51 protein-coding genes are annotated in these 57,012 nt (G+C 27.4%); 14 read left to right on the forward strand and 37 right to left on the reverse strand.

The window, feature by feature from the left end:
* Positions 1 to 38 precede the first annotated feature (38 nt).
* The 4 genes from ACRCYC_RS04780 to ACRCYC_RS04795 form a co-directional block, all read right to left on the reverse strand.
* On the reverse strand, positions 39 to 605 hold the full coding sequence (locus ACRCYC_RS04780; RefSeq protein ID WP_438617957.1) for a PepSY domain-containing protein: 567 nt from the start codon (positions 603 to 605) through the stop codon (positions 39 to 41).
* Positions 606 to 770: 165 nt separating this feature from the next.
* Positions 771 to 1,964, reverse strand: a complete 1,194-nt coding sequence (locus ACRCYC_RS04785) for a S41 family peptidase (RefSeq protein ID WP_438617958.1) — start codon at positions 1,962 to 1,964, stop codon at positions 771 to 773.
* Between the two features lie 260 nt (positions 1,965 to 2,224).
* Positions 2,225 to 2,995 carry a sugar phosphate isomerase/epimerase family protein gene (locus ACRCYC_RS04790; protein ID WP_438617959.1) on the reverse strand — a complete coding sequence of 257 codons (771 nt, stop codon included), beginning with the start codon at positions 2,993 to 2,995 and terminating at the stop codon, positions 2,225 to 2,227.
* 661 nt (positions 2,996 to 3,656) lie between these two features.
* Positions 3,657 to 4,496 (reverse strand): DegV family protein, encoded by an 840-nt coding sequence (locus ACRCYC_RS04795; protein WP_438617960.1) that lies wholly within the window; start codon positions 4,494 to 4,496, stop codon positions 3,657 to 3,659.
* Between the two features lie 249 nt (positions 4,497 to 4,745).
* Here ACRCYC_RS04795 and ACRCYC_RS04800 point away from each other — a divergent pair, with 249 nt between their 5' ends.
* Together ACRCYC_RS04800 and ACRCYC_RS04805 are read left to right on the forward strand one after the other, a co-directional pair.
* A complete protein-coding gene (locus ACRCYC_RS04800; protein ID WP_438617961.1) occupies positions 4,746 to 5,294 on the forward strand; it encodes a TetR/AcrR family transcriptional regulator in 549 nt (182 codons plus the stop codon).
* Positions 5,295 to 5,401: 107 nt separating this feature from the next.
* Positions 5,402 to 5,704 carry a hypothetical protein gene (locus ACRCYC_RS04805; RefSeq protein ID WP_438617962.1) on the forward strand — a complete coding sequence of 101 codons (303 nt, stop codon included), beginning with the start codon at positions 5,402 to 5,404 and terminating at the stop codon, positions 5,702 to 5,704.
* Positions 5,705 to 5,870: 166 nt separating this feature from the next.
* Here ACRCYC_RS04805 and ACRCYC_RS04810 read toward each other — a convergent pair whose 3' ends face one another.
* The 3 genes from ACRCYC_RS04810 to ACRCYC_RS04820 form a co-directional block, all read right to left on the reverse strand.
* Positions 5,871 to 7,982 (reverse strand): DNA topoisomerase III, encoded by a 2,112-nt coding sequence (locus ACRCYC_RS04810; RefSeq protein ID WP_438617963.1) that lies wholly within the window; start codon positions 7,980 to 7,982, stop codon positions 5,871 to 5,873.
* Between the two features lie 81 nt (positions 7,983 to 8,063).
* Positions 8,064 to 8,915: a L,D-transpeptidase family protein gene (locus tag ACRCYC_RS04815; protein ID WP_438617964.1), complete on the reverse strand. Its 852-nt coding sequence runs from the start codon at positions 8,913 to 8,915 to the stop codon at positions 8,064 to 8,066.
* A 123-nt stretch (positions 8,916 to 9,038) separates the two neighbouring features.
* Positions 9,039 to 9,299 (reverse strand): hypothetical protein, encoded by a 261-nt coding sequence (locus tag ACRCYC_RS04820; protein ID WP_438617965.1) that lies wholly within the window; start codon positions 9,297 to 9,299, stop codon positions 9,039 to 9,041.
* Positions 9,300 to 10,111: 812 nt separating this feature from the next.
* On the opposite strand from ACRCYC_RS04820, the gene ACRCYC_RS04825 reads away from it, so the two are divergent.
* Positions 10,112 to 10,324, forward strand: coding sequence for a hypothetical protein (locus ACRCYC_RS04825; RefSeq protein ID WP_438617966.1), 213 nt, complete (start codon positions 10,112 to 10,114; stop codon positions 10,322 to 10,324).
* Positions 10,325 to 10,468: 144 nt separating this feature from the next.
* On the forward strand, positions 10,469 to 10,807 hold the full coding sequence (locus ACRCYC_RS04830; RefSeq protein ID WP_438617967.1) for a phage holin family protein: 339 nt from the start codon (positions 10,469 to 10,471) through the stop codon (positions 10,805 to 10,807).
* A gap of 130 nt (positions 10,808 to 10,937) precedes the next feature.
* Here the strand turns inward: ACRCYC_RS04830 and ACRCYC_RS04835 are convergent, their stop codons facing one another.
* The 5 genes from ACRCYC_RS04835 to ACRCYC_RS04855 form a co-directional block, all read right to left on the reverse strand.
* Positions 10,938 to 12,017 (reverse strand): lysylphosphatidylglycerol synthase transmembrane domain-containing protein, encoded by a 1,080-nt coding sequence (locus ACRCYC_RS04835; RefSeq protein WP_438617969.1) that lies wholly within the window; start codon positions 12,015 to 12,017, stop codon positions 10,938 to 10,940.
* A 190-nt stretch (positions 12,018 to 12,207) separates the two neighbouring features.
* The gene (locus ACRCYC_RS04840; protein WP_438617970.1) at positions 12,208 to 14,736 is read right to left on the reverse strand and encodes an FAD-dependent oxidoreductase; all 2,529 of its coding nucleotides are present in this window, start codon (positions 14,734 to 14,736) and stop codon (positions 12,208 to 12,210) included.
* A 165-nt stretch (positions 14,737 to 14,901) separates the two neighbouring features.
* Positions 14,902 to 15,099, reverse strand: a complete 198-nt coding sequence (locus ACRCYC_RS04845) for a hypothetical protein (protein ID WP_438617971.1) — start codon at positions 15,097 to 15,099, stop codon at positions 14,902 to 14,904.
* Between the two features lie 81 nt (positions 15,100 to 15,180).
* A complete protein-coding gene (locus ACRCYC_RS04850) occupies positions 15,181 to 16,386 on the reverse strand; it encodes a CD0519/CD1768 family membrane protein (protein ID WP_438617972.1) in 1,206 nt (401 codons plus the stop codon).
* A 262-nt stretch (positions 16,387 to 16,648) separates the two neighbouring features.
* On the reverse strand, positions 16,649 to 17,902 hold the full coding sequence (locus tag ACRCYC_RS04855) for a GntP family permease (protein ID WP_438617973.1): 1,254 nt from the start codon (positions 17,900 to 17,902) through the stop codon (positions 16,649 to 16,651).
* Between the two features lie 137 nt (positions 17,903 to 18,039).
* Here ACRCYC_RS04855 and ACRCYC_RS04860 point away from each other — a divergent pair, with 137 nt between their 5' ends.
* A complete protein-coding gene (locus ACRCYC_RS04860) occupies positions 18,040 to 18,588 on the forward strand; it encodes a helix-turn-helix domain-containing protein (protein WP_438617974.1) in 549 nt (182 codons plus the stop codon).
* Between the two features lie 65 nt (positions 18,589 to 18,653).
* On the opposite strand, the gene ACRCYC_RS04865 is transcribed toward ACRCYC_RS04860, so the two are convergent.
* The 4 genes from ACRCYC_RS04865 to ACRCYC_RS04880 all read right to left on the reverse strand — a co-directional run bounded on the left by ACRCYC_RS04865 (position 18,654) and on the right by ACRCYC_RS04880 (position 23,236).
* On the reverse strand, positions 18,654 to 19,478 hold the full coding sequence (locus ACRCYC_RS04865; RefSeq protein WP_438617975.1) for a carbohydrate ABC transporter permease: 825 nt from the start codon (positions 19,476 to 19,478) through the stop codon (positions 18,654 to 18,656).
* Positions 19,479 to 19,498: 20 nt separating this feature from the next.
* Positions 19,499 to 20,443 carry a carbohydrate ABC transporter permease gene (locus ACRCYC_RS04870; protein WP_438617976.1) on the reverse strand — a complete coding sequence of 315 codons (945 nt, stop codon included), beginning with the start codon at positions 20,441 to 20,443 and terminating at the stop codon, positions 19,499 to 19,501.
* A gap of 65 nt (positions 20,444 to 20,508) precedes the next feature.
* Entirely contained in the window at positions 20,509 to 21,807 is a 1,299-nt protein-coding gene (locus ACRCYC_RS04875; RefSeq protein ID WP_438617977.1) for an ABC transporter substrate-binding protein, read from the reverse strand.
* Between the two features lie 148 nt (positions 21,808 to 21,955).
* Entirely contained in the window at positions 21,956 to 23,236 is a 1,281-nt protein-coding gene (locus ACRCYC_RS04880; RefSeq protein WP_438617978.1) for a Gfo/Idh/MocA family protein, read from the reverse strand.
* A gap of 214 nt (positions 23,237 to 23,450) precedes the next feature.
* On the opposite strand from ACRCYC_RS04880, the gene ACRCYC_RS04885 reads away from it, so the two are divergent.
* The gene (locus ACRCYC_RS04885; RefSeq protein WP_438617979.1) at positions 23,451 to 24,620 is read left to right on the forward strand and encodes an AraC family transcriptional regulator; all 1,170 of its coding nucleotides are present in this window, start codon (positions 23,451 to 23,453) and stop codon (positions 24,618 to 24,620) included.
* Positions 24,621 to 24,657: 37 nt separating this feature from the next.
* Here the strand turns inward: ACRCYC_RS04885 and ACRCYC_RS04890 are convergent, their stop codons facing one another.
* The 3 genes from ACRCYC_RS04890 to ACRCYC_RS04900 form a co-directional block, all read right to left on the reverse strand.
* Positions 24,658 to 26,058, reverse strand: a complete 1,401-nt coding sequence (locus tag ACRCYC_RS04890) for a peptide MFS transporter (RefSeq protein ID WP_438617980.1) — start codon at positions 26,056 to 26,058, stop codon at positions 24,658 to 24,660.
* Between the two features lie 71 nt (positions 26,059 to 26,129).
* Complete coding sequence (locus tag ACRCYC_RS04895) at positions 26,130 to 27,923, reverse strand: aminopeptidase P family protein (RefSeq protein WP_438618010.1); 1,794 nt, start codon at positions 27,921 to 27,923, stop codon at positions 26,130 to 26,132.
* A gap of 264 nt (positions 27,924 to 28,187) precedes the next feature.
* Positions 28,188 to 29,981: an aminopeptidase P family protein gene (locus tag ACRCYC_RS04900; protein WP_438618011.1), complete on the reverse strand. Its 1,794-nt coding sequence runs from the start codon at positions 29,979 to 29,981 to the stop codon at positions 28,188 to 28,190.
* 186 nt (positions 29,982 to 30,167) lie between these two features.
* Between ACRCYC_RS04900 and ACRCYC_RS04905 the strand changes: the two genes are divergently transcribed.
* Positions 30,168 to 30,743, forward strand: coding sequence for a GNAT family N-acetyltransferase (locus ACRCYC_RS04905; protein ID WP_438617981.1), 576 nt, complete (start codon positions 30,168 to 30,170; stop codon positions 30,741 to 30,743).
* Between the two features lie 19 nt (positions 30,744 to 30,762).
* On the opposite strand, the gene ACRCYC_RS04910 is transcribed toward ACRCYC_RS04905, so the two are convergent.
* The 3 genes from ACRCYC_RS04910 to ACRCYC_RS04920 form a co-directional block, all read right to left on the reverse strand.
* Positions 30,763 to 31,059 (reverse strand): rhodanese-like domain-containing protein, encoded by a 297-nt coding sequence (locus ACRCYC_RS04910; protein WP_438617982.1) that lies wholly within the window; start codon positions 31,057 to 31,059, stop codon positions 30,763 to 30,765.
* A gap of 81 nt (positions 31,060 to 31,140) precedes the next feature.
* A complete protein-coding gene (locus tag ACRCYC_RS04915; RefSeq protein WP_438617983.1) occupies positions 31,141 to 32,061 on the reverse strand; it encodes a ribonuclease Z in 921 nt (306 codons plus the stop codon).
* A gap of 25 nt (positions 32,062 to 32,086) precedes the next feature.
* Complete coding sequence (locus ACRCYC_RS04920) at positions 32,087 to 32,800, reverse strand: DUF975 family protein (RefSeq protein WP_438617984.1); 714 nt, start codon at positions 32,798 to 32,800, stop codon at positions 32,087 to 32,089.
* Positions 32,801 to 33,033: 233 nt separating this feature from the next.
* Between ACRCYC_RS04920 and ACRCYC_RS04925 the strand changes: the two genes are divergently transcribed.
* Together ACRCYC_RS04925 and ACRCYC_RS04930 are read left to right on the forward strand one after the other, a co-directional pair.
* On the forward strand, positions 33,034 to 34,428 hold the full coding sequence (locus ACRCYC_RS04925; protein ID WP_438617985.1) for an MATE family efflux transporter: 1,395 nt from the start codon (positions 33,034 to 33,036) through the stop codon (positions 34,426 to 34,428).
* Between the two features lie 177 nt (positions 34,429 to 34,605).
* Complete coding sequence (locus ACRCYC_RS04930; RefSeq protein ID WP_438617986.1) at positions 34,606 to 35,661, forward strand: NAD(P)H-dependent flavin oxidoreductase; 1,056 nt, start codon at positions 34,606 to 34,608, stop codon at positions 35,659 to 35,661.
* 88 nt (positions 35,662 to 35,749) lie between these two features.
* On the opposite strand, the gene rbr is transcribed toward ACRCYC_RS04930, so the two are convergent.
* The 10 genes from rbr to ACRCYC_RS04980 all read right to left on the reverse strand — a co-directional run bounded on the left by rbr (position 35,750) and on the right by ACRCYC_RS04980 (position 44,501).
* On the reverse strand, positions 35,750 to 36,286 hold the full coding sequence (gene rbr, locus ACRCYC_RS04935; protein WP_438617987.1) for a rubrerythrin: 537 nt from the start codon (positions 36,284 to 36,286) through the stop codon (positions 35,750 to 35,752).
* A 277-nt stretch (positions 36,287 to 36,563) separates the two neighbouring features.
* The gene (locus ACRCYC_RS04940; protein ID WP_438617988.1) at positions 36,564 to 37,175 is read right to left on the reverse strand and encodes an NUDIX hydrolase; all 612 of its coding nucleotides are present in this window, start codon (positions 37,173 to 37,175) and stop codon (positions 36,564 to 36,566) included.
* Between the two features lie 21 nt (positions 37,176 to 37,196).
* A complete protein-coding gene (locus ACRCYC_RS04945) occupies positions 37,197 to 38,237 on the reverse strand; it encodes an ABC transporter ATP-binding protein (protein WP_438617989.1) in 1,041 nt (346 codons plus the stop codon).
* 1 nt (position 38,238) lies between these two features.
* A complete protein-coding gene (locus ACRCYC_RS04950; RefSeq protein ID WP_438617990.1) occupies positions 38,239 to 39,027 on the reverse strand; it encodes an ABC transporter permease in 789 nt (262 codons plus the stop codon).
* A gap of 8 nt (positions 39,028 to 39,035) precedes the next feature.
* Positions 39,036 to 39,893 (reverse strand): ABC transporter permease, encoded by an 858-nt coding sequence (locus ACRCYC_RS04955; protein ID WP_438617991.1) that lies wholly within the window; start codon positions 39,891 to 39,893, stop codon positions 39,036 to 39,038.
* Positions 39,886 to 41,091: an ABC transporter substrate-binding protein gene (locus ACRCYC_RS04960; RefSeq protein ID WP_438617992.1), complete on the reverse strand. Its 1,206-nt coding sequence runs from the start codon at positions 41,089 to 41,091 to the stop codon at positions 39,886 to 39,888. Before ACRCYC_RS04960 ends, ACRCYC_RS04955 begins: the two co-directional genes overlap by 8 nt.
* 84 nt (positions 41,092 to 41,175) lie before the next feature.
* Positions 41,176 to 41,607, reverse strand: a complete 432-nt coding sequence (locus tag ACRCYC_RS04965; protein ID WP_438617993.1) for a rhodanese-like domain-containing protein — start codon at positions 41,605 to 41,607, stop codon at positions 41,176 to 41,178.
* A 163-nt stretch (positions 41,608 to 41,770) separates the two neighbouring features.
* Positions 41,771 to 42,646: a metallophosphoesterase gene (locus ACRCYC_RS04970; RefSeq protein WP_438617994.1), complete on the reverse strand. Its 876-nt coding sequence runs from the start codon at positions 42,644 to 42,646 to the stop codon at positions 41,771 to 41,773.
* 22 nt (positions 42,647 to 42,668) lie between these two features.
* Positions 42,669 to 43,169 (reverse strand): QueT transporter family protein, encoded by a 501-nt coding sequence (locus ACRCYC_RS04975; protein WP_438617995.1) that lies wholly within the window; start codon positions 43,167 to 43,169, stop codon positions 42,669 to 42,671.
* Positions 43,170 to 43,370: 201 nt separating this feature from the next.
* A complete protein-coding gene (locus tag ACRCYC_RS04980; protein ID WP_438617996.1) occupies positions 43,371 to 44,501 on the reverse strand; it encodes an aldo/keto reductase in 1,131 nt (376 codons plus the stop codon).
* 374 nt (positions 44,502 to 44,875) lie between these two features.
* Here ACRCYC_RS04980 and ACRCYC_RS04985 point away from each other — a divergent pair, with 374 nt between their 5' ends.
* Together ACRCYC_RS04985 and ACRCYC_RS04990 are read left to right on the forward strand one after the other, a co-directional pair.
* Positions 44,876 to 45,811, forward strand: coding sequence for a magnesium transporter CorA family protein (locus ACRCYC_RS04985; RefSeq protein WP_438617997.1), 936 nt, complete (start codon positions 44,876 to 44,878; stop codon positions 45,809 to 45,811).
* A gap of 231 nt (positions 45,812 to 46,042) precedes the next feature.
* Positions 46,043 to 47,026, forward strand: coding sequence for a calcium/sodium antiporter (locus ACRCYC_RS04990; protein ID WP_438617999.1), 984 nt, complete (start codon positions 46,043 to 46,045; stop codon positions 47,024 to 47,026).
* Between the two features lie 62 nt (positions 47,027 to 47,088).
* On the opposite strand, the gene ACRCYC_RS04995 is transcribed toward ACRCYC_RS04990, so the two are convergent.
* Positions 47,089 to 49,494, reverse strand: a complete 2,406-nt coding sequence (locus ACRCYC_RS04995; protein ID WP_438618000.1) for a transglycosylase domain-containing protein — start codon at positions 49,492 to 49,494, stop codon at positions 47,089 to 47,091.
* Between the two features lie 88 nt (positions 49,495 to 49,582).
* A complete protein-coding gene (locus ACRCYC_RS05000) occupies positions 49,583 to 51,949 on the reverse strand; it encodes an ATP-dependent DNA helicase (protein ID WP_438618002.1) in 2,367 nt (788 codons plus the stop codon).
* A 138-nt stretch (positions 51,950 to 52,087) separates the two neighbouring features.
* Here ACRCYC_RS05000 and ACRCYC_RS05005 point away from each other — a divergent pair, with 138 nt between their 5' ends.
* Positions 52,088 to 52,333, forward strand: coding sequence for a hypothetical protein (locus tag ACRCYC_RS05005; protein WP_438618003.1), 246 nt, complete (start codon positions 52,088 to 52,090; stop codon positions 52,331 to 52,333).
* Positions 52,334 to 52,529: 196 nt separating this feature from the next.
* On the forward strand, positions 52,530 to 52,706 hold the full coding sequence (locus ACRCYC_RS05010) for a hypothetical protein (RefSeq protein ID WP_438618005.1): 177 nt from the start codon (positions 52,530 to 52,532) through the stop codon (positions 52,704 to 52,706).
* A 35-nt stretch (positions 52,707 to 52,741) separates the two neighbouring features.
* Here ACRCYC_RS05010 and nagE read toward each other — a convergent pair whose 3' ends face one another.
* Complete coding sequence (gene nagE, locus ACRCYC_RS05015) at positions 52,742 to 54,172, reverse strand: N-acetylglucosamine-specific PTS transporter subunit IIBC (RefSeq protein ID WP_438618006.1); 1,431 nt, start codon at positions 54,170 to 54,172, stop codon at positions 52,742 to 52,744.
* Between the two features lie 327 nt (positions 54,173 to 54,499).
* The gene (locus tag ACRCYC_RS05020; protein ID WP_438618007.1) at positions 54,500 to 55,444 is read right to left on the reverse strand and encodes a SpoIVB peptidase S55 domain-containing protein; all 945 of its coding nucleotides are present in this window, start codon (positions 55,442 to 55,444) and stop codon (positions 54,500 to 54,502) included.
* Positions 55,445 to 55,569: 125 nt separating this feature from the next.
* Between ACRCYC_RS05020 and ACRCYC_RS05025 the strand changes: the two genes are divergently transcribed.
* Positions 55,570 to 56,016: a staygreen family protein gene (locus ACRCYC_RS05025; RefSeq protein WP_438618008.1), complete on the forward strand. Its 447-nt coding sequence runs from the start codon at positions 55,570 to 55,572 to the stop codon at positions 56,014 to 56,016.
* Positions 56,017 to 56,054: 38 nt separating this feature from the next.
* Here the strand turns inward: ACRCYC_RS05025 and ACRCYC_RS05030 are convergent, their stop codons facing one another.
* Positions 56,055 to 56,771, reverse strand: coding sequence for a glucosaminidase domain-containing protein (locus tag ACRCYC_RS05030; RefSeq protein ID WP_438618009.1), 717 nt, complete (start codon positions 56,769 to 56,771; stop codon positions 56,055 to 56,057).
* Positions 56,772 to 57,012 lie beyond the last annotated feature (241 nt).

Genomic DNA, 57,012 nt, shown 5'->3' on the forward strand with positions numbered 1-57,012 from the left:
TAAACATCTAATTATTAGATAGCTACACTTTTCTTACTTTAGTCATTAATTTTTATATCTCCATACTGATCATCAGTAGTATCTTTTACTTTAATTTGTTCATGACTAAACTCTTTTATATCTCCTGTTTTAGCATCTACAGTTATTTCATATTTTGTATCTGCTTTTATAAGTTCACCTTCATATTCAGGTGATTTACCTTCTTTATCTAAGTGGAAAGTTTGAACTGTTGCCTTTGGAACCTTTTGAAGCATTATATCCATTGCTTTATCTTCACTTATTAATTTACCTGAAGTTTTTTTTGTATTAGTTTCTTTAAGAACTTCTTGAGTAAAATTAACAATATTCCCAGTTTCTGCATCTACATCAACTTCATATTTCATATTATCTTTTACCACTTTTGCATCATATTTAGGCGAATTATCTTCATTATCATATGCAAATTCTAATATCTTTCCATCTGGAACTTTTTCTAAAATAATAGTCTTAGCTTGCTCCTTTGTTAAGTATTCTGATTTATCTTCTTTAGCTAAAGAATAACTTACCCCGACTCCACACACTACTACTAACCCTAGTGCAATTATTAATGATTTGTTAAACTTCATGATGTCCCCTCCCGAGTAATTAATTTTAATATATCGACATTATTATATATACCTTTCTTTGACATATTTAAACATTTTACACTTTTTATAATTTCATATCTTTAATATTGCCCAATTAAAACTAAACTTATAAAATATTTATTTAGATATCGTTATATTACACTCTTAATGATCTTCAAGTTCTAAAACCTCTTTTATGCAATTATCATTTTTAAAATTCACAGTTCTTGTACAGTTTTTCATTTTAAAATCTGGAACAGTTTTAAATTCTTCATCACATACTCCTTTATTATTTAAATACATACAGCTTGCCATTCTAGCTACTAAACCACTATTTTTCAACTTAAATAAAACTGGATCTATTCCACCACCATCCCCACCAGTAGTTTCTCCTACTAATGTTGCAAATTTATTTTCTTTACAAAACATAGAAAAGGCCTCTGCTGATGAATATACCTTTTTATCTATAAGAACATATATATTACCTTTAAATTTAGAACTTTTAGTAGATTTTATAGAATATGATATTTTTTCAAAATCTGTAAAATTATTTATATATGATTTCATATCATCGTTTTCTATATCTAGATTTATTTTTTCAATAGGCTCTAATTTTAATTTTCTTACCTTAGTATAGCGTTTAATTACCTTGCTGTTATTTCTATAAAGTCTATATCCACCTATGTTAGTGTCTTCTTCTATAAGTTTAGATACTACACCTTCCCAATAAGTATCACTACCTCCTAAATTTCCTCTTATATCAATAATCAAAGCTTTATAGTTATCTAAAGTATCAATATAATTACCAATAATTTTCAAATCCTTTTTTGTAGATCCATTTCTTGATACCATTGATGGTAGATATATGTACCCAACTTCATCTTTAACTACATCTTCTAATATAAGTTCTTTTTTTGGATAAATGACCTTTGGTAATTTAAATTTAGTTATCATATAATTATATCTATCCACAACTTTTTTATCATTTAAAAAATTATACCAATTATTATTTTCATATGCTTTTTTAAATGATTCATATTTGTTTTTATTGTCTATTATTTGTGTGTGCCTATTATTTAAGTCTGATACTATATATGATAATTCTTCTATGAACTCTTCATCTGTTTTAGTATTTTTAATTTTTGTTATGTATTCGTTCTTATTTGCTAACCAATCTATATTATTACGTCTCTCATTTACATCTAAATAAGGATATCCATCTTTTATAACATTGTACAAATATTGAAAATCCGCTATCTTTTCTCTTGTAGATAGTTGATTAGATTTATTGTAACTAGCAGTGCTTATTATAGGCACAAGTAAAAAAATCATTACTAATAATATTGATTTTGTTTTCATATAATTCACATCCTCTACAACTATGTGTTTCTATCCAATAAGTTTTGTCTCCTTTGTGTATTAATATACTGTTTATTGATTTTAATTTATGGAAATCTATTATTATTTATATTTTTATATGATTTTAATAGTCTTAAACATTATAATATAACTGTAATTAAATAAAAAGAGTTTAAAATACAGTCTTAAAATTAAATTTAATAAAACTATAAAAGGCAATAATAGTAATTGAACTATTATTGCCTTTTATAGTTTTACATCTAATTATTTAAAGATCCTCTAATTCTTTTAACTTCACTTTTTATATTACATGTAATGTATTCTAACGATACTATTGGTTTTATATTATTCTTTTTAAGTATATCTTTAAATAACATTAATTCTTCTTCATTTGGTTCAGTATGAGAGTCGAAACTACCATCATTAAAATGTAGATGAATATATTGTATATAATCTTTTAATTTTTCTACCCACTCTTCTAATTTTCTATTCGAATAAGCTAATACATGTCCTGTATCTAAACACATTTTAAGTTTATTGGAATTAACCTCCTTTAATATATATAATAGCTCTTCATAACTATCATCATATTCATTTTCTAAAAGAATCGTTATATTTAAATCATTAATCTCTTCTAATAAATTCTTCCAAAAATTAATTTGGTTATCTAATTTAAGTTTTCTTATTCTAGGTACACTTATTAACGGATTTAATTGACTATGAAAAATAACATAATTAGCCCCTATATTTTTAGCAATTTCTATACACTGCATATATCTAAATCTAGTTAACTCTAATACTTTTTTATCTGTACTTCCTGGGCTTAAGTCAAAAGATGCTCCATGCAATGATATTGTACAATTCAAACTATATAACTTATTTTTACATTCTTTTAATATTTCACTATAATCTTTATCTAATATATCTTGAGGAAAACTTTGTATCTCCACTCCTATATTTGATTCTTTTATCTCATTTATGTTCATATTATATATATCACTCACAATTTTTACCAGCTTAATATCTTTCATATTCTTATCTCCCAATTTTAAATTTTTATTTATTGTGTAAAAATTAAAAGTTAATTATATTATATTTCTATATTAACAAAAGAGTAACCTTTTTTATGTTGCCGAAAACTGATTAAATCCATACAATAATATTAAATGATTCAAGGAGGTATTACATTGAAAAAAATTTTAGTAGCTATTTTGACTTTATTCATTATAGTTTTGTCAAATCATTTCTTAAGCAACGCCCTAAGCCTTTCTTTTATTGATATGTCTTTAATAGTTGGAGTACTTTTCACTACTCTAATAGGATTTTTTTCTACTGAAGACAACGTATATAATAGATTTTTACACTATACAACAGCTATTGCTATAGATAAGGAAACTACTCGTAATTACAAACTTAGATTTTTTAATAGTATCCCGTTTTCAATTTCCCTTTTATATACATTAATCTCTTTTCTTGTAACTATATATGTCTATTGGGATTACTTTTTTATATCGTAAATTTTATAATCATCGATTTTACTCTTTACTTGAATAAAGTTATGTAAACATATAAAGGAAGTTACCTAAATAATTAATTTTACAAAGAAAATTATATTAAAGGTTTATACAACTGTTGTGAATATGTTAGAAATATAAAAAAAATAGACTATCTCAATTGAGACAGTCTATTTTTTTATAAAATACTTATTAAAATAGCACCTTTTGATGTATATGTTCCCATAACAGATCCAACTTCACTAATAGTCACATCTTTAAAGTTATGCTCTTTAATCATTATATCTTTAACTTTTAAAGCTTTATCTAAACAGTTAGAATGCCCTATAGCAAGTATTCTATTTTCCTTTTCATTAATTCTTTTTAAAATATTATCTATTACCTTTTTAATAGAGTTATTATCTCCCCTAGCCTTATCTACTGGTTTAACGATTCCATCAACAATTTGTATTATAACCTTAAAATTAAGTGCATTTATAATTTTTCCCGCTAGTGGATTTATTCTTCCACCTTTTATAGCATTTTCTAAAGTTTCAAGAGATCCAAAGAAAACAACATCATTTTTCAACTTTTCAATTGTTTCAACAATTTCACTCAAAGACTTACCTTCTTGAGCTAACTGAGCTGCCTTCACAACCAAAAGTCCTTGCCCTACTGATCCATTTTCACTGTCTACAACTTCAATATTTTTTTTACTATGTTCCTCTAAAAACATATTTTTAGCAAGTATTGCCGTTGAGTATGTAGCTGATAACTTTGAAGTTATCGTAATCACTAATACTTCATCTTCTTCACATTCATAAGTTTTTGCGAACTTTTCAGGAGATGGACATGATGTCTTAGGAAGATGTTTTTCATTATCCATTCTTTCATAAAAAGTATCATTATCCATTTCTCCATCAATATAATTTTCTTCCCCAAATGCTACATTAAGACCTACAATCCCTATATTATATTTTTCAACTATATCTTTATTTAAATCACAAGAACTATCCGTTATTATTTTAACCTTACTCATATATACTCCCTCACTTTATATAAATATAATTATTAACTTGCACTAATTATCTGTTGTTTAACATAAATTTATTCAACCGGTCGATCGACCGATACTTATTTTCATTGTACTCTTACTTAGGGTAAAAGTCAATAACTAAAAATTCAGTAAATTTCCATTTCTCAAATAACAAGGTTCATTGACAACATTTTCTTATACGTTTATAATTATTTTAACAAAATAGTAAGTTTTTTATGAAAGGTTGATTCTATGAAACCAAATAATATGAAAGAAAATATTTTATTAGCTGCTACAGAATTAATAACAAAAAATGGTATAAAAAACACTAGTCTTGCTGATATAGCTAAAGCTGTTGATATAAGTAAAGGTACTTTATATTACCACTACTCTTCAAAAGATGACTTAATAGCAGATGTTGCTAATATGCATTTAGAAATAATAACCAATGCAGTTTTAAACTGTGTCCAGGGATTAGATTCAAAAACCTCAAAAGATCAGATGATTAATCTTATCTTAGAAAAAATATCTACAATAGAAGATAGAGGTAGAATACATATGTATGTATTATGTGAAGCAATCACTGGGAATAACACTTTACAAAATCAAATAAAAATTAAATATATACAATGGAGAAATACTTTAAAATCAGAAATTATAAACACAGGCACAAAAGATGCTGAAGCACTATCTTTTTTATTGGTTTCTATAGTTGATGGATTAGTTATTCAAGGGTTATTAAAAAATGAAAAAATACCATTTGAAAATATAGCTAACTTTTTAGTTACTAATTGGTGCTAAAAAATACCATAGATATTTTATCTATGGTATTTTTAATATTAAATAATTTATACTAAAATTTTAATCAAAATGATATAATATTAAAATATAAAAAAGGAGTGACAACTATGAATAATATAAACTATTTACATGTATTCTTGGGTATAGCAGCATTTATATTTGGATTCATCCAAATAAAATTTAGCAATTATATCTTTAAAGAAGAGTATTTTGAAAGATTATCAAAACGACTTGGCAAAATAGACAGACAAAAAACTATAAAATTGGAAGCCATAACTATTGTATTAATGGGTGTTGTATTTATAATAGGCGGTTTACTAAACTTATCAGTTAATGCTTTAATAGTAGCTATAGGAATAATAGCTCTACTATATTCATTATTTAGAAAAAGCTATATAACTAAAAATTAGTACCTAATTAAATCTTTAATAATAATCCTATCATTGAGATTTAAAGCGTTTTTTTTAGCTAAATATTATAATTAACTTATAACTATTTAAATACAATTAAATAAAAAAGAAGTTGCTTAACTTAAATAAGCAACTTCTTTTTTATTATTAATTTATATAAAGCACATTACTTTTTAAGCTTAGCCAACGCTTCTGCAAAAGGATTATTAAAACTCTCTTCTTGCTTATTTTGACCCTTTAAGTACTTATTGATATCTCTTTTAGAGGCCTTATTACTCTCTTCTTTTTTTCTCTTATTAAAAGTACTCATCTTTTCACGATGCCCACAACTACAAATAAAAGTTTTAGCATCACCTTCGCCTCGTAATTCTAATCTTTTATGACAAATAGGACATCTAGCATTAGTAGTTTGTGAGACAGTCTTTCTAGTATTACAATCTCTATCCTGACAAACTAACATCTTACCTCTTTTCCCATTAACTTCAAGCATATACTTACCACACTCAGGACACTTATTTTTAGTTAAGTTATCATGCTTAAATGTAGCATCGCTACTCTTGATTTCACTGACAATATCCTTAGTATAAGTTTTCATTTCATTAACAAAAGCATCTTTTTTTAATTTACCACTAGATATATCATTAAGCTTTTTTTCCCAAGAAGAAGTAAGTTCAGCCGACTTTAGCTCACTAGGTACTAGCTCTAGCAACTGCTTACCCTTAGAGGTTATAAATATATCTTTTCCTCTTCTTTCCACTAAGAAAGAATTAAAAATTTTCTCTATTATATCAGCACGAGTTGCAACAGTTCCAAGTCCATCTTTTTCCATCTGAGCTAATAAACTAGCTTCATTTAAAGGTCTTGGAGGTTGAGTCTTTCCACTTGTCATGCTCGCTTTACTTATTTTTAAAATATCTCCATTATTTAAACTTGGAAGGTTTTGATCATTATCATCGTCTTCATCTAAATTAGCATAAATTTCTTTCCATCCAAGTTTTACGATCTTTTTGCCTTTAGCTACGAAAGATTCCCCTTCAATAATGGCTTTAATCGAAGTTTGCTCATACTCAAAAGGTTCGCTTAAAACACTTAAAAATCTTTTTACAACTAAATCATATATTTTTCGTTCTTTATCACTTAAATCACTTAAAAATACTCTTTCTTCTGTAGGTATAATAGCATGGTGATCTGTAACCTTAGAATTATCAACAAATGACTTATTAGCATTTATCTTTCCTTTTAATATCTTAGTACAAACTCTAGCATAATCGCTTACACTAACAGCTCTAATTCTATCTTTTAAAGTATCTACTATATCAGTACTTATATATTTAGAATCCGTTCTAGGATATGTAAGCACCTTATGATGTTCATATAATTTTTGCATTATAGATAGAGTTTCCTTGGCAGAGAAGTTAAATATCTTATTAGCATCTCTTTGAAGCTCTGTTAAATCATATAATCCTGGCGAATATTTTTTCTTATAAGCTTTATTAACATCTACTATTTCAGCATTCTTGTTTTCTATTTTTGATAATATGACTTCTACTTTTTCTTTATCAAAACTATTTTGACTATTATTTTTAGCATCTATCCATGACAATTTAAACATAGGTGCTTGTAAACTTATTCCATAATACTGTTTAGGTTTAAATTTTTGAATTTCTTCTTCTCTTTTATAAATCATATTAACAGCTGGAGTTTGTACTCTACCACAAGAAAGTTGTGCATTATGCTTGGTTGTAAGTGCACGAGTTGCATTTATTCCAACTAACCAGTCAGCTTCAGCTCTTGCTATTGCTGAGTAATATAAATTTTCATATTCTTTGCCTTCTTTTAATTTACTAAAACCTTCTTTTATAGCTTTATCTGTACTAGATGAAATCCATAAACGCTTTATAGGCTTTTTAACTTGCGCTTTTTCTATTATCCATCTTGCTACAAGTTCTCCTTCTCTACCTGCATCAGTTGCTATAACAATGTTATCAACATCATTTCTATTTAATTGTGCTTTTACTGTATTAAACTGTTTAGATGTTTTTTTTATAACTACTGTTTTCATGTATTTAGGAAGTATAGGTAAATCATTTATATCCCAAGTTTTATATTTATTTGAATAACTTTCAGTTTCAGCCAGCGTGACTAAATGTCCAAGTGCCCAAGTTACTATATAGTTAGAACCTTCTATATATCCATTTTTTTCTTGTTTACAATTTAATACTCTAGCTAAATCTCTTCCTACGGAAGGCTTTTCTGCTAGTACTAGTGTTTTTCCCATTATTTTTTATTTCCTTTCATAAGTGCTTTAGTATATAATAACATAAAATATAAATTAAGTGTAATTCTAGCCATGTAGTTGTTAATGTATAACAGTTGTAGTTGTATCTAAAATGTTATCATATATCCATTTAGCGTTATATAATTCTAGCCTTATACATCCATGACTTAAAGCTTTCCCAATCCTTCCATCTATTACATAGCTTCCTGTTGAATCATATAAAATAGAATGATAATAATAACCATCTTTTATTCTAGTTGCATACTTAACGCTGTAATCCTCTGTTCCAAAATATGATTTTCTTCCATTTATATAAAATATGCCGCTTATAGTAGGTGTACTTGGTTTTCCAACAGTACATTTCCACTTATATAAATTAATCCATATGTTATTATCTTTTTTAAAAACATAAGTGTATTTATTTTTTAAGTCAGTTACTAGTAAATAATCTGTAGGGCTTTTTATTTTATTTTCATTAACAAACTTAGACATGTCTTTATAAAAATTAGTATAATCTAAAATATTTGGATTATTTCCATCATCAGATAAAAAATAATTAAAAATATATCCTAACTCTTCATTGTAAATAACCTTGCTCCAATCACCTAAATTGTCAATAATCTCTATTCTAACTCCCTTAGGTATTACAGCTATAATTTTTGACTGAGTTGAAGTTTCTTCTCTAAGATTTAAATTACTCCAAGGATATTTGCTAATAGATAATAAATCCTTGTGTATATACCCTATATTTGAGTTATATTTAACCTTACTCCACTCATCATATTCGTCTATAACTTCTACCTTAGAGTATTTTGGTATAACTAGTAAAACATCAGAACTAGTTGATATTTCTTTTCGTAAATTAGAATTTGCAAGTGTATATTTATAAATCGGTAACATATCTATTTGTACAAATCTTTTATCAAGTTTCAAAATAAACACTTCCTTTGTATGTCGTTTATATAATTTTATGTAAAATAATGTATCTATGTGAGTATAGACATAAAAAAAGCTTATATATTTTGATTATATAATCAAAATATATAAGCTTTTTATTTAAAGTTTATCCTCTAATTCTTTTATCTTCTTATCAATTTCTTTTATTCTTGCCTTTAACTCATAGCACTTATTATCTACCTTCATAGCTGAAGTATAATTCATTTCATTGCTGTGGTATTTTCTCCATAGCTCCTCATACTTATTATGGTGCTTGTTAAATTCCTTATCTAAGCATTCTCTTTCAATTTTTAATTCGCTTATTTCATCTTTTATTTTCTTTTTATTTCCTTTAAAAAAATCGAAAAAAAACATAGCCATATATCCCTTCTATTTATGATTAAGTTTATAATATTCTAATTCTTAATAACCTTTGCCTAACTCATTTTTATTGTATGAGTACTATATCTAATATTATAACTGTTTATTGTGTAATATTACAAGAAATTTAATTTTATTCTAAATTTCTCAATTTTTGTAATTTGCATTAAAATATTTTTTTACTTATCTTCCAATACTTTATATAAGTTGTATCTATAAATATCAATCCTTTATCAGTTGCTTTATACAAAATTGTACAATAATTTTTAATTAATTTGTACAATCTCTATATTATAATCTAACTCTAAGTTTAATAGTCATATAACCAATGTCCACTTTATAGTATTACACCTTTCTCTAAACCTTATATCTTTATTTGTATTGGTATATTTTTTTTAATATGCAATTATTTTTTACATATCCTATAATTTTATGAATTATATTTGAAATCACAAATATAATTACACCTATCAAACTTCAATAACTATTTATACCAAACAATATCATTCCCAATAATATTATTAAAAAACTAAATACTTTATAAAGTTTATCCTTTTTCTTGCTCCCCATACTTACCCCTATTTGAATTATATCAATAATACCTTAATTAATGCTTAACAATATTGTAATTTATTAATTTTAAATTTAGGGTATATTATATATATTACATAATATTAAAGGATGTGTTTTTTATGATTATAAATATTAGCAATTCAGCTAAAGGTGAACTCAATAGTATGTTTAAAGAATTTCAAGTTGATAATAGGTATTTAAGAGTGTATATAAAAGAAGTAAGTGCTTGATACGGTCCTATGTTTAGTGTAGCTCTGGATGAGCCTACCGAAAAAGATAGTATATTCGAGTCTGACAATTTTAAAGTTGTTATTAATAATGAGTTATGTGATAAAATAAGCGTAATTAATATTTATTATAAATCAGCTATATCTAGTGATATATTTAGAGTTTCTACCGACTTAGTTTGGAAAGAAGAATATTACAAAGCTTCTTGGGCTAAGCCTTGGTAATTTTTTTTAATTTATTTGTGTAAATTTTCTTTTTATGGGAATATATTAATATATATATTTTTTTTAAAAAATAATTTGTGTAATTATGGCTAAAATATTATAAAAGAAATTTATGATCAAACCCAATTGAAAGGAGTTTTATTTATGAAAAAGATATCTTTATTTATAGTCGTTAATGCTATATCACTATATTTAGTATCAATATTAATGAGTAGTGTTCAAATTAACTCATTTGGTTCTTTGCTTATATTAACACTTATATTTGGAGCTTTAAACTTAACAGTAAAACCAATACTTAAGTTTTTCTCTCTTCCTATAACATTTTTAACTTTAGGACTATTTTCTTTAATTATAAATGGTATTGTTTTAAAACTAGCATTTAGTTTAGTTCCTGGAGTTCATTTATACGGATTTTTAAGTGCAATAGGTGCTTCTATATTATTATCTATAGCAAATTCAATTATATATAATATATTAGACTAAAAAAAATGGGATATCTAAAGTAAATATTACTTAAGATATCCCATTTTTTATTAACTTGATCTATTACTCACCTATAGCATTATCCCCAGAAACATTCGCTGCAGTTCCAAAACTATCTTGATTTATATTTTTACAATGCATATTCTTTATTTTCAGATTTAGATTTTTCATTTTTAATTTTTTCAATTTTCTTTTTCATAGTATGATGAGTTATCATAGTGAATATTCCACTTCCTATTAATACTGCATAATACACCAGTCCTCCGTATAAAAATACTGCATATCCCATGAGAGGTTGTGGAAACACACTTTTAAATATAGCAAAGAATGCTAATTCACTAGCCCCAGCATTTCCTGGTGTCGGTATCGGTGATATAGCCATATATAAAAATGCTTGTAATGTTAACATATATATATATGTGTGTCCTGTTAAATTAAAAGCTTTATATATCCAAAAAGAAATACTAAAGTAAACACTTAACTGAATCACAGTTATTATTAGTGTCAATGCTAATGCTTTTTTATTTTTTATAAATAAGTTTACAGAATAACTATATTCATCTGCAAAGCTCTCTATCTTGTCTATTTTATTTTCTAGAAACTTAAATACTTTGAATCTAGCTAATTTTTTTATAACATATTTTGTTAAATTTTTTACTATTTCAGGATTATATACAACTAGCATTGACATTATTAAAGTAAATGCATTTACAGCTATTCCAATTAATATTAAAGGCATAATGCCTCTAAGTTCTTTTAATATAGCAGTATTAAATAATACTAATATAGAACAGTAAACAGTGACCACAACTTGGTAAATAATAGATTTATTCATTATAACTGCAGTTGCTTTACTAGCAGGCATTTTGCACTTATTAAGCACATATATTTGCATAGGCTGACTTCCTGATGCAAAAGGCGTTATTAAATTATAATAAAATCCCATAGTAGCTAGTTTAAACCCTATAAACCTTGTTTTAACCTTGTGTATACTATCTATAACTATTTTTAAAACTAAACCTTCTAAAAGCATATGAAGCATGACCGCTCCCATACCTAAAAATATAAACTTTTTATCTACCATCTTTACAACTTTACCAAGCATATTTATATCTAAAGTTTTATAAACTAAATAACTTGTTATTCCTAATATAAACACTAAAAATCCATATTGTATTATATTTTTATTTAACAACTTTTTTGTCTTCATAGACAACCTCCATCCCTAAATTGTCAATTAACTCCCTTTTATCTATTTTTCTTTTATTTCATTCTCTTATTATACAATATATTTATAGTTTTTAGTATTACATATTTCTTACTTTTTTGTAATAATACATAAAAAAGCTACCTTAAAATAATAATTATTTTTAAGGTAGCTTTTTTATATTTTAATTCATTTATAATAAATTGTTTTTTAATACTTCAGATACTAAAGCTTTTTGTGACATAAGGTTAATAGTTTTAACATTAGTACTCAAATCATTTATAAATATAGCCCCAACTAGAACATCATCTTTAAAAAATAATTTTTTATATTTATTATTGTTATTTAAGCTTATACACCCATCAACATTAGTTATATCCCCTATACTAAATACTTTAGTATCAAATACATCTAGTCCTACAGGATAAGCCTCAACTTTAAACTCTACTTTATCACCACATGCATTAGCACCTGCTACCTTCCCCATATCTATAGCAGCTGGCCATATAGCCCAAACCATAGAGTCTATTTGTGCCACATCTCCACATGCATATATATCCCTTGAAGATGTTTTCATATATTTGTCTACTACTATTCCTCTATCCGTATCTATGCTAGTTTCATTTGCAATTTTTATATTAGACCTTATTCCTATAGAAAATATAACCATATCCGCATCTATTGAATTTCCATCTTTAAATATAACTTTAGATACTTTTGTGTCTCCTTGTATAGCATCTACACATGTGTTTGTTAATAATTTCAATCCATTTTCTTTTAATGTATCTTCTAATACTAAGCTTCCTTCTTTATCTAACTGTCTATATAATAAATTGGTCATAGCTTCTACTACAGTTACATCTTTATTAGCTACTCTAAGTTCATATGCGGCTTCAAGTCCCAATAGTCCTCCTCCTATTACAACTATCTTGTTAGCTTTTTCTAAGTCATTTTTAATATTATCTAAATCATTTTTATTTCTTAAAGTATAAACTCCTTTTAAATCATGGCCTTTTATAGGGGGTATAAAGTTCGAACTTCCATTAGCCAGTATTAATTTATCATACTTAACTTTATCATTATTATCTAGTAAAATTTCTTTATCAGTTTCATTTATTTTATTCACATTAACTCCAAGCACAAACTCTATATTATTTTCTGTGTACCAAGACTTATCTACAACATAAAAATCTTCTTTTTTAATATCTTCATTTATAAAATCAGAAAGCGCAGGTCTATAATATGTTAATTCTGATTCATTAGTTAACATAGTTATCTTAGCACTACTGTTTCTTTTTCTTATAGAATCTGCTGCATAAAATCCAGCCGCTCCATTACCAACTATTACAAACTTTTCATTTGTATCATTTTTGAATGTTATGTTTTCTTCTATAACTTCTATAAATTGATCATGTTTTGCTCCACATACTGGACAAACATCAGGAGCTTCATCTCCATCAAATACTTCATTACATATTACACATTTCCACTTTTTAGTACCTTCTTTTTTAGTATGCACTTTTATAGTTTTTTCTACAAATCTTTTTCCTAAAAGTTGAGCTTCATATAAATCTGTTTCACTTGGTTTAAAATTTACAATTAAAGGCTCTATCGTTTTCATACGAAGTTGTCTTAATCTCTCCATAACATTTGGTATACCTTCTCCGCTCCACCCATATGAACCAAAGCTTGATGCTAATTTACCTCCATGTACTATAGGATTTAAATTTACAAGTATATCCCATATAGGTTTTAGTGCATCTCCATTAATTGTTGGAGTTCCAAATAATACCCCTTGTGAATGTGTTATAGAATTTAATATTTCATTTATATCATGTTTTATAACATCATACATTACTACTTTATAATCACTATGTTCTTCTATACCTTTTTTAATATTTTCAGCTAACTCTTCAGTATATCCATAAGCACTTACATAACATATAGTTATATCTTTTCTAGGAACTACAATCTCTTGCTTACTCCATTTTTCATATATATCAACTATTTCTCTAGGATTTTCTATTAACACTGGTCCATGTCCTGGACATATCATATCTAATTTTAAATCCCTAATTTTATCTATAGCTTTTAGCACATATGGCTTAAAAGGTCCCATTATACATTCATAATAATATCTTAAAGCCTCCATATAATGCTCTTTGTTTTCTATTTTAGTGTTTACTACTCCTTCACAGCTATAATGACTTCCAAATGAATCACATGTAACTAATACTTGGTCTTCTACTATATAGGTATATATAGTATCTGGCCAATGAAGTAGTGGAACTGAATAAAATTTCAATGTTTTATTTTCAATTTTTAATTCATCATTGTCTTCTACTTTTATATAATCAAAATCACAATTAACTATTTCTTTTAAATAATTTATCGCATTTTGTGATGCTATAATTTTTGCCTTAGGAGAAAGTTTTAACATTCTTTCAACGCTACCTGAATGATCTGGTTCAGTGTGACTGACTACTATATAATCTATTTTTTCTAAATCTATATTCAGACTTTCAAGTCTAGCTAAATAACTATCAAAATATTTAACCTTAACAGTTTCAAATAATATCGTTTTCTCACCTGCTTTTAACACATATGAATTGTAAGTTGTTCCATATGGCGTGTACATTATTATGTCAAATACTCTTAAGTTAGGATCTAATGATCCTACCCAGTATAAATCTTCCTTTAATTCAATTGATTTTAATTCCATATATATCCTCCTAATGTAATTATAAGTTTTGTTTATCTATTATTTAACTTATGTTTGATATATACCTTTTATTTTATAAAGTAAACACCTTTTTATATTTTTAGTTAATACCATAATAAAAGGCTATCCCATAACTTTTAAGTTGTATGAGATAGCCTTTTATTATTATATTTCTGTTCCTGATCTAACAGCATTTAGTAATCTTATAATATCTTCTTTAAATATATCCACTCCATCTATACACATTCTATCACCTAGTGTATGATCCATTAATCCTTCTAGTTCATCCATTTCAACTTTAGTCAATGTTTTGTAATAAGCCTCTAAACTTATTAAATGTTTTTTATATTCTTCTTGAGTCATAATATATGCACCTCTTTATAATTTGTATATATATTATATAACTTAAAACATATCCTATGTCAATATATTGCAAATTTCAACTTAAAAAATAAGTATATATATAAAATGTGCTGATATACCTGCGCATAAACCACCTATAGTATGTGAAATTATGGCTTTACTTGTAAGTTCTCTTGCATTTAAAGCATCCATCATACCTACATGTGTACTTAAATATCCGCTCCAACACATACCCATAGCTGTAAATACAGCTATATCATTTGGAGTTATAACACCTTCACTTATAAACTTAGGAACTAAACTCATTGCTGCTCCAACTGCTCCTAATGAAGTTATAGGGAACGCCATAGCCTGTGGATTTGTAAATCCAAATAAAGGTCCTAGTATAAACATTAATTTATCGCCTAGTGCTGGAAGTAATCCTATACCTTCATATGCAGCTCCTGTATAAATTTCAGCTCCTGTTTTAGGATCTACCGATGGTCCAAATGTTAATAGCATAACTAAAGTACATACAACCAATACTCCTGGTATTATTGCCATACCTAGTTCAACCCCATTTTTACCACCTTCTAGCATAGAATCTAGTATTCTTTGGAATAAACTTCCATCCCTTATTTCTCTATATTCCATAGCATCTACTTTTCCAGCTGCTTTGACTTCACTCTTTGGATCATAATTATAATATTTTTTTGTGAATATAAGCATTATCCTAACACTTATTATACTACCTATAATTGCTGCAACATTTCCAACTATTGCGGGTGCTACATACTCAGCACCTTGAGTCATCATGAAAGTAGTAACTATAAGACCCATACCAAATGATGTCCCTAAGTTACATAAAGCTGGTATTTGATGTTTTTTAAAATACTTAGTAAAACTTTTATCATTTGCAAATGCTATTATAGCTGGATTATCTGATAAATAAGTAGTTACCGCTCCTGCTATACTCGCACCTGGCATGTTGTATAACGGTTTCATAAAACCTGCAAATAATTTATTAAGTAAAGATGTAACTCCAAACTCTGAAAGTAATGTACTAAGCGCTCCTGCAAGTACTGCTAGTGCCATTATTAAAAATACAGTATTTAATAGTAAATCATGTGCTGTGTTCATTATAGACTTAAACATAAGCCCCATTCCCATTTTACTGCCAACATATCCAAATCCAATTAATAAAACCCCTATAAATACAAATGTTTCTGTACTTACAGCTTTTACCCTTCTCTTGCCGCTAGAAATTTCCTCATTAATGGTGTTCTGCTTACTAGTAGTAACCTCCATTTTATTCCCTCCTTAGATATTCTAGTTAATAATAAAATGATTAATAAAATAAGATTTTATTTTCGTCTTATATTTAACAATCAAAAGTAAATAAAATTTTCACAATTTATATAAATTATACTATATATTACTATATATTTCAACTTTTTTGAATTATCGTGTATTTCTGATCATTTTCATTATTTTAAAACAAATAAAGACACGTTAAATAGTTTTATTATGTTTATATATAATAAAACTATTTAACGTGTCTTTATATTGTTTAAATTATTCCATATATAATTGTACTTACTATCGTCATAGCTAATCCTATTATCATTTCATAAGGTATTAGTTTAAACCGTTCTTCTATTTTCATATTTATCCCACCTGCACTTGAATGGAATAATGATCCATGCGGTAAGTTTTCAAATACACTAGCACCTGCATTTATCATAGCACCTCCACCTACAGGACTTATACCTACATCTATTATAGTATCTGCAAATGTAGATGAAGCTATAGTAGCTCCTGCCGTTGAAGATGCTGTAGCTAAGGACATAAGTATCCCTGAAATGGGAGCAAGCAAAAATTCTGGCATACTTAACATATTAAGTATATGTATTGTAGTTTGTTGTAATTCTGAATTTTTTATTATTCCTGCCAAAGTTCCTGTACCTAATAAAAGTATTGCTACTCCAGTCATTTTACTTAATCCATACCCCATATACTCATTAAAATAATTTATTTTTTTCATAGCAACCAAACCTATAAACCCACCTAATGGTAGTGCTATTAAAGGATCTATTTGTATTCCTGTAAAAGTTCCTAATGATAATAAACCTATAGCACTTAAAGGGCCTATTATAGACTGAAATAAACTTGGTAAATCTTCTTTTTGACTTTGTAAGTCTTCATCTTTTATACTTTCGCCTTTGCGAGTCAATAAATTAGAAAAAATTATAGTTACTATAATTCCAACTATTGCAGGTATAAAGTTTGCAAACATTAATTTAGCTAAATCTACATTGAAATTTTCAGATATAGCAATAGTATTCGGATTTGGAGATATAATATTCCCTGCCTTTCCTCCACCTGCCATAGCAAGTAATATTGCCAATTTAGAATAATTCAATTTTTTGCCTATAGATAAAGCTATTGGCGATACTGTAATAATTGCCACATCCAAATTAACACCTACCCCAGCTAAAATCATAGCTGATAGTGCTAAAGCTAGTATTGCATGTTTTTTTCCAAGTACCCTTATTATTTCTTCAGATATCTTATCAACAGCTCCTGTTTTTATAAGAATTCCCGCTAATATTCCTGATGTTAATACTCTAAGTATTGATGGTGATATATCTTTAGCTCCATTCATCATTAAGTCTACTGTATCAACTATATTTAATCCACCAACTAACCCTCCTATTAATGCTCCCAACATTAAGCTATATACAGGTTGAAATTTTTTAATAATCATAAATATAGCTAAAAATAATCCTATAATTGCTCCAAAAGTACTTACTCTAATATCCATTTTGACATCCCCCAGTTCCCCATAGTGTTAAATATATATTACTTTTGTTAAAAATAATATAACAAAAGTAGTTCTAGGTGTCAATCATATTTTTTGTTATAATTTAGGTATACTATTTTTTTAGAAAGGAATTATATATGGATAATATAGATATAGGCGAAAAAATTTCTCATATTCGTAAAGAAAAAAACTTAAGCATAAGAGACTTAGCAAAAATAGCAAACGTAACTCCATCATTACTTAGTCAATTAGAGAGAGGTTTATCAAATCCATCCTTAAATACTATAAAAGCTATATCTAAAGCATTAGATGTACCTTTATTTTCCTTCTTCGTTGATGAGGTTGATAATAAAGAACTTATAGTAAAAAAAGATAATCGAAGAAAAGTAATATTTCCTAAAAACAATGACATAGTATTTGAACTTTTATCTCCAGAATCTGCAAATTCAGTTGAATTTGCAATAGTAAATTTAATACCAAATTCTTATATATCAAATGAGCTTATGTCTCATAAATCAATAGAACTAGCTTATGTTCTAGAAGGCAGAGTTAAAATTTTCATAGAAAATGATGAATTCACATTAGAATGTGGAGATAGTGTAACTATTCCACCTGGAACTAATCATAGATGGGAAAATCCTTTTAATGAGCTTGCTAAAATTATATTTTCTATAAATTTTAAATAGTAGATACTATAAAAAGTCTACCTTAAAATAATTAATCATTTTAGGGTAGACTTTTTTTATTTTTATTATTCTTTACCTGCCGATACTGCAATACTTGATATGAATTTTTTTTGGAATATACTAAATATTATAACCATAGGAATTATAGAAAGTACTGCACCTGCCATCATTCTAGGATAATGAGTTCCATATTGTCCAACAAATACTCTAAGTCCTGCAGCTAGAGTTAATTTATCCGGTGTAGAGTTTACTATTAAAGGCCATAAGAAACTATTCCAAGCTCCTAACCCTCCAAGTATAGCTACTGTTCCAAGAGCTGGTTTAACTATTGGAACCATTAATCTGAAAAATATTGTAAATTGAGAAGCCCCATCTATTATTGCAGCCTCTTCCATATCTCTTGGTATAGATTTGAAATGTTGGCGTAATAAGAATGTATAATATATACTAAATACACCTGGTAAAACAATTGCTGTCAATGTATTTAAAAGCCCCATTTCTTGTATTATTTGATATTGAGGTATTAAATACATCTGTCCTGGTACCATCATAGCTGCCATAAGTATTAAAAATATAGCTTCTTTAAATTTAAAATCTAATCTAGCAAAGGCATATGCTGCTGGTGTTACTATTATTAACTGGAATATTACTGATGCTAATGTTACTACAATTGTATTAAAATAATATTGTGCAAAAGGAAACTCCTTAAATATTTGAGTGTAATTTTCTATTCTTATAGACTCTGGAAATATTTTAGGCGGAATAGCCTCTGCCTCTGCTAATGTTTTTATAGATGTTAATATCATCCATATAAATGGTAATGCTATAAATGCTGCTACAAGTATAAGTCCTACATGAGTTAATATTTTAGCGCTTTTTTTCATTTCCATATTATTCTACCTCCCTAATCTTATTCATCTGAATAATGAACCCATCTTTTTTGTAGCTTAAATTGAACTAACGTTACTGCCATTATAATTAAGAATAAGATTACAGCTACTGCAGATGCATATCCTTTATCTCCTAATGTAAATCCTAAATCATAAAAATATCTCGTCATAGTTATTGTTGATTCATATGCAGGACTACCTTGCTTTATAAGCATAAACACAACATCAAATAATTGGAATGATCCAATTAACGACCATATAACTATAAAAAATATACTCGGTGTTAAAAGAGGTATAGTTATATGAGTAAATTGTCTAAATGAAGAAGCTCCATCTATAGAGGCCGCTTCGTAATAAGATTCTGGTATAGATTGAAGTCCACCTAAGAAAATCATTATCTTATATCCTAATCCACCCCATATTATAAATACTATAATTACCACTCTTGCTAAGTTAGGATCTGTAAACCATAACTGACCTTCTAGTCCTATAGCCTCTAAAAATTGATTTACTAACCCAAATCTTGAGTTAAACATCCATTGAAATACTAATGTAGAAGCTGAAGCCATAGTTACAACTGGCAAGAAATAAATAGTTCTATATATTCCTTTACCTTTTATATTTTTATTAAGTAAGTTTGCTATACATACAGATATTATTACCATAGGCGGCACAGTGACTATAACGTATAAAAATGTGTTCCCTACTGATTTATAAAATAGTGGATCTTTAAATAACCTTGTAAAGTTTTCAGCTGCTACAAAATTCCATCCTCCAAAAGCATTTAAATCTGTCAGGCTGTAAAATAAATTAAGTATAAATGGTATAAAGTTAAATACCAATACACCTATAAGTAATGGAAGTATAAACATATAGCCAGTCATGTTACTCTTTAAAGTTTTCTTTTTCTTAGCTTTGATTCTTTCAGTGTTATCGGCTTTCTTTTTTATGACTTCTGCTTGCAACTTAAATCCCCCTTTTATCTATTTCAAGAGGATGACTAAAAAATTTAGCCACCCTCTTATAATTTCTATTTCTTTTCTTTATCTAATATTGCTTGCATTTCTTTTTGAGCATTTTCAAGTGCCTCATCCAAAGATATTTCGCCTTGCATAAACTTAGTTATATTATCCATTATAGCTTTATCCCACTTTGAAGTTTCAAAACTATTAGGAAGAGGCATAGCATTTTCAGCAACTTTAGACATAACTGCAGTATCTATTCCTGTCTTTTCTTTCATAACTTTACCAAATAATTCTTGAACATTTTTATGTGCTTGTGGAACTAACGCTAATTCAGTATATTTTTTCATAGATTCTTCACTTGATATATAATTTATAAAATCAAATGCTTCTTCTGGATGTTTTGAATTTGACGATATAACATTTCCTAAACCATGTATTACAGTTTTAGATGGATTACCTTCTTTTATAGTAGGTATTTCATATAATTTAAAGTTTCCAGCAACTTGAGCTTGTTCCTTATCTGAATATGGTAATAATCCATACGATCCCATTTGTAAAACCAATGCTTTTTCAGACTTAAATAATGTACCTGCTGTAAGTTCTAGAGTTATATCATGTGGACTATGTAAATCGCTTTTAACTAAATCATAGTATTTCTTAAAGCCTTCTTTTGTCTCTGGTGTAGTTAACATAGCCTTAGTTTTATCTTCACTTATTACTTGACCTCCAGCTGATGCCACTTCATTAAATACCCCTGATTGTGTACTTTCTGTTGCATATGAAGTAAATGGGTATACATCTTTTGGTAATTTAGATTTAGCATCTTCTAACCAAGCTATCATTTCATCCCAATTCCAATTTTCTTTAGGCTCAGGTATTTTATATTCTTCCATAAGCTTTGTATTTATCATTAATATATTATTATCCCAGAAAGTTGGCATTCCATATTGATCCCCTTTGTAGTTATACAAACTACTTATACTTTCTAAGTATTGACTCATATCAACATTTTTATCTTTTATATAGTCTTTCATATTAACTAACATACCGTTATCTGCATATTTATTAAAATTAACAGCATTCATCCAATATATATCTGGTGCAGATCCACCAGCTGCAGCTGTTTCCATTTTAGTCCAATAATCAGCAAATGAATATTGCTCTACTTTGACATCTACATCAGGATTCTTTTCTTCATATTCTTCTATTAAAGTTTCTACTGCTTCCATATGAGTTTTATCCCATATAGCATATCTCAATTCAACTTTCCCATCTGCGCTATTTCCTCCAGTTGAACTACACCCTGTTAATCCTAGTACTAAAGTTAGTACTGCTCCCGTTATGATTCCCCTTTTTAAAAACATAACAATCCCCTTCCCTTTAATAAAACATTTTTAGTAACGTTTTCCTAATTATCAAACTATTCTTTCTATAAATATAATATAATATTAACATTTATTTTGTATTTGCAATTTTATACATTATTTTTACAATTTTGTACATTATAATTTTTTAAGCGTTAACTTGTAATTTTTTTATTGCTTTACTCCAAAAATCATCTATATTAACCACTTCTTTATTCAATCTTGAATGTTCTGCTGCAAATGCCATTATATGACTTTCCACAGACTTAGTTGCACTAGTTCTTCCTTCTCCACCATTTGCAGCTACTAAACTAACAAAATCTTGCATTATTCCATAATCTCCTCCACCATGTCCACCTTCTACTTCTTCTGGAATTATAGTCTCAATCGTATTTTTTCCAAAGTTTTCAAACTTTTTAATTTCTATCGTATTTTTAACATGATTACCGCCAACTTCTCCATGCGTAAACATTAATTTTATAGTTCTATTACATTCTTCTGTAAATGCAGACAAGTTAAACGTAGCTGTAACATCATCTTCAAATTCAAGTATTGTAACCATGTGGTCAACAACATTGTTATCACATTTGTATACACATCTCCCATATGGTCCTGTTCTTAGAGCTTTTTCTAAATTTTCCTTTGTTGGAACTGGATGTACTACTTTTGCAAATATAGGTTTTTCAGATAAATAAAGTTTTTTTGCAGAGTATGGACATCTTTCTTCCACATTACAATCTAAACATCTTTCAGCCATACCATCTTTAAAACTTTCGTCTCTCATATGAGTTAAGTGTCCAAACGCAGATAAATTAGTGCATTGTTTTCCTGTTAACCATAATAATATATCCATATCATGACAACTTTTAGCTAATATTAAAGGACTTGTTTCATTGCTATTTCTCCAATTTCCTCTCGTAAATGAGTGAGCAAAGTGCCAGTATCCTATATTTTCATTATGTTGTATACTTACTAATTCTCCTAGTTCCTTACTATCTACTATTTCTTTTAATTTTGAGAAAAATGTTGTATATCTAAGTACATGACATATCATAAATACTTGATTTGGATACTGTTTTGCTAATTCTCCAAGCTTTACAATATCTTCTAATTTATTTGACATAGGCTTTTCTAAAAGAACATGATATCCTTTCTCAAGCGCCATTTTAGTTGGCTCATAATGTGCCTCATCATTATTCGCTATTATTATAGCATCTGCTAATTTATCTTTTTCTAATAAATCTTCCCAAGTTTCAAATACATTTTTAGAATCTATATTATGTTCTTTAATACATATATCTCTTCTTATATCATGAGGCTCTGCTACAGCAACTACTTTCCCTAGTTCCTCGTGTTGTTTAAAATACGGTGCATAGGCATGCATTCCCCTTGCTCCAGCTCCAATTATTGCTACTGTTATTTTTTTCATTGTTTACTACCCCCTCAATTTTAAACTGTATATATTTTACTTACTTATATTTTAATACTTTATATAATTTATGTATTTGCACTTTTGTATAAAAGTTTTATACTTTTGTATAGAAATTTCAATTCAAAATAATAATTTAATTTTGATTTTTATTGGATTTTTTTGTAAAATATTATATAGGAAATAGATTTCATAATTTTAGGGGGATTATGCATTGTTTAAACAGACTACTTGTTTATCTTTTGAAAAATACGGTTCAATTTTAACAACCTTGCCAGATGATCTTGTTCCTTACGAAAAAAAATCATCAATTAAACTTTTAGATAAATCAGTTGATCTTCTTTATTCTTCAAATACTGAATTATATATTAAATTAAAAAGTGGCGTGGTTCTTATTATAACTTCTAAAGATTCTAATTTTAGAAATATAGAATCTTTTGTTTTAAATGGTAGAATAAAACTAAATAAAGGTATTTATTACAATTTCATACCTGTATCCGATAACTGTAGTGTTGATTTATTTGGAGAAAGTCCATTTTCAGATACAGTAAATTTAAGTCAATCCTACACTTATAAAGAAATAGTTCCAACTATTTTAATTAATAAAATTTATACTAAATTTTATCAAGAAAAATCTACAAACTATTTATTTAACGGAGAAAAACATAATTTTTGGGAACTTACATATGTTGATAGAGGAGTACTTTATACCAAGGTTAATAACATTGAGTATAAATTAACCCAAGGTGATTTATTTTTCTATGCTCCCAATGAATATCACACGCAATATACAGACGATAAAAAGTCTTGCTCTTATTTAACAGTAAGTTTTAACATGGATTTTAATGATGCTTCACTTATTTCTAATAAAATATTCTCATCTAATAAGGAAATATATAATATTATAAGCAAACTTATGAAAGAATTAAATTCTACACACTTATATTGTGATGAATTATCTATATGTTACTTAAAAGAACTTGTTCTTAAAATACTTAGCATAGACTTTGAAAGTTCTATTATAAAACCTGTTAATAAAGTTCAACAGTATTATGATGATGAACTGTTAAATTCTATCTTAAACTTTATAAATGATAATGTTTATGAGTATTTAGATATAAAAGCAATTTGTGATAAATTCAATATAAGTGGTTCTAAACTCCATCTATTATTTAGAAAAAATTTAGATACTACTGTAAAGTTGTATATAAATGATTTAAAATTGAAAAAAAGTAAAGAACTTATAAAAGAATCTAATTATACTATAAGCGAAATATCTGAAATTCTTAGATTTAATTCAATCCATTATTTTTCTAATAAATTTAAAAAAGTTTATGGATTTTCACCTACTGAGTATCTAAAATCTATAAACAAAAACTATTAAAGACTAGGATATTATCCTAGTCTTTAAGTTTATAGTATTAAGCTATAGCTTCTTCTTCTTCATCTTCACCTATCATAGAAGTTAACTTTTTATTAAATCCAAGTAATATAAAAGTACCTACTACTAATATTACAGGTATTGCAATAAATGTTTGCATAAGACCCATTTTTTCTATTACCATTTGAACATATCCTGCTGCTTTATTTGCAAAGAAAGTAGCACATGCCCAAACTCCCATTAATAAAGATAAGTATTTAGCTGGTGCTATTTTACTTACTAAAGAGTTTCCAAGTGGTGAGAAACACATCTCTCCTATAGTTTGGAATAATACAAATATCATTAACCATACTACACTTGCTTTAACACTCGCAGGAGCTCCTACTCCTCTAGTAACTTCAGCAACTATAACGAACCCAAATGCTACTGCTAAAAATACATATCCTAAAGCTATCTTTTGAGCCATACTTAAATCGCCTTGTTTTCTATTAGATAACTTTGTCCATATAGCAGCCATAACTGGTCCTAAAAGTACACATAATAATCCATTTAATGTAGTTTCTATCCACATTACTGGTATTTCAAATGTTCCAACTGATAAATCAACAAAATCTTTCATATATAATGTTAATGAAGATCCAGCTTGATTATAGAATACCCAGAAAAATATCGAGAAGAATGATAATATAAATATTACTTTTACTCTATCTTTTTCTTTTTTAGTTAAAGGTCTATCTCCAGCTTTAGTATCTTTTGTCTTACCAGCTTGTTTATCAAGCATCTTTTGTGGGTATTTCCCAGCTTCGCCTAAGTACTTCATAGTACAAGTAAATAATAATCCCCCAAGTAGCATAACTATTGCAGCTAGCATAAAACATTGTCTGAATCCATATTCAATAAGTTGTCCATTTTCTATAACTGCAAAAGTTTTAGTATATAATATACCTATAGTTAATGACCCTATGAAAGATCCTAAGTTAACAAATGTATATAATAAAGAAAAGGCTGCATCTTTTCTAGTATTATCATCATATAATTCCCCTACTAACGCATTTAAATTTCCTTTAAAGAAACCAGTTCCTATCGATATTAAAATTATCATTGCATGAACCCATATTACACTTGTTGCAAAATAACCTAGTGCATATCCTGCCGCCATTATGACTGACCCTATAATTACACAATATCTAGCTCCTATCCATCTATCACATATCATACCACCAAATATAGGTGCTAAATAAGTGAATGCTGCTAGGTTTGCTGCTATAGCTGCTGCATCAGCATAGTCTATTCCTAATCCACCTTTTGATACCATCTCTGCTAAGAATAATAGTAATAAAGTCTTAGATCCGTAGAATGCGAATCTTTCAAACGTAAACGTCAACCCACAAGTATAAAGCCCTTTAGGATGCTTTGTAGGTGCAGATGTTGTATTTGCCATTTATCAAATCCCCCTTAAAATGTTTTTATATTAAAGTAGCTTTGCTTATACAAAGCTACTTTAGCACACTATTAAATTTTTTTAGTATATTGTTTTAGCCAGTTACTTTCTTCTTCAGTTAAGAATGGTGAAACTTTATCATATACTAATTTATGATAGTTATTTAAATATTCTCTTTCTTCTCTGTTTAACTCCTCTACATCTATTGCATCTATGTCTATTGGAGCAAATGTTACAACTTCAAACTCCATAAATTGACCATATTCATTTTTCTCTGCTTTTTTTGTTATAAGCTCATTTTCAATTCTTATTCCATGTGAACCTTCTATATATATGCCCGGTTCATTAGTTGTTACCATACCTTCCTCAAGTGTTGCAGTTTCTAATCTTTGAGGATTTATTCTCCATCTAAATCCATTTGGAGCTTCATGTATAGTTCCTAAAAAACCTACCCCATGACCTGTTCCACACTTATAATCAAGCCCTATATTCCACATTGGTCTTCTTGCTAATATATCTAAGTTATATCCTTTAGCTCCATGTAAAAATTTTGCCATAGATAAATTTATCATTCCTCTTAATACAGCAGTAAAATGTTTTTTAATTTCATCACTTATTTTACCTAAAGCAATGGTTCTAGTTATATCTGTTGTTCCATCAAAATATTGTCCCCCTGAATCTATTAAGAATAAATCATTAGATTCTAATTTGTAATCGCTTTCAGAAGTTGCACTATAATGCATCATAGCTGCATGTTCTCTGTATCCTGCTATTGTAGAAAAACTAGGTTCTATAAATCCATCTTGTTCTTTTCTTAAACTTTCTAATTTATCAGCTGCACTTATTTCAGATATTTCTATTTTTCCAACATTATTTTTTAACCAATACATAAACTTAGTAAATGCTATACCATCTTTTAAGTGACTATTTCTTATATTATTTAGTTCAACATCATTTTTTATTGCTTTAAAGTTCATAGTTGGATTAAATCCATTTACTTTTTCAACTTCTTTTGAAAAATTATTATATATTGAATAATTTACTTTATTATCATCTAATAATACTTTCTCATTTTTATCTATAGTCTTTACAAACTCATATATATCATCATATGGCTTTATTATTATATTTTCTTTGTTTAGTTCATTTAAAATTTCATCATTTAATTTATTATTGTCTATAAATAAGTAAACTTTATCTAATGTTATTAAAGCATATGAAAGTACTACTGGAGTATATTTAACATCTCTTCCTCTTATATTAAATAACCATGCTATGTCATCAAGAGTCGTTATAACATGATTAGTAACACCCTTAGATTTCATTTCACTTCTAAGTCTTTCTAATTTTGAACTAAATGTTTCTCCTGCATACTTTATATCTAATAAAAATGCTTTTTCAGTTGATAGTGAAGGTCTATCAATCCAAACCTTTTCCACTAAATCATACTGATATTTTATACCTATATTTTTAAACTTCAATTTTTCAGCTAAAACATTACCTTCATTTGCAGATATAAGCCTTCCATCAAACCCTAAAGTAGAATCTTTATCCATAGTGTTAACTAAGAATTCTTCTGTAGTCGGTACTCCTTCTTCTCCCATTTTAAACAAGTCAATACCCGTGTCTTTTAGTTGGCTTTCAGCTTGTATAAAATATCTTCCATCAGTCCATAACCCTGCTTCTTTCATAGTTACTATTAAAGTACCTGCAGAACCTGTAAATCCTGATATGTAAGCTCTTGATTTGAAATATTCCCCTACATACTCACTTTGGTGATTATCTGAAGATGGTATTATATATGCATCTATACCATACTCTTTCATATAACCTCTTAAACTTTCCACTCTACCCTTTATCATAATAAGCCCCCTTATTATTTGCATAAAATTTTATGTATCTCGTTTTCATTTATAATATTAACATTTTATGGCATCGTTTTCAATATATTTACACAATTTTTCTTATTTTTAAAATTTTTTATCAAATAATGAAAACTCGATATGTTTTTAATATTTAAATTTTATTCTACTTAAAATATTAATTTAATTAAAATTCTAACTTTCCATTTATTTAATTAAAAAAACCGTGCAAAATTTTTTAATTTTGCACGGTTTTTGTCGTATTTTTTATACTTCTTTAGTATATTCTTTTAACCATATTTTTTCTTCTTCATTTAAGAATGGTGATATTTTTTCACAAACTAATTTATGGTACCAATTTAAATATGATTTTTCTTCTCTATTCATTTCTTCTACATCTATAGCATCTAAATCTATTGGCGCTATAGTTACAACTTCAAATTCCATAAATTGTCCATATTCATTTTTCTCTGATTTTCTAACTACTAATTCATTTTCTATTCTTATTCCATGAGAACCTTCTACATATATACCTGGTTCATTAGTAGTTACCATACCTTCTTCAAGAACTGCACTATCAAATCTCTCAGGTACTATTCTCCATCTAAATCCATTTGGAGCTTCATGTACATTTAATAAAAATCCGATTCCATGTCCTGTTCCACACTTATAGTCAATTCCCATATTCCACATTGGTCTTCTTGCTAATATGTCTAAATTATACCCTCTTACTCCATGTAAAAACTTAGCCATTGAAAGATTTATCATACCTCTTGCTACAGCTGTAAAGTGTCTTTTAAGCTCATCATTAACTTTACCTAATGCAATAGTTCTAGTTATATCAGTTGTTCCATCAAAATATTGTCCACCTGAATCTATCAAAAATAAATCTCTTGGCTCTAACTTATAATCACTTTCAGGTGTTGCACTATAATGCATCATAGCTGCATGTTCTTTGTATCCAGCTATAGTTCCAAAACTTGGCTCTATAAATCCATTTTGCTCACGTCTTAAGTCCTCTAATTTTTTAGATGCACTAAGTTCTGATATTTCAATTTTACCTACATTATTTTTTAGCCAGTACATAAATTTAGTAAAAGCTACACCATCTTTAATATGACTATTTCTTATGTTTTCTAATTCAATTGTATTCTTTTGTGCCTTCATAAACATAGTTGGGTTAAACTCATCTAATTTTTCAACTTCGCTTGGAATATTGTTTAATATAGCATAATTTATTTTTGTTGAATCTAATAATATTTTTTCATCTTTTTCTAAAGTTTTTATAAATTCATATATATCGTTGTATGGTTTTATAACTACGCTTTCTTTATTTAATTCATTTAGTATTTCTTCATTTAATTTATTTTCATCTATAAATAAGTATACCTTATCTAAAGTTATTAATGCATAAGATAAAACCACTGGATTAAACTTAACATCTCCACCTCTTATATTAAATAACCATGCTATATCGTCAAGAGTTGTTATAACATGAGCTGTTGTATTTTTCTCTTCCATACTTGATCTTAATCTTTTTAATTTTGAACTAAATGTTTCCCCTGCATACTTTACATCTAGCAAAAATGCTTTTTCTGTTGATAAAGATGGTCTATTTTCCCAAACCATATTAACTAAATCATAATCATATACTATTTTTATATCTTTTTTAGCTAATTCAGATTCTAAGTTAACCCCTTCTCTAGCACATATAACTCTACCGTCAAATCCTAATACGCCACCTTTTTTTATAGTTTCATATAAGTATGTTTCAGTACTAGGTACACCTTCTTCACCCATTTTAAATAGTTTTATAGTACTTCCTTCTAGTTCATTTTCAGCTTGTATGAAATATCTACCATCAGTCCATAATCCAGCCTCTTCCATAGTTATAACTACTGTACCTGCAGAACCTGTAAATCCTGATATATATTCTCTACTTTTAAAATAATCTCCTACATATTCACTTTGATGATTATCAGAAGATGGTATTATATAAGCATCAATGTTTTTTTCACTCATGTATTTTCTAAGTTTAGACAATCTTTCTTGTATCATAATAAACCCTCCTTAATTTTAAGCATTAATATTTGTTATTTGTTTATCTAAGTAAATTCTACCATTTCGCGATATCGTTTTCAATAAAATAACATGTTTTTTATTTATACATAATATTTTTTATTTATTAATGAAATTTATAAATTTTAAGTGTATAATATTATCATCTTATTTGAAAGGGTTGAAATTTTGAGTGATTACACTATAAAAAAAGCAAATAATAATGATATTGAACAAATAATAAATTTAATATACAATACTGAGCCCAATCCTAATTATGAATGGGGTTATGGTAATGAATTAGAACAAAAAGAAAAACTCAAACATCTATTAAATTCAAATACTTGCAGATTTAAATTAGATAATTTATTAATATGCAAATATAATGGTCAATTCTGTGGGATTTTACTATCTCTAGGTGGTCGTCGTATAAAAAAGGAAACACTCATTGCTGATTTAAAACTTATACATTATGAAAAAAATATAACTAGAAAAGTTTTATTTTCAATCAATACATTATTTTATATTTTTTATAAAGAATGTGCTCACAATGAGTATTATTTATCTAATATAGCTTTAAATAAAGAATTTAGAGGTATTGGCTTAGCTGAAAAGTTATTGACAGAAGGATATAAAATAGCTAAGAATGAAGGCTACAAAACCGTTTGTTTGCATGCTAATAATGACAAACTTATCACTTACTATGAAAGTTTAGGTTTTATTTTAATTAATTCTAAAACAAAAAAAATGATTAAAGATATCTAATATATCTTTAATCATTTTTTTATTTGTACTCTATAATACCTTTTTCTAAATTATATATATTTTTAAATCCTTCCAACTCTAGTAAATTGCATGCAGTTATACTTCTATGTCCGCTTTTGCAATATATTATAATGTTTTTATCCTTGTACTCTATGATATCATCAATATTGTACATTAAATTTTGAAGAGGTATATTTATAGCTCCATCTATATTTTTTTCTTCAAATTCATCTTCCGTTCTTATATCTACTAATAAAGTATCTTTGTCTTTCACTATTTTTTTCAATCTGCAATTATCTATATCTGTATAACTCATTATTTTCCTCCATTTTTAAATCTTATATAGTTTTATACCCCCTAGTTTTTTATTCAAACTAAAAAAGAGTAGTAATTATTACTACTCTTTAAAACCTAAATTAATATTCATTCTATCAGTACCTATTATGGTATTTTCAAATATATCCGTTGCATTTTCTATATAAATATTAGGTTCTTTTACTATAGGACTAAAATGAGTTAACATTAAAGTTTCTACTTTTGCAGTTTTGGCTATAGTTGCACTTTCTCTAAATGTCATATGTTTATTTTTTTTAGCTTTCTCTATATCATGATCATCACCATACATACCCTCACATATTAATAAATCACTATTTTCAACAAAATTTATAATATCTTCATTAGGTCGTGTATCTGTTACAAAGCTTATCTTAACTCCTTTTCTAGGACACCCCATCACCATATCTTTAGTATATAGATTATTATCTAGTTTTATATCTCTTCCATTTTGAAGTTTATTCCAAAGTTGCTTTGGTACATTATTATTTGTAGCTTTGTCTATATCAAATTTAGCTTTTCTTTTTATATAAAAACTGTAAGCTATACATTTAATTGAATGATCTACTTCTACAGTAGATATTATTATATCCTTGTCTATATAATTATTATTTATGACTATATCTTCCTTAGGATTTTCTATAATATTTATTTCATAAGGAAGTTCTCTAACTATAACCATAAAAGCTTTTACGGCTTCCTTTATACCTACTGGCCCTATTATAGTTAATATGTCTTCTCTTCCACTATTTCCTATAGTTGATAATATTCCTGGGAGACCTATTATATGATCCCCATGTATATGAGTTATACAAATAAAATCTATAGTTTTAAATCCCGTATTTGCTATCTTCATAGAAACTTGAGTACCTTCACCACAATCTATAAGTATTTTTCTTCCCCTATAACTTATAATTGCTGATGAAAGATATCTATTCGGTGTTGGCATCGATCCCCCACACCCTAATAAATTTACATCTATCATACCTATCGCCTCTTTTGTTTTAGTATTAGGCTACAATATTTTTATTTCTTTTATTATAGTATTCGTTTTTAACTGTATTATAATAATTTGCTAATGTTTGATTTTTATATGGATTAACCCATATAGATGCTAACTTAAATGTAAATATGTCTAATATTAACCAAGGTAAAAAACTTAAAGTTATTCCTATATATTCTACTAATCTACCTTTCATCATAAGCATACTATCTCTTAAAACTTGAGTTCCTTTTAAATCTTTATTACATACCATTATATAATATATTTGAGAAAGATACGTTTGTAATATAAATGATGGCACAAATATTATAATAGCCATTATAATAGGAACCATTACTTGATTTGGTCTAAATATCATAATTACCGTTGTAGCTAATGTTACTAAAGATGAAGTCATTAAGTAAGTTATAATAGTTCTCACTATATACACAACACCTTGTCTAAGAAGATTAACTTTATATCCATAAAGTAAATCTAATAGCTTAACTTCACTACCCTCTATAGTAAAGTTATAATGAATGTATGCTATACCTAAAAATAATGGTTGAACCAATGTCATTAGTATAAACTTTGTAATTGAATTTAATTCAGTATTTGATATAAGTTGTATTATAGGTATAATCATCGTCAATACACCAAACATTAAATTTGAAACTATTAATAAACCTGTATTCCTCTTCATTTGTATCTTTGCCATATTTTTTAATTTAGCTATCTCCAAAACCTTTTCCTCCCGAATAAAATATATGTTATTTTATAATATTAATTTGTATCTTATTATATTATATATTTTATTTTTTATCTACTTATCTTTTATAAAATATTGATATTTCCTTTATAAAACTTATTTCAATTTGCTTATACTATTTTTTATATTTGTAGAGAATATTCTAAATATTTGCTACTATACTATTAATGACTTGTTTTCAAATTAATAATACGAGGTGAGTTTTAATGAAAGACTTAACAATAGGAAATGAAAGTAAATGTATATTTAACTTTGCACTTCCAATGCTAATTGGAAGTTTATTTCAACAATTATATAATACTGCTGATAGTATAATTGTTGGTAGATTTGTTGGCAAAAATGCAATGGCTGCAGTATCTGGTGCAAATCCAATAATGTTTTTACTAACTTCATTTTTAATGGGCATAACTTTAGGATTCTCTATATTAATATCGCAATATTATGGTTCTAAAAATATGAATAAAGTTAAAGCAACCATAGATACCACATACATATTCATATTTATAGCTTCTTTTTTTATAACTATAATAGGCGTCTTCTTCAGTGGAAAAATACTTGAAATAATGAACACGCCAACAGAAATTTTCGATTTAGCTAAAGGATATTTAGTTATAATATTTGCCGGAACTTTATTTTCTACAGGATATAATTCAGTATGTGCAATATTAAGAGGTCTAGGAGATTCTACAAACCCTTTATACTTTCTTATACTTGCAACTATATTGAATATAATTTTAGATATTGTATTTATAATATATTTCAATATGGGTGTAAATGGAGTTGCTCTAGCTACTATAATAGCTCAAGCAGTAGCTTTTATATTTAGTGTTTTATATCTTAATAAGCGACATGATGTTTTTAAAATTAAACTTACTAAACTAAAATATGATGCGCAAATATTTAAAATTGGTTTAAAACTTGGATTACCTTCTGCAATTCAGCAAACACTTTTTTCTATAGGTAATATAACACTTCAATCTCTAGTTAACGGTTATGGTACTTCAGCTATGGCAGCATTTGGTGCTGGTTCTAAAATTGAAACATTTATATCTCTTCCTATCATGAATTTAGGTAGTGCAGTTTCAACTTTTGTAGCTCAAAATATAGGTGCAGGTAAAGTTGATAGGGTTAAAAAAGGAGTTAAATCTTCTATTAATATGGCTTTATCAATATCATTATTTGTCTTGCTAATATTTTTCTTATTTAAAGAAAACCTAATAAAGTTATTCAATACAGATCCTGAGGTTGTGGCTATTGGTTCTAGATATCTACTTATTATTGGTCCATTTTTCTTCCTTATAGGAACTTCTTTTATGCTAACTAGCGCTATACGTGGTGCTGGAGCTTCTATGTTTGCTATGATAAGTTCTATGATTTCTTTATGGATAGCAAGGATTCCCGCTGCTTATTTGTTATCTTCCATTTACGGAGTAAATGGTATATGGATGGGAATTCCTATCGGCTGGTGTGTTGGATTAATTGTAACTGGAATTTATTATAAAAAAGGTTATTGGAAAACTAAATCTGTTGTTAATATCGGTAGTAATACATCTTCCTATAATAATTTAGATTCCGAGTTTGCATCTACTAAGTCTGACTAAATTTATTTAAAAGCTCTTTCAGGTAAAATATACCTTTTAAAGAGCTTTATTCTTTTATAATTAAAGTGTATAAAAAATAACAATTGATTATTTTTTATTTTATAGTATAATCTAATTATTACTAGGTACTAATACTAAATATAACTATCTAGTTAAATTGTATTTTGGAGGAAAATAATGAAACCATTAATAGTAGGAGATTTAATAGCTAAAGTACCAATAATTCAAGGTGGTATGGGTGTTGGAGTATCTAGGTCCTCTCTTGCAGGGGCTGTAGCTAGTTGTGGCGGAATAGGAGTTATATCTGGAGCACAAGTAGGTTATGATGAAGATGATTTTGAAGCTAATCCACTTAAAGCTAATTTAAGAGCTTTAAGAAAACATATATTAAAAGCTAAAGAAAGTTCTAAAGGTGGTATAATTGGAGTTAACCTTATGGTTGCTATGAATTATTATGAAGAACATGTTAAAACCTGTATAGAATCTGGTGTTGATTTAATAATATCTGGTGCAGGTCTTCCAACAGCTTTACCTAAGCTGGTTAAGGATAGTTCTGTTAAAATAGCTCCAATAGTATCTACATCTAAAGCTTTAAGCGTTATACTTAAAATGTGGGATAGAAAAAGTAATACGACTGCTGATATGATAGTAGTTGAAGGTCCTAAGGCAGGTGGTCATCTAGGTTATCATAATGAAGAACTAGATGATATAGACAATATAGATTATGATAGCGAATTTAATAAAATCTTAGATATAGCTAAAATTTATGGTGATAAATTTAATAAAAATATACCCGTTATTGCTGCTGGAGGCATTTTTACAGGAGATGATGTAAAAAAATACATAGACATGGGTGCTGGAGGAGTTCAAGTCGGTACAAAATTTGTAGCTACACATGAATGTGATGCATCCGATAATTACAAAATGACATATGTTAATTCTAATGAAAATGATATAAAAATTGTAAAAAGCCCTGTAGGTATGCCTGGACGTGCGATAGAAAATAACTTTATAAAATCAGTTAATTCTAATGGTAAAAAAACCACTAAATGTTACAACTGCTTAATTCCATGCAATCCAAGCAGTACACCTTATTGTATTTCTAAGGCTCTTATAGATGCAGTACGTGGTGATATTGAAAACGGTCTTCTATTTTGTGGTAGTAATGCCTATAAAGTCGAAGGTATCCAATCAGTAGCTGAAGTTATTGATGAGCTTACCTCTAAATTATAAAATAAAAAACTCTTAATTTAAAATTAAGAGTTTTTTATTTTATGTATATTTTCTTCTTATAAAAAGTATAATTAAAATTATTTATATATTAAAATTCATCTGCTTTTATCTCAAAAAAAGCTTTAGGATGTTTACATATAGGACATACCTCCGGAGCATTAGTAGATCTATGTATATGACCACAATTTTTACATCTCCATTCTACTTCCTCATCCTTTTCAAACACTTTATTTTCTTCTAAAGTTTTAAGTAGTTCATTGTATCTTTTTTCATGCTCTTTCTCTATAGATCCAACCCCTCTTAATAAAAATGCTACTTCTGGAAATCCTTCTTCTTCAGCCTCTTTAGCAAACTTTTCATACATATCTGTCCATTCATAATGTTCACCTGCCGCTGCATCTCTCAAGTTGTCTTCAGTTGTCCCTATACCATCATGAATTAACTTAAACCACATTTTTGCATGAGCCATTTCATTGTGAGCTGTTTCTTCAAAGAAATCTGCAATTTTATTATACCCTTCTTTTCTAGCTTTTGAAGCATAGTATGTATATTTATTTCTAGCTTCTGATTCTCCTGCAAATGCAGTCATTAAATTCTGTTCTGTTTTAGTTCCTCTTATGTCCATAGTAATCCTCCAAATATTAAATATATTTGTTAGGGATCTTTTTTATCCCCTTCTATATATGGTATTATATAACATTGACTAATTTCAGTCAATATAGTAAGTTTTCTTATATTATTGCAACTATTTTCTATATATTTAATTTATTATGTGCTGTGAAAAAACAATATATATTTTAAATAGTCATTCAATTACTAACCATCTATTTTTTTGTCATCATTTTATCTTAGTCTTATCGGGCTATACAAAGTGCTATAATTCTATTTCTTTATCACCTTAGTTATAATTCAAAAAATTGTTCTCCAAATAATACAAAACTTTGCAATGTCATAAATGCCTTAATATCTATTTTTACATCTTCATTAATTAATTTCCTTGCTTCTTCTCTGTTAATCAATATTGGAGTAATATCTTCATCTTCTTCAAGGTATTTTGTGCTTAAATCACCCTCACAAGTACAATAAACTAAACTTGCGCTTTCTTCTGTCATTCCAGGAGATAAATATAACTGCTTATTTCCTAAGGTTTTGATTAAATCTGCTATTTTAAGTCCAGTCTCTTCTTTCAGTTCTCTTTCTATAGTCAACTCTGGATTTTCATTTTTATCAACAAGCCCTGCTGGTAATTCATATACATAATCATTTAGTGGAACTCTAAATTGTTTAACTAAAACCAAGCTCTTTTTTTCTTTATGAAATGCTACAATAACAACTGCATCTACTTCATCTTCTTTTCCATTAAAATATTTATTTGATAAAACATCATATTCTTTTCTAGATGCTATCATCCAATGTTTTTCATTACCTTCTTTATTTTCATATCTTGCATCATAAATACTTAAAAATTTGGTTTGTGCAAGTGGAGTTAACTCTTTTATTTTATTATTTTTCATAATATTCTCCTACTTTCAATATTAATTTTCACTAAAATAAATTGTATTTTTAGGAACTATACTCAACTTAACATTTTCACCTACTTCATACATACTATTTCTAGAACTTAATTTCATTACAGTATTTTTTATATTAACATCATAATAGGTTATATCTCCTGAATATACCTTCTTTAAGATATTCCCACTTATACCTATTTCATAACTATTACTATGTATTTCAATATCTTCCTTTGATATCATAAGCTCTATATTTTCTATATTTTCTATATTTTCTTCATTACATTTCAACTCTAAATTTAAAATATCAGATATATATACTCCATTTTTTATTCTTCCTCGTATATAATTTCTTTGTCCAAATATATTTGCAACTTCTTTGGAATTTGGCTTTTCATATAAATTCTTTGGAATATCAAATTGAGCTATTTCACCATTTATCATCACAGCTATTTTATCACTCATCATTAAAGCTTCTTCTTTATCATGAGTTACTAATATAGTAGTTATTTTTAATTTTTTTTGTAAGTTTAGTATAAAATCTCTCATTTCGTTTTTTAAATTTATATCTAAGCTAGAAAAAGGTTCATCTAATAATAGTATTTTGGGATTAACAGCTAAGGTTCTAGCTATTGCAACTCTCTGTTTTTGTCCTCCAGATAATTCATTTGGGTATTTTTTCTCAAAACCTTGTAATTTTACCAGATTCATAAGCTCATTTACTTTATTTTTTCTAACTTTTCTATCTATTTTTTTCATTTTAAGTCCAAACTCTATATTTTCAAATACATTCATATGAGGAAATAGTGAATAATCTTGAAAAACTATTACAGCTTCTCTATCTTGAGTTTTTAAATTTAAAACTGATTTATTATCAAATAATATATCACCACTATCCGGAGTTGTAAGTCCTGCTATCAACTTTAATGTTGTGCTTTTCCCACACCCGGACTTACCTAGCAAAGTTATAAACTCACCTTGCTTTATATCTAAATTTATATGTTTAAGTATTTCTGTATTATTAAATGTTTTTACCAACTCAATAATTTTAACTGCTGACATTTTAACACTCCTTGCCTTTCATATAATATTTATTTAATGTCTTTTCCATTAATATTACTACTATTAAACTTATTATAATAAATACTATACTATATATAGATGCTAACGTCCTATCTCCGCTTTGTATATAGGGAAACATTATAAGCGGGTAAGTTATAACACTGCCTCCACCTATTAATAATGTAAGAAAATATTGACTAAATGAAATTATAAAACACATACTTGATGCACCTATTAGTCCTGGTAATAATAAAGGCATTGTTACATACCTTAGTATATCTATATTATTAGCTCCTAGCATACTTGCTTGTACTTCATATTTATCACCTATTAATTTATATACATCTGTAATTATTCTTACACTATATGGCAAACAAGGTACTATATTTATAATAATCACACCTATAACAGTATTAGCTATTCCTAGTCTTATAAAAGTTAATTGTATTCCCATAGCCACAGATGTCATTGGTATTATTATTGGAGATAAAATTAATAATTCAAATAACTGCTTTCCTTTAAAATTATATAGTGCTATCGCTCTTGCAGACGGGATACTTATAATTAGCGTCAATATAACCACAATTATAGATATGAATACACTATTTATTAAAATTTTCATATTATCACTACTTAATATATATTCAAATCCTCTGAGAGAAAAGTTACTTGGTATAATTTGCGGAAATACCCATGAAGATGATATCGACCATATAAAAAGTATTATTAATGGTGCGGTAAGCGAAATTAATATTATATCTATTATTAGTTTTTTAAAGTTTTCATTCATATTTTCACCTATGATTTATATTTGTAAAGTTTTTTAAATATATAGTTGTACAATATTAATAATATAAAACTTATACTAATTAATATTGTATTCATAGCCATCGCTATAGGCCTTTGTCTCAAATCTAAGCTTATATAATTTATATATGCATTTACTGGAAGTGCTTTTGGATTTGTTGCTCCTATTAAATATGGAACCTCAAATGATCCAAAAGAAAATGCAAAAATTATTATAAATGAGGAGATTACACTTGGCATTATATTAGGCAATATTACAAATCTAAAAACCTGATATTTATTAGCGCCTAAATTTTCAGCTGCTTCCTCTAACTTATCATCTATGCGTTGTAATATATTGTATACAGTAAGAGCTATAAATGGTATTCCTTTGTATATGTATACAATTATTATCCCTATTCCATTTTTGTCATTTACTAAATTTATAAATTCATTAGAATCTTTTATTATATTTAAATGATATAATATTCTAGCTAATATTCCAGTTTTAGAAAAAATAGTAAATGCTAGTAATATAACTACAATATGAGGAACTATTATTGGTAAATTTAATAAAAAATATCTAATCTTAGTAAATTTACTCTTTGACATAAGATACGCTAATATAACACCTATAATAACTGCTATTATAGATGATATTAAAGATGTTTTAAAACTTATTACAAGAGATTGAATGAATTGTTTATCACTTAATATCTCTTTGTAGTAATTAAAAGTTATATCTTTCAATCCAATTTGAGGAAAATACCCTAAACTTTGGCATATACAAGTCATAAATCCAGTACCAATTATAAAGATTAATAATACTATTGCTGGAGCTATTAATATATATGGATTTAATTTATTCATTGTTACTTGAAACCTCATCCATCCATATTTTTTCTATTATAGGAACTAAACTTGCTTTTATTTCTGGTATTTGAGTTTTTATATCTACTGAATATTTAAATTTTGATTTATCCTCTTTAGGTATTTTATTTAAATCTAATATAGTCATATCTCCCCAATTTTTAGGGTTACTCTTAGATGCTTGTGCATCTATACTTGTTAAATAATTTATTAAAACCATAGACCCTTCTTTATTTTCAGAATTTTCAGGTATTGCTAAAAAGTGTGTATTAGATATATTTCCTTTATCAAAATTTATAAAGTGTGTATTTTTACTAAATTCACCTGATTCAATTTTTCCTTTTACTTCATTTGGAGCATAACTCATAGTAAAATATACTTCATTATCAGAATACATATTATCTAGTTGAGCTATAGTTGCTGGATATGTCTTTCCCTCATTCCACAAATAAGGTTTTATTTCATTAAGGTAGTCTATTGCTGGTTTTATAGCTTCTTTAACCTTTTCTTCATTTTCTGGTAAATTAGCTATTTTTTCATACCCAACAATATCATATATAATATTTCTTACAAAAGCACTCCCTGTAAAGTCTGGGGGTGCTGGATATGTAAATTTTCCAGGATTATTTACTATAACCTCCTTTAATGACTTAGAATCTACTATTGTTGAATTTATTTTATCTGAATTTTTCACTACTGAAAATGAAGCTTTGCCCCAAGGCGATTCCATATTGTCTACAGATGTTCCAAAATCAGTAGTAATATCTTTAGACTTTGTATCTACATATTTTTTATAGTTTTCAATTTTATCTGTAAATGGTCCAAATAAAAGATTATTATCCTTTGCTACTTTGAAATTTTCTCCATTAATCCAAATTACATCTATATTTCCTTTAGTATTTTTAACTTGTTTTTCAGATATTAATTTGTTCATTATCGTGTCAATGTCCATTCCAACCCTTTTAACAGTAATATCATATTTTTCTTTCATATTAGGTATAACATAAGTATCAAACCACTTATTGAAAACTTCATTACCACCCCATCCATAAAAATTCACAGTACTTCCTTTTGCACTACTTTCTATATTTTTATATCCTTTGCTTAAAATGTCACTTGATTGATAACTATCATTGCTGCTACACCCCACTAAAAATACTAGTGATAATGTTATTACCAAGGCAATAATTTTTTTCATGTCTCTTCTCCTTTGCTCTTTTAATGTCTTTTTTATAATAATATAACCTCCTAACTATATATTATCAAGCTAGGAGGTTATATTTTACTTAACTAATTTGTAATCATGTTCCTCTACACCATCTGTTGCATTGTACACTTCTGTAAAGCCATTATCTTTTAATATTTTAGCTGCTTTCTCACTTCTATTTCCAGTTTTGCAATAAAGTAATACTGGCTTTTCCTTATAATCATCTAATATAGTTAAATTATTTTGAAAATCATCAAAATCTATGTTCATAGCTCTATCTATATGCCCTGTATCATATTCATCCTTAGTTCTAACATCAACTACTGCAATATCGTCCCCACTAGCTATTAAGTCTTCTGTCTCTTTAGCATTTATATTTTTATAATTTTTTGTTGATTTACTTGAGTCTTCAGAACCTTTATCTTGAGAACATCCAACTAAAGTTCCAATTGAAAATGTTAATAATAAACCCAAAACTACAGCTTTAATTTTTTTATTTTTTTTCATTTTTTTACCCCTTTACTGTCTTTTGTTTTTTTGCAATTTTCTCAATTTCATAATCAATTATATCAAATTTATACAATTCAATGTATAGATTTTTTCTATATTTTACAATTTATGCATAGTTTTTTTCTATATAAAAAACTTCATTATATAAACTATAATGAAGTTAACCATTTTTCAACGTTATACTAACTATCTCCGGTTTACAATTAAGTCGTATCAAAACTTTAGATCCACCTAATCCTTTACTTAAAAGCATTGTAGTATCGTTTTTTTCATATTTCCCAAAATCATATTTAGGGAAGAACTCTCTATTTGGAGAAAGAATTCCTCCTACTCCCGGAAGTCTTATTATCCCTCCATGAACATGCCCTGATAAAACTAAATCAACACCATATTCCTCATAATCTTCAAAGAAAAATGGAGTATGTGCAAGCATAATGTTATATTCTTCTTTATTTATCATTCCCAAAGATTGGTGTATAAATTTATCTTCCAATCTATTTTTTCTATTTTTATAGTTTTTGAAAAAATATGGATAATAATTTAATGGAACTATAAGTCCATATATATTTATACTAGAATTACCTCTATTTAAACAAAGTTTATCATTATTTAAATTTTTAATAGATTTATTATATAAGTTTTTAAAATAAGTTTCATATTCTTTTTTATATTTTTTTATTAGAGATTTCTGTTCATGATTTCCTATTATATGATAAACTTCATATTTTTTAACTAATTCATCTATTAAATTTAAAGCAATATGAAAGTTTTTATTATCACCTTCAACTAAATCACCTGTTACAACTACAATATCTGGATTTTCGCTTTCTATAAGTCTTAATAATTTTTCATTGTTTTTACCAAAACTTTTATTGTGTAAATCACTAACTTGAACTATTTTAAATCCATTAAATTCTTTAGGTATTTTGGTATTTTGAATTTCGTGTCTTGTTATTTCTAATTTTCCAGTTTCATTTTTATAAAACAACACTGTTCCTAAAACTATGGTTGAGCCTATTAAAACTTCGACAAACATAATATTTCCTTTCTAACCTCTATTAAAATGTATTTTCTAGTATTTTAAAATATTTACTTTTTAACGATTTATATAATGGAACCCCCAATATAGTTATAACTACAAATTGACCAAATCCAACTTGCAACATAGATAATACAAGTGGTAATCCAAAGAAAATATTTAACATAAATCCTATTACAATTGCATTTATAAGCGTTGGCCATATAGATGCTACTAATAATGCATATTTTTTGCCTTTCATTATTTTACTAGTTAAGTATACTGCATATACACTTAAGAATGTAGCTATTGTTCCAAATACTATATCAGGTACCCCGTACGGACCTATTATATTGGCTAAAAAACAACCTATAGTAAGACCCCATATATAATCTTTCTTTATAAATGGAAGCAATACCATAAGTTCGGCTATCCTAAATTGTATAGGCCCATAGCTTATAGCACCTAAAACTAATGTCAATACTGCGTATATAGCTGCAACTAATGCTGTTGTTACTAATTTTTTTGTACTTTTACTCATTTATTTTCTCCTTATAAGTCCTAAAATTATAAAAAACCGCAGAAAAAATCTACGGTTTTACTGTCATAGTAATATAAAATATTATATTTTAAGACTTAACCATAGTTTTATTTAAAGACAGGAGGCTTTCGAACTGTCCTTTTTAAGTTTTAATGTATTATATATATTACCAAATTAAAATATTTTTTTCAACCTTATAACTTATTTAAATACTTTTTTGACTTCTTTTAATTGTTTTATTATATTTATATGTTGAGGGCAAACTTTTTCACATTTTCCGCACTCTATACATTTAGAAGCATCACTTTTTTTATTCATTATATATTTATACATATTATTTTTAACATATTCTATATCATCAAACATACTAGCATTATTAAGAGCTTCAAAACAATTTGGAATATCTACTCCCATTGGACATGGCAAGCAATATTTACATGATGTACAATTTACTTTTATTTTAGATTTGAAATTATCTCTTAAACTTTTTAGCACTTCACTTTCATCTTCTGTCATTGAATTAACAGTTCCTTCTTTATCACAAGTTTTTATATTCTCAATAACTTGTTCTATACTAGACATTCCACTAAGGACAACACCAACCTCTTCTTTATTATATAAAAATTTAAATGCCCACTCAGAAGGTGTTTTTTTTAATTTGAAATTCTCTATTGCACTCATACTATCTTTTGATATATTTGTTACTAATTTTCCACCTCTAAGAGGCTCCATTATTACTACCCCTAACCCTTTTTTGTATGCATACTCAAGTCCTCTAGTTCCTGCTTGATATTTTTCATCTATATAATTATATTGTATCTGAGTAAAGTCCCAATCATAGGAATCAACTATTTTTTCAAAAACTTCATATTTATCATGAAATGAAAATCCTACATATTTAACTTTTTTGCTTTTTCTTATATCATCTAAAAAATCTAATAGTTTATTTTCAATTAAATTATTCCATAATTTTTCATCTAAAGCATGCACCAAATAAAAATCAATGTACTGAGTTTGGAGCTTTTCTAATTGTTCGTCTAAATATTTATCCATATCTTCTCTTGAATTTATATTCCAAGAAGGTAATTTAGTTGCTAAATTAACTTTCTCTCTATATCCTTCTTTTAAAATTCTTCCAACGACTATTTCACTTTCCCCATCATGATATGGATATGCAGTATCTATATAATTAACTCCATTATCTATTGCATATCTAACCATTTTTGTAGCTTTTGATACATCGATTTTCCCATCTAATTGAGGAAATCTCATACATCCAAATCCCAATATCGATAACTCTTCATTAGTCTTACCAAATTTTCTATATTTCATATTCATCCCCCTAAGTTTTCTATATATAAATTATATACTAAAAACAACCTTAAATATGTTCATATTTTCAACTTAAATTTATTTAGTATTTTATAAATTTAATATAGTATTTTATTGTATTGATATTTAGTTTATGGTATTATTTAAGTACATGACCTCTTAAGCAGTGATGCCTATGCGGTCTTTTTTACTAACTATAATTAAAAGGAGTGATATTAAAAATGGACAATATTCCATTGCGGATATGTTTGTTTATTAAATCACTTAGTACAATTTGATAACTGCTTAAATTCCTTTATTCCATTATATGTTTAAGCAATTATGCAGATAATACCTAAGTGATTGCTTTTAAAACTGAATAAAGGAGTGATCAAATGATAAGATACTACAAAACTATTGACTCTAAATTAGAAAAATTAAAATCATTTGAAAATGGCTGTTGGGTTAATTTAGTAGAACCTACTACATCTGAAATACTTGATATTTCTGCTAAATTTAACATAGACATAGAAAGTATTAAAGCAGCCCTTGATGAGGAAGAACGTTCAAGAATTGATATAGAAGATAATCATATATTAATACTTATAGATATTCCAGTAGATGAAAGTGATGCTTCATCTGCTCATTATTCTACTATCCCGTTAGGTATAATTCTTTTAGATAATACTATAGTTACTATTTGTACGGGTCAAACAAAAATACTAAACGATTTTATAGTAGGACATGTTAAAAATTTTTTCACTTATAAAAAAACTAGATTTATTCTTCAAATACTTTATAAAAATGCAAGTTATTATTTACATTATCTTAGAAGAATAAATAAAATGACAATAGCCATAGAGAAAGAAATTTATAAATCTATGAAAAACAAAGAATTAGTACAGCTTTTAGAACTTGAAAAATCACTTATATATTTTTCTACATCCTTAAAAGCCAACGAATTAGTTCTTAATAAAATGCTTCGAACTGAATCTATAAAAAAATATTCAGAAGATGAAGACTTACTTGAAGATGTTATAATCGAAAATAAACAAGCACTTGAAATGGCTACTATCTATGGTGATATTTTAAGCAGAATAATGGATGCATTTAGTGCTATAGTTAGTAATAACCAAAATACGGTTATGCAATTTTTAACTTCCATAACACTTATAATGTCGATTCCAACTATTGTGTCTGGATTCTTTGGTATGAATGTTCCTGGATTACCTTTTTCAAATGATTTAAATGGGTTTTGGTTAGTCATACTAATAACATGTATTATGTGTCTCATTCTTACATTTATAATGTCTAGAAATAAATTACTGTAAATCAGTTGACTTTTTTCAAAATTTGCATATAATTAAATTATAAAACTAAAGTCCCTAGAAGGGGAGTAGCTTACACTTAGGTGTTAATTAATCGTCATATCAGTGAATATCACTCGGTTAATTAGCGAGTTTATTCTTGTTAGCAAGACCTTCTAAATGAGTAGAAATTTTTCTATTTATTTAGAAGGTCTTTTTTATTTACATTTATATCATTTTAAAGGAGATGTTTGTATGGTTTATTTGCTTTTATTACTTGGTTTTTTATTATTAGTTAAGGGTGCCGAATACTTTGTCGATGGATCTTCAAGTATTGCTACATTACTTAAAATCCCTCCATTAATTATAGGGCTTACAATTGTTGCATTTGGAACCAGCGCTCCTGAAGCTGCCGTTAGTATAACTGCTTCTATCCAAGGTCAAAACGGAATTGCACTTGGAAATGTAATCGGATCTAATATTTTCAACCTATTATGTGTAGTTGGTATGTCAGCTTTCATAGCTCCATTATCTGTTAAAAAATCTATACTTATAAAAGAATTCCCTTTTCTTATATTAGCATCAGTTTTATTGTTAGTTTTAAGTGATGATTTATTATTTCAACAAACACAAAATTCAATATTATCAAATGGAGATGGATTAGTATTTTTAATGTTATTTGGTATATTTATGTACTATCTGTTAGAAATAGCATTTAACTCTAGAAATAAAATTTTAAACCAAGAGACTAGCATTACTTCCTCAAAAGAAATTACTGCTTCTTATTCTATACCTTTACCTAAAGCTATCCTTATGTCTTTAATAGGTATTATAGGTATTGTAATTGGAGGCAAATTAGTTGTTGATTGTGCCTCTAATATAGCTCTTAACTTTGGAGTAAGCGAAAAAATGATTGGTCTAACAATAGTCTCTATAGGAACATCACTTCCTGAATTCGTAACATCAGTTGTAGCCGCTAGTAAAGGGGAGAGTGATATAGCTATCGGTAATGTCATAGGATCTAATATATTCAATATTTTGTTTATACTTGGTGTATCAGCTTTGATATCTCCTATGCCTGTAGATCCTAGTTTATTTTTAGATATAGTTATAATGATATTCGTAACTATCATTGCATATGTATTTGCACTTAGAAAAAAAGATATTAATAAGTCAGAAGGAATTATTTTAATAATAGCCTATGTAGCCTATATGATGCTAGTTATATTCAAAATTTAACAATATTAAAACAAAAAAGATATAGGGTTTAAATCCTATATCTTTTTTGTTTTATATTATATTTATGCCGCTGGCTTATTGGCAGTTGTATTAGCTGCTGGAGCTGGCGGTTGATCTGGTTGTACTGGTGGTGTTACTGGTGGTTGTGGTTCTACTGGTGGTGTCACCGGTGGTGTTACTGGTGGCTGTGGCTCCACTGGTGGTGTCACTGGTGGTGTTACCGGTTGATTTGGATCTACTGGTTGATTAGGATCTACTGGCTGATTTGGATCTACCGGTACCTCAGGTTCAGCTGGTTGTTCTTCTTCAACTGGTTGTTCTTGTTCAGTTGGTTTAGGTGCTGAACTCATGCCTTCCCTATAATTAACATCTACATTAGCAAATGGTCCTACTTTATTAAATTCTCTACTTTCTAATCCGCTATGAACAGGATTCATGATATCTTTCCAAAGAGATGAAGCTATTTGACTTCCCTTTGATAAAGAATCAGTTCTATCATTACCTATCCAAACTGAAGCTGTATAATATGGTGTAAATCCACAGAACCATGCATCTCTATTATTATTAGTAGTACCTGTCTTACCAGCTACTGCCATATTAGACATTCTAGCACTTTTACCTGTTCCAGAATTAACTGCACCCTCTAACATTTTAGCCATATAATATGCAGTATTTTCTGAATACACTCTTTTCTTTTCTGGCTTATTCTCAAGAAGCAAACTTCCATCTGATAATTCAATTTTAGTAAATGTTATAGGTTCTACATAAACCCCTCCATTCGCAATAGTTGCATATGCTGCTGTCATTTCTAATGGAGAAATTCCTGTATCCATACCTCCAAGTACTGCTGGATAATATTTAGCTTCTTCTGCTGTTGATATCCCTACATCTTTTAATGATTGTTGAACTATTTTCATTGACTCGGCTTCATTCTTTCCTAACATTGCCGCACCTTGAACTACAGCTGCATTATATGAGTGTTTAAGTGCTTCACTCATACCTACTTTTCCATGATATGACCCACCTGCATTTCTAGGCCAATCTTTACCATTTATTTTTTTTATAGGCTCATCATTCATTAGAGATGTTGGAGTCATTCCTACTCTTTCCATTAAAGGTAAGTATACTGCCAATGGCTTTATAGATGATCCCGGTTGTCTTGGGTTTATAGCTCTATTATATAAACTATCTCCACCGATACCTCGTCCACCTATCATAGCTTTAATTTGCCCATTATTATTATCCATAATAACCATAGCTGATTGAGGTTGTAAGTTTCCATGTTCATCCCTATATGTACCTGGGAAATTCGAATCATTTTCATATTCCTTCTCAACTACATCTTGTGCATTAGAATCTATAGTCGAATAAATTCTAAGTCCACCATTATATAGCATATCTTCAGCTTCATCTTTAGTATATCCTTCTTTTACTAAAGCCTCTATTACATCTTTTTTGACTAAAGTATTAAAGTATGAAGAATTTTTATTCTCTACCTTATCACCTAGCTTTATTTTAATTTTTTCATTTATAGCTTCATCATATTGGCTCTTTGTTATATATCCAAGTTCTAACATTCTAGATAGTACAACTTCTTGTCTTTTTTTAGACTCTTCATTAAATGTAGCTTGATATACTACTTTTCTACCCTTTTTTAATGCATCATACGTAAGATCATCAATTTTGCCATCTTCACGTAATATTTTATACATTTCAAGATCATCATCAGTTGGCACATAATCTTGTGCATATACTAATATTTGTGCGTTTTCAATATCATCATTTAATGTTAACTGTGATGTTTTATATGCTGCATATTTACTAGGATATTTAGTTATTCCCGCTAAAAGAGCACATTCAGCTAAATCTAATTCTGATACATTCTTATCGAAATATTTAGCTGCTGCTGCCTTTACTCCTCTAGTTCCTTGTCCTAAAGACAGTGTGTTCAAATATGCTAATAAAATTTCATCTTTGCTTAGTTCTTTTTCTAGTTTAAGAGAATAATAAAGTTCTTTTATTTTTCTTTTATAAGTTTTTTCATTAGTTAAATATACATTTTTAGCTAATTGTTGTGTAATTGTACTCGCACCTTGCTTTTTAAATCCTGCTTTTATATTTTCTGCAAATGCACCTATAGTCCTTTTTATATTTATACCATGATGCTCGTAGAAAGTATGGTCTTCTATAGCAAGCACCGCATTTTTCATGTTATCTGGTATTTCATTCATATCCTTGACTATGTATCTTGACTCTGGACCTTGTGTTTTTTCTGTTATTTTATCATTTGAGTCATATATAATAGAATTTTCAGCAAGTACCATTTTATGCGGATCTATATCTGGAGTATTTAGTAATATAGCCATAACAAATAAACTTCCAGCTGCTACCCCACATCCAAATAATACTAAAAAACCTATTGCTATTTTTTTTATAAGGCTACTTTTCTTTCCTTTTTTGTCACTCATATTATTGTTATTGCCCCCAATCTTAAGTTTTGATATGGATTTTCAACCATGTAATATAAATTTATATTTATTATATTACATATACAGCTTAAATTTCCTTCATATTCTCCCAAAATTTTTCACATATAGCACTTACATCACTACTCTTTCGAGCAATTTTGTTAGGATACCACTCTTTTGGGAATAATCTTTGATATCTACTTTGAGAATATCTGCTATCAATAAGCATTATAATTCCTTTATCATAATTAGTTCTTATACATCTTCCAGCAGCTTGAAGTACTTTTATCATACCCGGATAAGTATATGCATAATCAAATCCATTATGATATTTACTATTATCGAAATATTTTTTTATAAGATTTCTCTCAACTCCTATTTGAGGCATTCCAACACCTACTACTATAACTCCTATTAACTTGTCATTAGTAAGGTCTATTCCTTCTGAGAAGTGACTTCCTAATACACAAAAACCTACATGAGTGCTATCAGTAGATTTTTTAAATTTTTCCAAGAAATTTTCTTTGCTTGTTTCACTCATGTCTTTTGCTTGAACTTGTATATTTATATGTTCATATTTTTCCTTTAATTTCTCATATACTAACTCCATATAATTATATGAAGGAAAAAATACCATATAGTTTCCAACCTTACTTTCCACGCATTCTTTAATATAGTTTACTATCTCATCACAAGTTTCATATCGTCTATTATAAGTGGTATTTATATTATTTGCAAATATTAACTCCCTTTTGTTACTTTCAAATGGAGACTCTAAACTTATAAAATAGTCTTTTTCATTGCCTTTATACATACTGTAAAAATAATTTTTAGGGATTAGTGTTGCTGAGAAAATAACTGTTGTTTTAGCTTTTTTCATTCGCTCATCAATTACATCTGAAGGATTTATACAAAAAATTTTTATTTTTACATCATTTCCATTTTTTTCATAAATAGTTACAAAATTTTCATTATAGTAATCACCAATTCCTAAAAAAGAATTTATATCAAAGTATAAATTTATAAGTTCTTCATTTTCATCTTTATTATCCTCTAAATACTCATCTATTTTTTGAGTTAGTGTTTTTAATAGTAAATTAAACTCCTCATCTAAGTGCTTATTTTCTATGTGATTAATTAGCTTAATATCCTTATAGATTATTAATTCTTCATCTAATTCTTTAAAATACGATTTTATTTTATTTATTGAGTAGTTAAGCTTTTTATTTTTTCCATTTGTTAACTTACTTATATTATCAAATTGAGATTTACTTAAAGATTTTGAATACATCTCTCTACTTCGATCTACTAGATTATGTGCTTCATCTATTAGAAATGTATAGTCTTCTTTTTTAGTATCGAAAACTCTTTTTAGATATACCTTAGGGTCAAATACGTAATTATAATCGCATATTATTACATCTGCAAATGAAGTCAAGTCAAGTGATAGTTCAAATGGACATAATTTATACTTTTCACTAAAAAAATCAATATTATTTTTTGAATAGTCATTTTCATTTTCAAGTATTTCTTTTAATGCATTATTTATCCTATCAAAATACCCATTTGCATATTCACAATATACTGGATTACAATTAGTTTTTTCTTTTTTACACACCTTATCTTTAGCATATATAGTTACATATTTTAAATGTAACTTTTTATTTTTCATTAATAATATACTTTTTTCACAGACCTCTCGAGTTATACTCTTTGCAGTTAAGTAAAATATTTTAGATGTATAATTTTCTCCCATAGCTTTTATAGTTGGAAATAATGTAGATATTGTTTTTCCAGTACCAGTAGGCGCTTGAGCAAAACATCGTTTTCCCTCTACTATGCTTTTATATACATATACTGCAAATTCCCTTTGCCCATTTCTATAGGTTTCAAATGGAAATTTTAAATCTTTAATTGATTCATTTCTTTTTATTAAATGTTTATTCTGTATATCTATCCATAATTTATATTCATTTACTAAATATAAAAAATCTTGTTCTAACTCTTTTATACTATAACTTGTTCTTATCTTATTTATTTCCATAGTTTCAATATTATAATATGTAAGTTGTATATCTATATCAGTTAAATCGTTTAATACACAATATATGTATGCATAGCACTTAGCTTGAGCCATATGAAGAATATTTGTATTTTCGTTATAATCATATACATTTTTTAAAGTAGTTTTTATTTCATCAATTATAACTTTATTATTTTCTTTAAATATTCCATCCGCTCTTCCTTCAATTTTTATTGTAGTATTTTTATATTCAAATTCATATTTTAAATAAAACTCTGCCTCATAGTTATCATCATATGACCTTTGTATCATCTGATGCGCTCTCGTACCTTCTATAGGCTTTATAGATCCAGTTTTTGTATTATCTATACTTCCACATCTTATTATAAATTCTACAAGATTTCTCACAGATATTTTAATTACTTTTTTCATATTAATACCTCTTAAATTTGTCTACCTACTATTATATAATAATATTGATTATATTTCTATTAACTACCATATTTTACTTAATACATATTTAAATTTATAGGAATACTAAATATATAAATTTATTTAGGAGGTATTTTTATGAATGATAGTTATTTAAAAAGAAAAGCTATTGAGGAAGCTAAATCTATATACGAGGATTATTTCACTGCATCTAAAACTTTAGATACTTTTAATTCCATTCCTGGTATAGAAGTCTACACCGTTCCTAAGTATTATCATAGTACATGCTGTCGTTGCCTTAATCCTTATCCACATAATGAAAGTAATTATTTTCCTCATGAAGGATTTGTATGTGATGACTGCTTAAACAATACATTATCTTAATTTTACAATCCTTATTAAATTTACATTTTTAAATTATTATTATATAATGATATAAATTTGACTAAGGAGATTTGACATGAATATAAAAATTTATAACTCTGCTAAAGCAGAACTTGATAAACTATTAAACATTTCACAAGAACTGCGATATATAAGAGTATTCGTAAGGACTATAAGTCTTTGATGTGATGCTAGAGTGCATATAACTCTGGATGAGTTAAGAGAAGACGATCAATTATTTGAACAAGATGGATATAATATAATTATAAATAAAAGATTAGCAGATCAAATAAATAACATCTATATATCTTTTGGAGGCTTATTAAGTCCTAATGAATTTAGTATAGATTGTGATTTTAATGAGTACTACTAAAAATAAAAAAGAGTGTCAATTGACACTCTTTTAAATTATTTAAGTACACTTTTCATTCCATCTGCAACAAATTCTACAGTTGTCCCAACTATAACTTGAGCACTAGTTTTATTTAATTTAACAATACCTTTTGCTCCTATAGCTTTTAATCCTTTATCGTTCATCTTATCTGTATCTACTAATTCTAATCTTAAACGAGTTGCACAGTTGTCTACTTTAGTTATATTTTCAGATCCACCTAAATACTCTATATATTTTTTAGCAAGCTCCTCATCACTACCTATTGTAGTTTCAGCTCCATCTTGATCAAATTCATCGCAATCTTCTTCTCTACCAGGAGTTGGTAAGTTTAATTTAACTATTAATAAATAGAATACAACAAAGTATAATGCTCCCATTCCTAATCCTACTAGCAATAAAGTTGCTGGTTTAGTCGCTAGCCCAAAGTTTAGTAAATAGTCTATAGCACCTGCTGAGAACGTAAATCCATGCAATATTCCTAAACTATCAACTATAAAAAATGATAAGGATGTAAGTAATGCATGTGCAACTAATAACATAGGTGATAAGAATATAAATAAAAACTCTATTGGCTCTGTAACACCGGTTAAGAAAGAAGTAAGTGCCAGTGATAAAAGCATACCTCCGACAGCCTTTCTTTTTTCTTTCTTAGCTGCAAAATAAATAGCAAGTGCTATTGCTGGCAACCCAAACATCATTATTGGGAAAAATCCAGCCATAAAATGACCCGCCGTTGGATCTCCTGCTAAAAATCTAGCAATATCTCCACTTTTCCCATTATAACTACCTAATTGAAACCAGAAAAATGAATTTAAAACATGATGAAGTCCTACAGGAATTAATAATCTATTAAATAAACCAAACATTGCAGCCCCTACAGCTCCTAATCCTGCAACTGATATTGAAAAATCAGTTAAAGCACCTTGTACAGTTGGCCAAACCATTCCTAAAGGAATTGCTATTAAAACAGATATAAGACCTGCCATTATAGGAACAAGTCGTCTACCTCCAAAGAATGCTAGGTATTCTGGAAGCTTCACTTTTCTAAATTTATTATAACAAAGCCCTCCTATTAAACCTGCTAATATACCACCTAAAAATGATATATTTAAAGTTGATACTATATCTGCATCAAGATTCATAGTCCAATATTGCTTTGTAACATTAGTTAAAGTGAAGTAAGATATAACCCCAGCTAATGCCGATGCCCCATTTTGGTCATCTGAAAAACCGACTGCAACTCCTAATGCAAACAGTAATGCCAAGTTATCAAATAAAGCTGACCCTGCAGCTCCAAAAAACGGTAATATCGTTTGCATGAACGGTATACCACCAAGTGCATTGATTACATCTGGTTGTCCAAGTCTTAACATTATCCCAGCAATCGGAAGAGTTGCTATAGGTAGCATTAAGGACTTACCTATACGTTGTAAAAATTTTAACATACCGTATCCTCCTATTTTTTTAAATTTAATTTAACATTTTCCTTAATTATACGATGTATTTTTCCATATTTCAACACTTTATCCAAATAATATATATCATTATCCTTTATTTATTAATTTTATCTAAGCCCTCTTCATTTATAATTAGATTTACTAGATATTTCGACATTATATGAGTATATTTGTTAGAGGAAATTCATCCTACAGTTTTACCTGTAGGATTTTCAAGTTATTTTCATCTAACATATTTATACTTGTAAATAATAATAGAAAAACAATATAAATATATATAAATAACTTATATTTTTTATACTCCTAATTTTCTCTTTAATTATAAGCTCCATCTGGATTTAACATATAATCTATACTCGATATAAATCCTATTTTATGATTGTGTATATAACTAGATCTTATTCCTCCAACTAATTTATTGTTTTGTATAATTGGAGATCCACTCATCCCTCCAATTACTCCACCTCTATACTCCTTAAGTTCTTCATCCTTTACTTTTATTTTAGCTCCATCTTCATAAATTTTTGTTATTTCTATTTCATGTAGTTTTTTTTCATTAGTAATTGGTGATTTACAGTATATATAAGCAGTTCCTTTTTTAGGTTTAGCAATTTCTATAGCTTTACTTTCATCAAATTTATTTTGTTTTAACTTTCCTTTTACTCCATATTCACTATACCTATCTATATCCCCTAAATAATTTAATTTTCCATCTTCACTTTCTTTCATATGCGGTTTTAAACCTCCACTATTAAATAGTTTAGCTTTTACAGAATGTACATACGAAGTTTCAAAAACCTGGGTACTTTGAGCAACTTCAGACCCGTCTATATTATGACTTAATCCTATAAAAGTCCCATCTTCCTTAACTGCCGTTATAGTTCCACAAAACTGCTGAGTAAAACTTAAATATATACCTCTAAAATCTTTAGCTGTAAATACCTGTGAACATTCTTTTTTATCTCTTTTAAATTTCACTAGTACCTTTTCATTTTTTGATTTATATAAATCTGTTAAATCATATAAATCATAAACCATTTTTTTACTTAGTGACATTACAGATAAAATCACATCATTTTCTTTAAAATCAGTATCATCATTTAAAGTCATCTGCACTATAGGATACTTTAAATTTAAATTTACAAATACTACATCTGCAGAGGGCATAAGTTTTTCTACTTTATTTTCTGCAAATAATATGTTTGTTGATAAAAGTATAGCTATAATCGTTGATGTTATTATTTTTTTAAATTGTTTCATAGCATATCCTTTCTTAACACAATTTATATTCTTTTGTTATTTTTATATAAAAAAGAGTTTTTTATTATACTTTTGTACAATTAGGAATATATTTTATTATTTACTAATATATAGGTGGTGTTTTAATGCAATTCAATAGTGAAAATTTAGACGTGGAATTTATAGCTCCAATGACCAAGTTTGCTAAATTAGATGGTAGAAAATATACACTTACCCATAATGATGCCACTAGAATTTTATATTTAGATATATCTAATTTTTATAACTATAAAAAAGTAAATTTTAATTTAAGGGACGAAATTTTAGGAGAATGGATTTCAGTAGGAAAAGATAAATATAATTTATGCTTTTATATTCATCTTAAAGGCTGGCAACCTGTTGAGATACAACACAAGTATGAAATATTTAAAAATCATCTTCAACTTGCCATAACATCAATTTTATATGGAGATAGATTGTTTTTACAGAAAAATAGTTATTTACTTACTGCTCCAATTACAATTCAATTCTTTTCTTCTTATTTCATGTTTAATTTTTGCCAGTATTATGGCTTAGTTAAGGATTATATATAAAAAGAGGCTTTAACTAAATAGTTTTCAGCCTCTTTTCACTAATTTTTTTGTGATATTTCTATATTATTTTTAAATAAATCATTATATGTATTAAAAAAAGAATTCGCTAATTCATTTACTTTTCCATTCCAATTTTTATTTAATCCTTCATCCGGGCAATATTGTATCTGAATTGCATCAACTGATAATCCATTATAATAAACTGCTCCTTCAGTCAAATAATTTTTTCTTAAATGCTTTGCTGTTTGAAGTATTGATTCTACTTGAGTTGAAAATAACTTTCCTTCTGAGTTATCTTTATATACTTCATATCCAGTTAAATTATTATCCTCAACAGCACGTCTAGAAGTTGCAAACCCACTTTCTAATGCAACGACCCCAGCCATAAAAAAAGCATTTATTCCATATTTTTTTTCAGCTTCTACAAATGCATCTGCTAAATGTACCATAGTTTTAGCTCCTTTTGTACTTAATAAAACTTGTTTCATTTCTTCCTTATTTATACCTGTAACTACAGTTATATCTTCTCTGCAATAAGCTACTTTCAAAATTCTTTGTTTCTCAGCTTTTAATTCCACTACAACTTGGCTTTGTTCATTTTTAACTTTATCCGTACCAATTATATCTTCTTTATTAATTTCATCTATTTTGTTTAAATCTAAATTATTTGGTATTTCTTTTTTTGATGATAGATTGAATCCTAATAGCATAGATGATAAACATACTAAAACTATTATTTTTTTACATAAATTCATGTTTATCCATCTCCTTATCTAAAATTTGTATATTTAAAAATTCAATATGCAACTTTTAAATACCTCTTAGCAAATTCCCTCAATAAATCCATTTTATATACATAATTATTTATTTTTTGTATTATTACTTTTGTTAACAGTATTATTATGTAAATTTTTCTTTTTTTAATTCATATTAATTTTTAAGTGTAGTAATGGTTATAATAAGTTTATAAGTTGCTAGAAAATATAATGTCACATT

It is taken from the genome of Paraclostridium sp. (genome assembly GCF_051657365.1).
Classification (GTDB): Bacteria; Bacillota; Clostridia; order Peptostreptococcales; family Peptostreptococcaceae; genus Paraclostridium.

What these genes read in the sequence shown, in the direction of transcription:
- ACRCYC_RS04780 (WP_438617957.1), bottom strand. Translation starts at nt 605, where the DNA reads ATGAAGTTTAACAAATCATTAATAATTGCACTAGGGTTAGTAGTAGTG.
- ACRCYC_RS04785 (WP_438617958.1), bottom strand. Translation starts at nt 1,964, where the DNA reads ATGAAAACAAAATCAATATTATTAGTAATGATTTTTTTACTTGTGCCT.
- ACRCYC_RS04790 (WP_438617959.1), bottom strand. Translation starts at nt 2,995, where the DNA reads ATGAAAGATATTAAGCTGGTAAAAATTGTGAGTGATATATATAATATG.
- ACRCYC_RS04795 (WP_438617960.1), bottom strand. Translation starts at nt 4,496, where the DNA reads ATGAGTAAGGTTAAAATAATAACGGATAGTTCTTGTGATTTAAATAAA.
- ACRCYC_RS04800 (WP_438617961.1), top strand. Translation starts at nt 4,746, where the DNA reads ATGAAACCAAATAATATGAAAGAAAATATTTTATTAGCTGCTACAGAA.
- ACRCYC_RS04805 (WP_438617962.1), top strand. Translation starts at nt 5,402, where the DNA reads ATGAATAATATAAACTATTTACATGTATTCTTGGGTATAGCAGCATTT.
- ACRCYC_RS04810 (WP_438617963.1), bottom strand. Translation starts at nt 7,982, where the DNA reads ATGGGAAAAACACTAGTACTAGCAGAAAAGCCTTCCGTAGGAAGAGAT.
- ACRCYC_RS04820 (WP_438617965.1), bottom strand. Translation starts at nt 9,299, where the DNA reads ATGGCTATGTTTTTTTTCGATTTTTTTAAAGGAAATAAAAAGAAAATA.
- ACRCYC_RS04825 (WP_438617966.1), top strand. Translation starts at nt 10,112, where the DNA reads ATGTTTAGTGTAGCTCTGGATGAGCCTACCGAAAAAGATAGTATATTC.
- ACRCYC_RS04830 (WP_438617967.1), top strand. Translation starts at nt 10,469, where the DNA reads ATGAAAAAGATATCTTTATTTATAGTCGTTAATGCTATATCACTATAT.
- ACRCYC_RS04835 (WP_438617969.1), bottom strand. Translation starts at nt 12,017, where the DNA reads ATGAAGACAAAAAAGTTGTTAAATAAAAATATAATACAATATGGATTT.
- ACRCYC_RS04840 (WP_438617970.1), bottom strand. Translation starts at nt 14,736, where the DNA reads ATGGAATTAAAATCAATTGAATTAAAGGAAGATTTATACTGGGTAGGA.
- ACRCYC_RS04845 (WP_438617971.1), bottom strand. Translation starts at nt 15,099, where the DNA reads ATGACTCAAGAAGAATATAAAAAACATTTAATAAGTTTAGAGGCTTAT.
- ACRCYC_RS04850 (WP_438617972.1), bottom strand. Translation starts at nt 16,386, where the DNA reads ATGGAGGTTACTACTAGTAAGCAGAACACCATTAATGAGGAAATTTCT.
- ACRCYC_RS04855 (WP_438617973.1), bottom strand. Translation starts at nt 17,902, where the DNA reads ATGGATATTAGAGTAAGTACTTTTGGAGCAATTATAGGATTATTTTTA.
- ACRCYC_RS04860 (WP_438617974.1), top strand. Translation starts at nt 18,040, where the DNA reads ATGGATAATATAGATATAGGCGAAAAAATTTCTCATATTCGTAAAGAA.
- ACRCYC_RS04865 (WP_438617975.1), bottom strand. Translation starts at nt 19,478, where the DNA reads ATGGAAATGAAAAAAAGCGCTAAAATATTAACTCATGTAGGACTTATA.
- ACRCYC_RS04875 (WP_438617977.1), bottom strand. Translation starts at nt 21,807, where the DNA reads ATGTTTTTAAAAAGGGGAATCATAACGGGAGCAGTACTAACTTTAGTA.
- ACRCYC_RS04880 (WP_438617978.1), bottom strand. Translation starts at nt 23,236, where the DNA reads ATGAAAAAAATAACAGTAGCAATAATTGGAGCTGGAGCAAGGGGAATG.
- ACRCYC_RS04890 (WP_438617980.1), bottom strand. Translation starts at nt 26,058, where the DNA reads ATGGCAAATACAACATCTGCACCTACAAAGCATCCTAAAGGGCTTTAT.
- ACRCYC_RS04910 (WP_438617982.1), bottom strand. Translation starts at nt 31,059, where the DNA reads ATGAGTTATACAGATATAGATAATTGCAGATTGAAAAAAATAGTGAAA.
- ACRCYC_RS04915 (WP_438617983.1), bottom strand. Translation starts at nt 32,061, where the DNA reads ATGATAGATGTAAATTTATTAGGGTGTGGGGGATCGATGCCAACACCG.
- ACRCYC_RS04925 (WP_438617985.1), top strand. Translation starts at nt 33,034, where the DNA reads ATGAAAGACTTAACAATAGGAAATGAAAGTAAATGTATATTTAACTTT.
- ACRCYC_RS04930 (WP_438617986.1), top strand. Translation starts at nt 34,606, where the DNA reads ATGAAACCATTAATAGTAGGAGATTTAATAGCTAAAGTACCAATAATT.
- rbr (WP_438617987.1), bottom strand. Translation starts at nt 36,286, where the DNA reads ATGGACATAAGAGGAACTAAAACAGAACAGAATTTAATGACTGCATTT.
- ACRCYC_RS04940 (WP_438617988.1), bottom strand. Translation starts at nt 37,175, where the DNA reads ATGAAAAATAATAAAATAAAAGAGTTAACTCCACTTGCACAAACCAAA.
- ACRCYC_RS04945 (WP_438617989.1), bottom strand. Translation starts at nt 38,237, where the DNA reads ATGTCAGCAGTTAAAATTATTGAGTTGGTAAAAACATTTAATAATACA.
- ACRCYC_RS04950 (WP_438617990.1), bottom strand. Translation starts at nt 39,027, where the DNA reads ATGAATGAAAACTTTAAAAAACTAATAATAGATATAATATTAATTTCG.
- ACRCYC_RS04955 (WP_438617991.1), bottom strand. Translation starts at nt 39,893, where the DNA reads ATGAATAAATTAAATCCATATATATTAATAGCTCCAGCAATAGTATTA.
- ACRCYC_RS04960 (WP_438617992.1), bottom strand. Translation starts at nt 41,091, where the DNA reads ATGAAAAAAATTATTGCCTTGGTAATAACATTATCACTAGTATTTTTA.
- ACRCYC_RS04965 (WP_438617993.1), bottom strand. Translation starts at nt 41,607, where the DNA reads ATGAAAAAAAATAAAAAAATTAAAGCTGTAGTTTTGGGTTTATTATTA.
- ACRCYC_RS04970 (WP_438617994.1), bottom strand. Translation starts at nt 42,646, where the DNA reads ATGTTTGTCGAAGTTTTAATAGGCTCAACCATAGTTTTAGGAACAGTG.
- ACRCYC_RS04975 (WP_438617995.1), bottom strand. Translation starts at nt 43,169, where the DNA reads ATGAGTAAAAGTACAAAAAAATTAGTAACAACAGCATTAGTTGCAGCT.
- ACRCYC_RS04980 (WP_438617996.1), bottom strand. Translation starts at nt 44,501, where the DNA reads ATGAAATATAGAAAATTTGGTAAGACTAATGAAGAGTTATCGATATTG.
- ACRCYC_RS04985 (WP_438617997.1), top strand. Translation starts at nt 44,876, where the DNA reads ATGATAAGATACTACAAAACTATTGACTCTAAATTAGAAAAATTAAAA.
- ACRCYC_RS04990 (WP_438617999.1), top strand. Translation starts at nt 46,043, where the DNA reads ATGGTTTATTTGCTTTTATTACTTGGTTTTTTATTATTAGTTAAGGGT.
- ACRCYC_RS04995 (WP_438618000.1), bottom strand. Translation starts at nt 49,494, where the DNA reads ATGAGTGACAAAAAAGGAAAGAAAAGTAGCCTTATAAAAAAAATAGCA.
- ACRCYC_RS05000 (WP_438618002.1), bottom strand. Translation starts at nt 51,949, where the DNA reads ATGAAAAAAGTAATTAAAATATCTGTGAGAAATCTTGTAGAATTTATA.
- ACRCYC_RS05005 (WP_438618003.1), top strand. Translation starts at nt 52,088, where the DNA reads ATGAATGATAGTTATTTAAAAAGAAAAGCTATTGAGGAAGCTAAATCT.
- nagE (WP_438618006.1), bottom strand. Translation starts at nt 54,172, where the DNA reads ATGTTAAAATTTTTACAACGTATAGGTAAGTCCTTAATGCTACCTATA.
- ACRCYC_RS05020 (WP_438618007.1), bottom strand. Translation starts at nt 55,444, where the DNA reads ATGAAACAATTTAAAAAAATAATAACATCAACGATTATAGCTATACTT.
- ACRCYC_RS05025 (WP_438618008.1), top strand. Translation starts at nt 55,570, where the DNA reads ATGCAATTCAATAGTGAAAATTTAGACGTGGAATTTATAGCTCCAATG.
- ACRCYC_RS05030 (WP_438618009.1), bottom strand. Translation starts at nt 56,771, where the DNA reads ATGAATTTATGTAAAAAAATAATAGTTTTAGTATGTTTATCATCTATG.